Annotated in this window: 39 protein-coding genes; 36 read left to right on the forward strand and 3 right to left on the reverse strand. The window is 42.2% G+C overall.

The annotated features are described in order from the left end of the window. Together DP73_RS16725 and DP73_RS16730 are read right to left on the reverse strand one after the other, a co-directional pair. A partial coding sequence (locus DP73_RS16725) for a VWA domain-containing protein (RefSeq protein ID WP_128751430.1) occupies positions 1 to 1,225 on the reverse strand: 1,225 nt, incomplete at its 3' end. An 8-nt stretch (positions 1,226 to 1,233) separates the two neighbouring features. Then, positions 1,234 to 2,097 (reverse strand): MoxR family ATPase, encoded by an 864-nt coding sequence (locus DP73_RS16730; RefSeq protein ID WP_034601016.1) that lies wholly within the window; start codon positions 2,095 to 2,097, stop codon positions 1,234 to 1,236. A gap of 679 nt (positions 2,098 to 2,776) precedes the next feature. On the opposite strand from DP73_RS16730, the gene DP73_RS16735 reads away from it, so the two are divergent. The 36 genes from DP73_RS16735 (at position 2,777) to DP73_RS24255 (ending at position 42,783) form a co-directional block, all read left to right on the forward strand. Beyond that, the gene (locus tag DP73_RS16735) at positions 2,777 to 4,462 is read left to right on the forward strand and encodes an ATPase, T2SS/T4P/T4SS family (protein ID WP_034601018.1); all 1,686 of its coding nucleotides are present in this window, start codon (positions 2,777 to 2,779) and stop codon (positions 4,460 to 4,462) included. 51 nt (positions 4,463 to 4,513) lie between these two features. Next, positions 4,514 to 5,716, forward strand: coding sequence for a type II secretion system F family protein (locus DP73_RS16740; protein WP_034601020.1), 1,203 nt, complete (start codon positions 4,514 to 4,516; stop codon positions 5,714 to 5,716). Positions 5,717 to 5,738: 22 nt separating this feature from the next. After that, positions 5,739 to 6,188 (forward strand): type II secretion system protein, encoded by a 450-nt coding sequence (locus tag DP73_RS16745; RefSeq protein ID WP_034601021.1) that lies wholly within the window; start codon positions 5,739 to 5,741, stop codon positions 6,186 to 6,188. A 74-nt stretch (positions 6,189 to 6,262) separates the two neighbouring features. Further along, positions 6,263 to 6,628, forward strand: coding sequence for a prepilin-type N-terminal cleavage/methylation domain-containing protein (locus DP73_RS22130; RefSeq protein WP_052090770.1), 366 nt, complete (start codon positions 6,263 to 6,265; stop codon positions 6,626 to 6,628). Then, entirely contained in the window at positions 6,600 to 7,175 is a 576-nt protein-coding gene (locus DP73_RS16755; RefSeq protein WP_052090772.1) for a DUF4860 domain-containing protein, read from the forward strand. Before DP73_RS22130 ends, DP73_RS16755 begins: the two co-directional genes overlap by 29 nt. 61 nt (positions 7,176 to 7,236) lie before the next feature. After that, complete coding sequence (gene pilM / locus DP73_RS16760; RefSeq protein ID WP_034601022.1) at positions 7,237 to 8,247, forward strand: type IV pilus assembly protein PilM; 1,011 nt, start codon at positions 7,237 to 7,239, stop codon at positions 8,245 to 8,247. Between the two features lie 4 nt (positions 8,248 to 8,251). After that, positions 8,252 to 8,818: a PilN domain-containing protein gene (locus DP73_RS16765; RefSeq protein ID WP_034601023.1), complete on the forward strand. Its 567-nt coding sequence runs from the start codon at positions 8,252 to 8,254 to the stop codon at positions 8,816 to 8,818. Positions 8,819 to 8,827: 9 nt separating this feature from the next. Beyond that, positions 8,828 to 10,189, forward strand: a complete 1,362-nt coding sequence (locus tag DP73_RS16770) for a hypothetical protein (protein WP_034601024.1) — start codon at positions 8,828 to 8,830, stop codon at positions 10,187 to 10,189. A 4-nt stretch (positions 10,190 to 10,193) separates the two neighbouring features. After that, positions 10,194 to 10,961: a type II secretion system protein gene (locus DP73_RS16775; protein ID WP_034601025.1), complete on the forward strand. Its 768-nt coding sequence runs from the start codon at positions 10,194 to 10,196 to the stop codon at positions 10,959 to 10,961. A gap of 23 nt (positions 10,962 to 10,984) precedes the next feature. After that, the gene (locus DP73_RS16780; RefSeq protein ID WP_034601026.1) at positions 10,985 to 13,462 is read left to right on the forward strand and encodes a DUF2572 family protein; all 2,478 of its coding nucleotides are present in this window, start codon (positions 10,985 to 10,987) and stop codon (positions 13,460 to 13,462) included. Between the two features lie 106 nt (positions 13,463 to 13,568). Continuing rightward, positions 13,569 to 18,905, forward strand: a complete 5,337-nt coding sequence (locus tag DP73_RS22135) for a DUF5057 domain-containing protein (protein ID WP_052090774.1) — start codon at positions 13,569 to 13,571, stop codon at positions 18,903 to 18,905. 328 nt (positions 18,906 to 19,233) lie between these two features. Continuing rightward, positions 19,234 to 19,929 (forward strand): A24 family peptidase, encoded by a 696-nt coding sequence (locus tag DP73_RS16790; RefSeq protein ID WP_034601027.1) that lies wholly within the window; start codon positions 19,234 to 19,236, stop codon positions 19,927 to 19,929. 99 nt (positions 19,930 to 20,028) lie between these two features. Beyond that, a complete protein-coding gene (gene sigK / locus DP73_RS16795) occupies positions 20,029 to 20,772 on the forward strand; it encodes an RNA polymerase sporulation sigma factor SigK (RefSeq protein WP_034601028.1) in 744 nt (247 codons plus the stop codon). A gap of 68 nt (positions 20,773 to 20,840) precedes the next feature. Then, positions 20,841 to 21,371: a YqeG family HAD IIIA-type phosphatase gene (locus DP73_RS16800; RefSeq protein ID WP_034601030.1), complete on the forward strand. Its 531-nt coding sequence runs from the start codon at positions 20,841 to 20,843 to the stop codon at positions 21,369 to 21,371. 54 nt (positions 21,372 to 21,425) lie between these two features. Further along, positions 21,426 to 22,265 carry a shikimate dehydrogenase gene (locus tag DP73_RS16805; RefSeq protein WP_034601031.1) on the forward strand — a complete coding sequence of 280 codons (840 nt, stop codon included), beginning with the start codon at positions 21,426 to 21,428 and terminating at the stop codon, positions 22,263 to 22,265. A gap of 17 nt (positions 22,266 to 22,282) precedes the next feature. After that, positions 22,283 to 22,729, forward strand: coding sequence for a prepilin-type N-terminal cleavage/methylation domain-containing protein (locus DP73_RS16810; protein WP_052090779.1), 447 nt, complete (start codon positions 22,283 to 22,285; stop codon positions 22,727 to 22,729). A gap of 23 nt (positions 22,730 to 22,752) precedes the next feature. Continuing rightward, a complete protein-coding gene (aroC, locus tag DP73_RS16815; RefSeq protein WP_034601033.1) occupies positions 22,753 to 23,901 on the forward strand; it encodes a chorismate synthase in 1,149 nt (382 codons plus the stop codon). A gap of 13 nt (positions 23,902 to 23,914) precedes the next feature. Then, a complete protein-coding gene (locus DP73_RS16820) occupies positions 23,915 to 24,448 on the forward strand; it encodes a shikimate kinase (RefSeq protein WP_034601035.1) in 534 nt (177 codons plus the stop codon). After that, a complete protein-coding gene (gene aroB, locus DP73_RS16825) occupies positions 24,420 to 25,511 on the forward strand; it encodes a 3-dehydroquinate synthase (protein WP_205623407.1) in 1,092 nt (363 codons plus the stop codon). Before DP73_RS16820 ends, aroB begins: the two co-directional genes overlap by 29 nt. Positions 25,512 to 25,890: 379 nt before the next feature. Then, complete coding sequence (locus DP73_RS16830; RefSeq protein WP_034601038.1) at positions 25,891 to 26,232, forward strand: type II secretion system protein GspG; 342 nt, start codon at positions 25,891 to 25,893, stop codon at positions 26,230 to 26,232. Between the two features lie 49 nt (positions 26,233 to 26,281). Then, entirely contained in the window at positions 26,282 to 26,704 is a 423-nt protein-coding gene (locus tag DP73_RS16835; RefSeq protein WP_052090781.1) for a hypothetical protein, read from the forward strand. Beyond that, positions 26,691 to 27,194: a prepilin-type N-terminal cleavage/methylation domain-containing protein gene (locus DP73_RS22755; RefSeq protein WP_081963072.1), complete on the forward strand. Its 504-nt coding sequence runs from the start codon at positions 26,691 to 26,693 to the stop codon at positions 27,192 to 27,194. The genes DP73_RS16835 and DP73_RS22755 overlap by 14 nt, the downstream gene beginning before the upstream one ends. A 98-nt stretch (positions 27,195 to 27,292) precedes the next feature. After that, positions 27,293 to 27,604, forward strand: a complete 312-nt coding sequence (locus DP73_RS16840; protein WP_052090782.1) for a hypothetical protein — start codon at positions 27,293 to 27,295, stop codon at positions 27,602 to 27,604. Continuing rightward, a complete protein-coding gene (locus tag DP73_RS16845) occupies positions 27,604 to 29,307 on the forward strand; it encodes a GspE/PulE family protein (RefSeq protein WP_034601041.1) in 1,704 nt (567 codons plus the stop codon). The genes DP73_RS16840 and DP73_RS16845 overlap by 1 nt, the downstream gene beginning before the upstream one ends. A 22-nt stretch (positions 29,308 to 29,329) precedes the next feature. Further along, positions 29,330 to 30,376, forward strand: a complete 1,047-nt coding sequence (locus DP73_RS16850) for a type IV pilus twitching motility protein PilT (protein ID WP_034601042.1) — start codon at positions 29,330 to 29,332, stop codon at positions 30,374 to 30,376. After that, on the forward strand, positions 30,373 to 31,575 hold the full coding sequence (locus tag DP73_RS16855) for a type II secretion system F family protein (protein WP_034601045.1): 1,203 nt from the start codon (positions 30,373 to 30,375) through the stop codon (positions 31,573 to 31,575). The genes DP73_RS16850 and DP73_RS16855 overlap by 4 nt, the downstream gene beginning before the upstream one ends. Before the next feature lie 94 nt (positions 31,576 to 31,669). Then, positions 31,670 to 32,155 carry a prepilin-type N-terminal cleavage/methylation domain-containing protein gene (locus DP73_RS16860; RefSeq protein ID WP_034601047.1) on the forward strand — a complete coding sequence of 162 codons (486 nt, stop codon included), beginning with the start codon at positions 31,670 to 31,672 and terminating at the stop codon, positions 32,153 to 32,155. A gap of 102 nt (positions 32,156 to 32,257) precedes the next feature. Beyond that, positions 32,258 to 33,025, forward strand: a complete 768-nt coding sequence (locus DP73_RS16865; RefSeq protein WP_034601050.1) for an A24 family peptidase — start codon at positions 32,258 to 32,260, stop codon at positions 33,023 to 33,025. A gap of 25 nt (positions 33,026 to 33,050) precedes the next feature. Then, positions 33,051 to 34,505 (forward strand): hypothetical protein, encoded by a 1,455-nt coding sequence (locus DP73_RS16870; RefSeq protein WP_034601053.1) that lies wholly within the window; start codon positions 33,051 to 33,053, stop codon positions 34,503 to 34,505. 103 nt (positions 34,506 to 34,608) lie between these two features. Further along, entirely contained in the window at positions 34,609 to 35,124 is a 516-nt protein-coding gene (locus DP73_RS16875; RefSeq protein ID WP_034601055.1) for a hypothetical protein, read from the forward strand. A 120-nt stretch (positions 35,125 to 35,244) separates the two neighbouring features. Then, complete coding sequence (locus DP73_RS16880) at positions 35,245 to 35,826, forward strand: LysM domain-containing protein (RefSeq protein ID WP_034601057.1); 582 nt, start codon at positions 35,245 to 35,247, stop codon at positions 35,824 to 35,826. Between the two features lie 302 nt (positions 35,827 to 36,128). Then, a complete protein-coding gene (gene aroQ, locus DP73_RS16885; RefSeq protein WP_034601058.1) occupies positions 36,129 to 36,575 on the forward strand; it encodes a type II 3-dehydroquinate dehydratase in 447 nt (148 codons plus the stop codon). Between the two features lie 42 nt (positions 36,576 to 36,617). Further along, entirely contained in the window at positions 36,618 to 37,676 is a 1,059-nt protein-coding gene (locus DP73_RS16890) for a Xaa-Pro peptidase family protein (protein WP_205623408.1), read from the forward strand. A gap of 200 nt (positions 37,677 to 37,876) precedes the next feature. Next, complete coding sequence (efp, locus tag DP73_RS16895; protein ID WP_034601059.1) at positions 37,877 to 38,437, forward strand: elongation factor P; 561 nt, start codon at positions 37,877 to 37,879, stop codon at positions 38,435 to 38,437. Positions 38,438 to 38,555: 118 nt separating this feature from the next. After that, on the forward strand, positions 38,556 to 40,235 hold the full coding sequence (locus DP73_RS16900) for a ribonuclease J (protein WP_034601061.1): 1,680 nt from the start codon (positions 38,556 to 38,558) through the stop codon (positions 40,233 to 40,235). 238 nt (positions 40,236 to 40,473) lie between these two features. Further along, positions 40,474 to 42,783: a bifunctional diguanylate cyclase/phosphodiesterase gene (locus tag DP73_RS24255; RefSeq protein ID WP_034601062.1), complete on the forward strand. Its 2,310-nt coding sequence runs from the start codon at positions 40,474 to 40,476 to the stop codon at positions 42,781 to 42,783. Positions 42,784 to 42,916: 133 nt separating this feature from the next. On the opposite strand, the gene DP73_RS23715 is transcribed toward DP73_RS24255, so the two are convergent. After that, positions 42,917 to 43,118 (reverse strand): hypothetical protein (locus DP73_RS23715; RefSeq protein ID WP_034601064.1); only part of this gene is annotated, 202 nt, incomplete at its 5' end.

A 43,118-nucleotide genomic window follows, 5' to 3' on the forward strand; every position in this document is an offset into this window, starting at 1 on the left:
TGATCAGCCTCCTACCCGATTTCCGAACCATTAATTTTCTGATGGCTTGATCAAGTCCTTCTAAGGTTAACTCATACATGGGAAAGACACTGCTTACCATTTTTATGGTGTGAGAGCCGTGAACCCGATCCCAATATTTTTCGGGTATAGGGTTAAGCCAAGCATTATACGGAAAATTCTTAGTTAAGCGCTGCAGCCAGGTAAATCCCGGTTCTTCGTTGCCAACATCCCAAAAGATATTGCCGTCAACCATTGTGAGTTCGCTGGGGGCCATAGCAGCATCCCCAATAATAATAACCTTGTAATCTGAACCCAGGGAATGCATGAGATCATAGGTTTTGACAGCTCTTCTGGGGCTGCAACCGGCGTCTAGGTAGAGTGAATCATAAAAACAATTATGAAAGTAATAAAACTTCAAATCTTTAAAGTGAGAAGATCTATGGACTGCTGAAAACAATTGGCTGCATATTTGAGCATAAGGGGCCATGGAGCCCCCGGCATCCATTAAGACAATAAGTTTTACCGCATTTTTGCGGGGCCTCGTCCAAACAAGCTTTAGTTGACCGGCATTCTTACAGGTTTCATCAATGGTATCCTCTAGATCAAGCTGATCTTTTGCTCCATCAATACGAGTACTAAACTGGCGCAATTTGCGTAAAGCCACTTCAAATTGGCGTACACCTAAGGTTTTGTCGTTGCGATACTCTCGGTAGTTTCGCTCTGAGGCCACTTTCACCGCAGATTGCCCATGGGACTCCCCTCCTATGCGGATGCCCCCAGGATGAAAGCCGGAGTGCCCAAAAGGGGAAGTTCCCCCTGTTCCTACCCAGGTATTCCCGCCGTGATGAGGCCCGTCTTGTTTGCGTATACGTTCTTCTAAAGCTTCCTTAAGACTTTCCCAATTGGGCAAGCCTAATTTGTTCAAGATTTCGTTGCGTTCTTCTTCAGAGAACATTTTAGCGGGCAGAGGATTTTCCATCCATTTTGAAACCTGATCCAATAACTGTTCCGGGGTTGCTATCCCCTGAAAATACTTTTGAAAGGCCAGGTCATATTGGTCAAAATGACTTTCGCTCTTAACTAAGACGGCTCGAGCCAGATAGTAGAACCCAGAAAGACTTGATTCAGCTAAGCCTTGGGCCAGGGCTTCCATTAAGGTGATCCATTCTGTGATAGAAACGGGAACCCCTTCTCGGCGCAATTGATAAAAAAAGTGTGTAAACATAGGCCATTCTACCAGCCACGTCTGCTGGCACGGGACGTGCCATCTGTCTCACGCAAGTGCAGCTGCCTTAAGGCAAGATCGAAATCCTGGTTCTTCTTTAACAACGCTCCGAGAAAAGGGATCTCTTTGGCAATCTTATCAGGATCAATTCCTCCGATGGTTAAGGCCTGCACCCAATCGAGAAGTTCGCTGGTACTGGGTTTTTTCTGTAAGCCTGAGACACTGCGCAGCCAATAAAAGGACTTTAAGGCCTCGGCAAGGAGGATAGTATCTAATTGGGGGAAATGGACATGAACAATCTCTTCCATCATTGTTTGATCGGGAAAGTCGATATAGTGGAATACACAGCGGCGTAAAAAGGCATCCGGGAGCTCCTTTTCTGCGTTGCTTGTTATAATCACAATGGGGCGATGTATGGTTGCAATGGTTTCTCCGGTTTCAGGGATATAGAAATTCATAACGTCCAATTCCCAAAGCAGATCATTAGGGAATTCCAAGTCAGCTTTGTCTATCTCATCGATTAAAAGTACCACCCGCTCCTCGGACCGGAAGGCTTCGCCAAGTTTTCCGAGCTTAATATACTGTTTGATGTCGGATACATTTTGCCCGCCAAATTGACTGTCGTAGAGGCGCTGAACTGTGTCATAGACGTAGAGTCCATCTTGGGCTTTAGTGGTGGATTTAATATTCCAGACTAATAAGCGGAGGCCCAGGGAACGGGCGATGCTCTCGGCCAGAACGGTTTTCCCTGTACCCGGCTCTCCTTTTATCAGAAGAGGTCTTTTTAAAGCGACTGAGATATTGACACTATTGCTCAGATCCTTGGAAACTATGTAATCCTCAGTACCTTGATAGATTAGCTCATCGGTCATTTAGGTGTTTCCTCCCCGTTATGATTAAACTTGTATCAACATAATACCACTATTTGGAGGCTTTTGGGCAATAATTTATCAGACTATTGAATCTTTAAAGTGTGAGGTATCGGAGCAAGTCAATCCCTCTTTTCTCCATTGATTAAGAGCAGCATCAAACTAACATTAAATTACAAAAAATGGAAATAAATCCTCAATCTTGCTGTGAGAACTGACTTAAGAGTACGAAGATTACTTTAGCGTATAATAATTAAATTTAGTTGCTTACAAACGTTAACTAGTTTTAACATATAGGATATCTTCAATAATTATTAGTTGTTTCCATAACAAATTAGAGTATTTAGAGATGTATTAAGTTGCAGAACTATTGACTATTCATGGCTTTAGCTATACTATTATGAATTAACATAGGTCAAAAGTCCCATGGACTATAGACCAAAAGTCCTAGCTAACTTTGTCAAAAAATGCATGTTTTAAGATTATTTTGGGGACAAGTTAAATTTTACACTAGCCGTTTGAGGATATTTTCCATTAATATTAAATATTTTTTATGCTATAATATACCTATTATTGTTTTAATTACATATTGTGCCTGAATCCATAAAAGAGAGAATTAGTCAATCCGTGTTCCTTGGGGGGTAACTTAAAGCTTGCAACGGAAAGGTGTCAGTAAGAGTGTATGGAAAAGCCTAAACAGAAAATAAAGCTGGGCGAACTCTTAATGGGAGCAGGAATGCTTACACAGGCTCAGCTAGAAGAGGTGTTAGCTGAACAAGGAAAGTCCAGAAAACGGATGGGGCAAATCCTTATTGAGCGTAACATTCTAACAGAAGAAGAAATCATGGATACTCTCGCTGTGCAGCTTTCTCTCGAACGGTTCGATATTGGCAAAGCCTTTATTGATCCTGAGGTAGCTAGATGCATCCCGAAAGAAGTGGCTAAAAAATATAATCTGATTCCCTTTGGTGAAAAAGATGGCAAACTGCAAGTAGCCATGAGCGATCCTCTCAATATCTTCGCCATAGACGACATTTCCTTTATTACTCAAAAGACGATTCAACCTTGCATTGCAGGATTTGAGGCTATTGAAAAGGCCATCGAACTTTATTTCAGCAAACAATCTACCGATAAGGCCTTAGAAGACTTGAAAAAGGAATACAAGGTTGAACTTGACGGCAAGTACGATCAAGCTATCATTGATGAAGTTCAGAGCGCTCCGGCAGTAAGGCTTACCAATTCAATTCTTAATCAGGCCATTACTTCTGGGGCGAGTGACATACATATAGAACCCTTTGAAAAGGAAGTAAAGGTTCGTTATCGAATTGATGGGGTCTTAGTGGCCAGTATGGCCATCCCTAAGAGCTTATACTCATCAGTGTGCACTCGCATCAAAATAATGGCGGGGATGAACATTGCTGAAAATAGAATTCCTCAAGACGGAAGGAACGAAATGGAGGTCGGGGGAAGAAGCTATGATTTTCGGGTTTCCTCCTTGCCTACGGTATTCGGGGAGAAAATAGTAATTCGGATTCTTGATGGGAAAAACTTTGATTTAAACAGAAGTATGATTGGCTTTACTAATCATGATAATGCTATTCTTAACCGGATTCTCAGCATGCCCTATGGAATCGTCCTCTTAACCGGTCCTACAGGAAGTGGGAAATCTACTACTCTTTATACAATTTTAAAAGAGTTTAACACCGTGGATAAAAATATTGTAACTGTTGAAGATCCTGTGGAATACACCTTGTTGGGTATTAACCAAGTTCAAGTTAATTCAAAAGCAGGATTAACCTTTGCTTCCAGCTTGAGAAGCATTCTCAGGCAGGATCCGGATATTATCATGATTGGGGAAATGCGGGATGAAGAAACGGCTCATATCGCAGTCCGGGCAGCTATAACCGGTCACTTAGTATTTTCCACACTCCATACTAATGATGCTCCGACCTCCTTGACACGCTTAGTAGATATGGGAATTGCTCCTTATCTGGTAGCGGAGTCGACTATAGGGATCATAAGCCAAAGGCTTCTGCGCAAGCTCTGCCCCTCTTGCAAAAGAGGTTATCTGGCAGATGAGCGTGAGAAAAAAATCCTGCGGGATCCAAACGTTGTGAAATTATATAAACCAACAGGTTGCCCCGCTTGTAATAATACTGGCTATAAAGGCCGTATTGCCATCCATGAGGTCTTATACTTAGATAATAAAATGCGCAGTATTATTGAAAAAGGTGCTAATGCTGATGAATTAAGAACCCTTGCCGTTAAGAACGGCATGGTACCCCTTTATGATAACTGTAAGAGGCTTGTTATCAATGGAGTGACTAGTATTAATGAAATGGTTCGTACAGTCTACGCCAGAGATTAGTCTATATAACAATAAACACTTCTGATTCTCGAAAAGAGGTAATAAAAGAGGATGCCTATATATACCTTTAGGGCCAAAAAGTTAAATGGAGAAGAACTCACGGGTACTCAAGAATTTGCGTCCATAGACGTTCTTAAGGCTATGTTGTCCGACCAAGGCTTTTTTCTTATTGATGCTCAGATTAAAGGAAAAGAATACAGCTTTGGCGAATTGCTCAAACGAGTTGACATGAAAGATATTTCCCTTTTCTGTCGACAATTCTCGGTTATTCTAAATGCTGGGATTCCCATTGTCGAGGCTATAGCCATATTGCGAGATCAGGTAGAAAAAAAGAAATTTCGGGATACCTTAGAAGATGTCCACGACCAACTCCAAAGAGGTAATCTGTTTTCCAGTACTCTGCAGGCTCATCCCAAGGTTTTTCCGGATTTTATGATAAACATGGTTGAAGTGGGTGAAGCGAGTGGTACCTTAGACTCCATTATGATCAGCTTGGCTGAGTATTATGAAAAAGAGAACAAGCTCCGCCGTAAAATCAAAAGTGCCATGACTTATCCCATGATTCTTCTGATTCTGATGATTGGTGTGGTCACCTTGCTGATGGTCAAAGTTCTTCCCACCTTTGCTAATATCCTGCAGTCAATGGGAGGGGAACTGCCTGCCTTGACCAAAATCCTGATGGGGATGAGCGATTTTATGGTTAAGAATGTAGTTCTGATATTTGCTATTGTTACACTTGGAGGAATAGGGCTAAGGGTTCTTTCCAAAAATGATGAATTTAGGTTTTGGTTGGATTCTTTAAAATTACGAGCCCCGGTGATTAAAACAACCGTCGTAAAAGTAATCACTGCTCGATTCGCGAGAAGTATGGGGATTTTACTTAAAAGTGGCATACCAATTATTCGTTCCTTTGAAATCATGAATGATTTGCTGGGTAATCGGTTGGTTGCACACAAGTTTACCGAATGCCGGGATGAAGTTATGGAGGGCAAGGGGATATCAGGTTCCATTAAGAAGATGGGAGTGTTTCCACCTATGCTAATTCATATGATCGAGGTAGGAGAAGCCACCGGACAATTGGACGAAATGTTAACTAGAACAGCTGGATTCTTCGATGAGGAGGTGGAGGAAGCCATCGAGAAACTGACGGCCATGCTTGAACCTGCCATGATCGTGATTATGGCAGTGGTCGTAGGAACAGTGGTTATGGCAATGATGTTGCCAATGGTCAGCATTATGCAGTCGGTACAATAATAATTGAAGGAGGTAAAAAGAAATGAAAATTAGAGAACGATTGGACAAGCTAAAAAAGAAGCAAAAGGGCTTTACGCTTGTAGAGCTAATTGTGGTTATTGCTATTATTGGAATTTTGGCAGGGGTTATGTTGCCTAGATTTTTTGGATTTACGACTGATGCTAGAGAGTCTGCGGCAATCGCTGAGGCCAAAAGTATTAGAACGCTAGCTGAAACTTATTTTGCAAGCAGTGATGATGGAGACTGGCCAACAATTTCTGCAGATAGTGGTACTGCTTTTCGAGTTCAAACATCGGGAGACGCAGGTCATATATATGACAATTCACCGACTTTCAATGGAAGAATAGAGACTTTAGCTGGTGTAGATATGACAGCAGATACTACTGAAATTACAAATGGAGCTTTTCAATATGAAAAGAGTGGGGTTACAGTTACATGTGATGCGAATGGCGATATTACTGTAAATCCATAAAAGAATTCACATGAGGTATAGTTGTATCTTAATTAAAAATACAACTATACCTCCTATCTAAAGGGGTAATTATCATGCCTAAGAACAATGGATTCACATTAATTGAAATCTTAATTGTACTTGTTATTATAGGGATCCTGGCGTCTGGGGCATATCCAAGTCTCGCAAGAGCTAAGGATATGTCAAGAGAAAATGATCGATCTAGGCACGAATACGTTGTTAATAGAGCACTGAAACAGTATTACGCACTCACAGGAACATACCTTAAATCCCCAATTCCACTTCACCTATCGATGCTAAAGGATGAATTGTACAGCCAAACTGGTGTCTCCCTAAATATATCAAAGTATCCCAATACTGATCCTTTAACGTATACGGGCCCTTACGTAGGCCCTGATGGAGTTGAAATGTATGAAATTAGTTCGCTCCATGTTAAGTGATACGGGCGAAACACCTATGGAAAGAAAGTACATAAAAGGCTATACTCTTGCAGAATTAATCGTTGTCATGGCCATAATGGCCATCTTAGGTACAACCCTTCTTACAATGATGAATACAGGTGGAAAGCTATACAGAAACGCTAATGCCATCATGGAAGAACAAAGTAATTCAAGACTAGCTATGTCATACATAACTATGAGAATTAGACAAAATGATGTAAAGAATAATATTAATATTGCTAATGTAACTGTAGATGGCAAATTGTACAGAGCCTTAACTATCGCTGACTCCAGTAACTCTAATCGATCCTATTGGATTTATATTGACACTACTACCGGTAAATTAAAAGAGCTTATTGTTACCAGCACATCAACCTCGGTCTCTGACATAGCAGATGTGAGTAACTTTACTATAAAGAAATTAGTTAGTGTTCCAAGCATGCCAACGACAATTCGTATTGAAATCACCTCTAAGGATGGAACAATCCACTTAAATGAAGATCTTACCCTAAGATCTCCGCAACAAAACTTACCCTCAGAAAACTAAGGGGCAGGGCTAACGTCTGTCTCATGAAATAAAATCAGAAATTAAGGCCGGGAGGAAGATCATGTTCGGGGATAACAAAGTTCTAGGTATAGATATCGGAACGCGTTTGACAAAATTTGCATTGCTTAAGCAAGGAACTAAGCCGGAAATTAAAGCCTGGGCAATTGTTCCTACCCCACCGGGGAGTGTGTCAGACGGTTTGATTCGAGATAGGGAAGCCGTTCTGGATATGCTCAAGAGTGCAATCAGCGAGTTTAAGTTAACGGCGAAAAAGATTGCTGTCACAATTCATTCTTCCGGTATTATGCTTCGAGAGCTTAATTTGCCTGCTCTTGAAGATGAAGAAATCGAACCTGCTGTCCAGTTTGAATTAGCTCAGAGTTTTCCGGATATGATCCAAACTCACTCTACAGCTTTCAAGATATATACCAAAACAAATGATCGTCTTAATGGTATTAGTACATCCTGCCCGAAACAAATTGTAGATAGCTATGTTGAGATGTTTGCCGATTCCGGCCTTAACCTAAAATATGTTGATGTCAACGCCAATACTCTGGCTAAAACCTATAATCACTTTGTTCATCCCCCGATGCAGGGGGATTCGGTTTTAATAGTAGATCTCAGTTATGCCATGTCACAGGTTAATGTTTTAGTTGATGGGAAGTTAATTCTAAGCCGCAGTGTTTCAGGCGGAGGATCCTTTGTTGATAGTTTGATTGTCAACCGTTTCGAGATCACCATGGAGGAAGCGGAAGCAGCTAGGCAGTCAGGGTATAAGACTTTGTCAATAAGCCAGGAGGAGTTAGATTCCTGTCTTCGACTGGGGTATTCCTCGGTTGAGGAACAGATGAGACAAACCCTGGATTATATAAGGTATAGTAAGCTGCCGGATGGGATTAAAGAGATTTGTCTTACCGGCGGAGGCAGTAATTTTCCTGGTCTGGAGACCTACTTCAGTGGTATGTTCAGGACGCCTGTCAATATAGCTCAATCCGATAGTATTCCCCTTGAAGTCTCAGATAAGTTTTTTATATTGATGCCGGCGATTGGCGCGGCTTTGAGGGAGGACTAGTGTCTTGAAGGATATTAATCTGATTTTAAAGACTCAGCAACAGAAGAGGGAACGACAAAACTCCGGAATGAGTCGAAAATTCGGAATAGCTATTATAGCTGTTTTAGTATTAGGGTTGTTTGGTTATGGGATTCTAACCTTTCTTCATACCCGTTTGGAAAAAAAAGAGTTGGCAATTGAACAGAAAATAGCGGAAGCAGCTCCAGTCATTGAGTTAAAGAAAAAAAGCTCTGCCAAACAAGAAAAAATCAACAAACTCTCTGGAATGGTAGATTTAGTAGCTTCTCAGTCTAAAATTAATACAAGAATATTCGAGGGCATTTCCAGCGTTATGCCAGAGAATGTTTTTATTGTCAACTACGCTATTAGTCAAACTGGAGAATTAAATATGATGGGGAAAGCAAAAGATGTGGATAGTATCGCGTTTTTCGTTCACGAACTGAAGGGAAATGGCTTGTTTAGTGATGTTTATCTAAGTAATGTGAGTAATTCCACCAATAAAAACGCTCAAACAAATCAGCTTGGTGTTACAGAGTTTAATTTCTCAATTCTTTTGACTTTGAAAAAGTGAGGAAAAGCTATGAAGTTTAATATCGATTTATCTAAATTTAAGAATCTTGGTTTTAAACTCGAGTCCAAAAAGCCTTCTAAAAAGACTATGTCGAGATTCTTACAAAAGGTTAACATTAAACGTTCGAGATCATCCTCACTTAGTCTTTCCAAGAAAGATTTTATTCTATTATCGGCTTTACTTGTAGGATTGGAAGGATATGGCTTGTACAATCTGCTTATAAGTCCTACATGGCAGGATTATACCAAGTTTAAGATTAGTTATGAGGCTAAGCAGTTAATTGCTGCAAATTTTGAAAAGGATATGGGCCAAAAAGATCAGTATCTTGAAAATCTAAAACTATTGGATTATAAATATGGCACCTTAACTAAAGTTATCCCTTATGAAATCCCTCAAGAGGAAATTGTACTGGTACTTAATAAATTGGCTAAGGAAAGAGAACTGGAGATAAACGGACTCTCTCTAAGCACTATTTCGTATGTCAGCAAAAAGGATTATGAGGCCGGAAAAACTTCCTCTGAACCACAGGATGAAAAAAAAGTCGTTACAACAACGAGTGTTGCTGGTGATGTTCAAAATGGTGGTCAAGGAACTGCGTCCGCTGGTTCTGATGATAAAAAAATCTCAGCCAAACCAAATCTATCGGCGGATATGGTTATCTTGGAAGATGTCGATATTGCCTTCTCAGGAAGTTATGGATCTTTATATAATTTCATCAGTGATTTGGAAAAGAGCGAACAGAAGATAATTGTTAAGGAGATAAGTACTGCCAGAGGAGAAGGAAATGTTTTGAAAGGATCTCTTAAGCTTCAGTATGTAGGATACGTAACTCCTGAGGATGAAAGCACTTATACAATGGACACCCCTGAAACGGAGGGTAAGGCTAATCCCTTCCTGCCTTATTCAGGTTTTTTAGATAAAGTTACTGATCCGACGGTAGTAGTTCAAGGCCCTGAGCCAATAAAATCATACGCTCCGAATTTCTATCTCTTACTCAATACCTTCGACGACAATGCACCTAAAGTTATTATGGGGGACTATTCTCGCAACGGCACAGAACTCTACAGTAACAGCAATGATGTGATTAAGGGCAAACTTGCGGTCAGCGGAAGTCCGGAGAACCTGACTTATTCCTATTCTTTGGGCGGTCGTGCTGAAAACAAAAACGCTTCAATCGCGATAGATGAAGGCAAGCTTCGCTTGGAGGTTATATCCCAGCCCCGCAAAGGAGAACAGGATAAGGTGGGGCTAACCCTGGATGTGGAAAACAAGACCGACTATCCTTTAGAGATTAAGGTTATTAATGATGATCTCCAGGTTCCCCGCTTTAAGCTGGGAACTCAAGCCGGTAGTGTAACGATAAGTAGGTGATTTGTTGTTCAGCAAGGAAGATAAAGGATTTACACTTGTTGAAGTGATAGTCGCCTTGGCTGTGGTGGCGATTGTTTCAACTTCTCTTTTCCGTTTGTTTATAACAACGAGTTATGTCAATCGAGAAGCTGAGCTTACGGATTTGGCCCATACCATTGCTGTTGGGCAAGCTGAAAGCTTTAAATCTAATCCCGAAGCCTATCCCACAGAAGTTAGGTACTTCAATAAGAACGGCGCTTGGCTGCCTGCTCCTGAATCTGGAGAGATTCCCACAGGGTCTGTCATCAAAACAGAAAGTACAGTTACCAAGCCTCTGAATACGTCTGGAAATAGCACCGGCTATTTCCCCAACTTTGTTGGGACCATCGATCTTGGTCCCTATGCAGATTGGGATATTGAGATCACTCCTGCTGGGGTAATATACTGCGGTAAGCATAAGACCACCTTAGAACTGCTGGCAGAACAGGAAGGTTCAAGGATAAAAAACAACATCCTGCCTATTAAAGTAGAGTATAGCACTGGCGGCGTAAACTTGCGGGAAATTCATGTAACCAATAACTCAAATCTGGAAACAGCTATTTACTTTTTTAAAAAGGAATCTGGCCAAAGCATTGACTTTAATCCCGTATCCGGACAATTGAGTATCACTGATATCGACCCCACCAGTTCGGCTACTGCCAAATATAACCTGAATTTAGAGGTCTCAAAATTAGTGAAAAACGTGAGCTATTATATGTTCACTTTTTCTGCAGATGAGTATGTGTATCATTAGTTCGAGAGATGAAGGAGCAGATTATGCGCTTTTGGACACGTCAACATCTAAAAAGTGAAAAGGGAAATGCCCTGCTTATGGCCCTTTCCATCATTATGATCCTAACAGCCTTTGGGACGGCTTCGTTGATGACAAGCGTAGCCAATATCCAGATGAGTACGAAATACCGGAATTGGTCAAAAGACTATTATGTTCTGGACAAGAACGTGGAGGCTAAAGTCGATCGTTTAAACTCATTACTGCAGGACGCTGAAAGCAAGGCACAAGCTTATATGTCCGGCCAGTATTATCTGTATCCGGATACGGCCCCTCTTCCGGAAGATTTGGAAGTTCCTCAGTCTGCCCAGGAGTATCTTAATGGGAAATGGACGGATATCTCAGCCGATATAGACGGCAAGGAGGATCTGAGTCAGCCGAATAATCAGGCCAAACTGAAATCCTTCATGAATGATACCGTAAAGAGGTTGTATTACTACTATGCCTCCCAGCGCCTGTTCAAAAGCGGGTATACGCAAGTCGTCTATTTAAACGATCCTAATCCCGGTAACTATCAGTCAGCGCTTTTTTCAGATGGGGACGGAGGTACAGAAGTGCTGGATGAAGGCAATCTTGTGGTCGCCTTTAATTCGGCGACGGCTTATGACACAATAGGTGCCCTTAATCCCGGCGATTATAAGGGCAAAAAGGTTTCGGTTAAAGTGGATGTGCGTTTCCCGGCCTATGAGGTGCAAGAACAAACAAAATCCATCCCTTACCAAGGCAATCCGGTTTGGGCCAATGCGATTACAGCCGGGGGAAATATCGGCTTTGAAGGATCTGCCTCGAAACTGGTTATTAACGGAGACATCTTTGCCGCGGATCGTAGTGAAAGTCTTCCCATTAGGGATGATGTGGTTACAGATAAGGGGATATACAGCCGAGGTGCAGAGGTTAATATTAACGGAAATGTCTACTCAAAAGGAAATCTTCATGTCATTGACAGTAATTCTAAAATTTATGTTAATAACTATCCATCAACGATGAAAGACACAATGAACACTATGAAGAATAATATTTTCTCCGAAAACGGTCCTTATCCTAACCTGTTTTTTGACTTAGCAGCTGCCGGCAGTATATCCTCAGGACAGGTTACAGATTATATTGAAGGGCATTTGCTTGCGGGCAGCAAATCCATTCCCTTGGTTTATCAAGACGGAGCAGGCGGGAATGTCTACTGCAACAGTCTTGTTGTTGAGGAGCACTATCCCAATCAAGAAGATCAAGCGATATCAAATGGAGAGATAAATGTGGATGGCAATGTAACGACCTATAATGATATCCGTATGGACGGACTAAATTCCACAATCACCGTGGCAAAAAATGTTATAGGTGTGAATTCTACACCGGACGCTGCAGGAAATCCTAATGCCAGCAGTTCAATAATTAATAATACTCCTCTGAAATCAACTGGGGGTACTGAAAGTACAATCACTTTGAAGGGGAATTTTATTATCCCAGGCACAGCCTTTGCAAAGTACAATGGATCAAAGAAGGCGGGAAAAGAATTCTTTACTTGGAGTGATGATATCTATTATCAGACGGGTGAAAGCATCAGTGCCAGTAATACGGATATTTTTAGTGCTTATATGGCAGCTATAATTAATCCTCTTGAAGGCTATAACTATTATTACGACCAGTACACAGAAAACCCTAAGCCTGATCCCTATGATGAAACCAAAATTCACTCCTATTACTTCATGAGAGGGGAAGATGAAGGTCAGTCCGGCTCAGATATTTTGGAGCCGAAAATTAAGCAGTTGGTGGATTTTCTGAAAGGCAAGAATGTAGTATCAAATATTTTAGTAACCTCTCCTATTGATGGATACTCCCTGGGAACTGCACTCATACATCAAGCGGATCCAACCACTGGAAGTGCTCCTTACTTAACGGTGTACGATCCATACGATACCTACGCAAATTATATCGATAATCAAAATGCCTATGGGAAATATAAAAGATGCCTGGCCTCTATATTCGAGGCCAAGACCCAAAAATTGGGTACCACAGAAGCATTGGATCCCGAGGATATCTTTGAAGGGGTTTTTGTGGATAAAAGTGCTTTGGATTCAGAGGAAGGGGTGTATAGAAGCCCCACCGCTACGCCTAATGCCTTTGTCTACAGTCAGGCGGCCTCTACCACACTGGACCTAAGTGATGGCGATAAAAGTGGAATCATCTATTGTGAAGGAAATCTGAACATTACAGGGAGCGGAAAATTTAACGGCACCATTATCTGTGAAGGTAATGTTATGGTGTCTGGAAGTTCCACAGTAACTTATAACGAAGATGTCATAAAGGCGACCTTACAGTCTTATTCCGTCATTAGGGACTTTTTTGCACCAGGAAACAGGGGGGAATTACCCGCCTATTATGTTCAATATACAGCTCCAGCCTATGATGGAGCAGTGAGAAAAGATGTTATACGCTACAAAATTTTAGAATGGAAGGAGCAACACCAATAGCTTTTATGGTAAAATTGGTATTATATAGAGTTTGTAAAGATTATTAAGCAAAATAGCGGTAAAGACAGGAGAAAATTTTCTCATTTTGGAAGGGAGGTTTTATCTTATGAGTAAGTCATTTTTTCAAGGGACAGCCAGACTTCAGAAAAGCAAAGTATTAAAAATTGTAAGTATTCTTTTGTTTATTATGCTTATTGCCACATCCTTTCCCCTCCAAACACGAGCAACTGAGACTGCCATCCCGATAGTTGTTGAGCTTAATCAATTTGATTCAACTAATGTGGCTGGGGACAATGGTACGACACTATTGTGGTCGAGGGGGAATGCGTCGGTTACTTCAGCAGGTGTATTGCGTGTTGCGCCGGGCACTGGTAATCAGAAGGGGGTAGTAGTCAGGCGCAATAAAGTAAAGCTTACCGGCGGTTTTAGTACATATTTTGTCATGAATATGAATAACGGATCAACACCTCCAGCAGATGGCCTGGCCTTTGTTATTCAAAGTAACTCGGAACCGATGGTGGGAAACTATGGTGCAGGATTAGGTTTCCAAAGCGTTCCTAATTCCCTGGGAGTAGAGTTTGATATTTGGAAAAATACTGGACTTGATAGCTCAACAAGTAAGACCTATTATGATCAAAATGACAACCATGTGGCGATTGTTAAAAATGGAGACAATACCCACGCTGTTGCCAATAACGATGTGATTGATTCGAATCCAGGCGATCTTTATGGAAATGGTGATATTAATGTCTGGATTGACTACGATGGAACCAATTTGAAAGCAACCTATGGAAAGTCTGCCACAAGAAGCTCAAACTCTAACCGCACGATTTCCAAAAATGTCGGCAGTAATATACAGAATCAAGATGTTTATGTGGGTTTTTCTGGATCAACAGGTGACTATAGCGCAAATATAGATATCAAGAAGTGGTATTTCAGTGACACCTATGTTAGTTCCGGGCTGGACCCAGACCCAGGAACCTATACCCAGGGAGCAAATAGTGTTGGAATTACCTTGATTCCAGGATCAACGAATCCCACCTCGGCAAATTTTCGAGTCAAGGATGAGAATAATAGAGATATGTACAATCAGAACGTGGCGGTATATCTCGATAATAGTGCCAGTCCAGTTGCTACTATCAATACTGGGACAAACGGTAGCAAGGCGACCTATAACATAGGAGCATTGTCAGAAGGCAGTCACTCAATTAAAGGGGTTGCAGCTAACGGCGGAGCTTCAAATTCCGTGACTTTCAGCGTCCTTAAGCCCAGCATCAGCCCAACAACACTAACCTTTGATAAAAATAGCACAAATGTTAACTACGGTGATAAAGCCGTAGACATGACCTTATATGGCGAGACCTTAAGCAGTGTGAAGAACGGCAGTACAACCTTGACCGCCGGTTCAAATTATACAGTCAGCGGAAGCAAGGTTACTCTTAAAAAAGAATATTTTGCTGCCCAGTCTATGGGAACCACTAACTTGACCTTTAACTTCAGCGACGGCAGCAGCAAGAACCTGACTGTCACCGTCTGCGACAGCACGCCTCCAACAGGTTTAACAGCTACGGGAATAACTCAAACCTCTGTGACTCTTAATTGGACAGCAACCCCGGGAGCCACATCCTACAAGGTTTACAAGGGTGGAACTCAATGTGCAAGCCCCACAACAAACTCAGCATTAATCCCCGGTTTAACAGCAGCAACACTTTATTCCTTTACCGTATCTGCAGTTAATGCGGGAGGAGAAACTGCTCAGTCCGCAGCCTTGCCTGTAACAACACTACCTGACATGGCTCCTGCTGTCCTAAAAGTCCTGGAAGTACAGCCGGGAACAACCTATGACCTGCCGACTCTCTTATCAGAAACTTTTCCCAATAGTACGATTTTAATTACCACCATGTCTATGGCAGAATTCATAAGTAAAGTCGATGAAATTAATGGGCAATACGATATTGTCTATGTGGGTAACAACACCTCCGGAGGTGCTCAGTACAGTTCATTGGGCAAAGCCGCAAGTTATCTTCCTATCTGTGAAACCCCAACGAGAAATGGGTCAGGCAGCAATTCCATGGAATACTATAGTGAAAATGACATTACAAACCGTAGAGCAGATACTTTGAAGGATTTCATCACTTCAAAACAGCTTACCATCTTTGATAAAAGTATTTTTGATTTGGGGATAACCTACAAGCTCTATAATAATTTTTCTCCACTGATTAATACGTATAACTTTGTTTCTGTGGATACCAGCAGAAACAAAAGTGCAAATCTGAAAACAGCATTGTCCGGCTACGGCAGCGCAGCCAAACGCCCCATCCTTACCTTAACCAATCAGCCTGATCAATATGATGGAAGCGATGCCAGTTACTCTAATGAAGGGTATTTAGGTTATGCCTATGACATTAGCAATTTAAACAATTCCCCAATGCAGGTCAATTTGTATATTGACCTTAATGGGGATGGTATCTTTTCAACTTCCGAGATTGTGACTCAAAAGGATTATACCGGCGCAAAAGTCTCAAGCAGCATCAATTATCCCGCTTATGGCTTTGTAGGTTTACAACCCTGGAAACTGGAAATTACTAATAAATCTACAGGGGCCAAGACCTTTCAGGTCGGCACCACGGCTTTCAAAGCAGCGAACAGCGGGGGAGAGCTGAAAGTACGGGTTTTGCAGCTGCTGCCTAGCGGAAATACCTTTTCTGTTTACAGCTTAAGTAATATTAAAGATCCCAGTACTAATAAATATGTCAACTTATTGTATAAAGATAAGGTATACAATATTGAAGTAACAGAGATGAGTGTGGCAAACTTTAATTCTGCCTATGCTAATTTAAATGCCGGAGAAATTCCCAAACCGGTTTCAGCGAAAGTAAATGGAGTTATTAAAAATGCTCCCACAGTATTAAATGGTAATTATGACATGGCAATATTGGGGTTCAATGACAGCTATGGCGGAAGCGACCTTAATGATAAGGCCATCAGTGCTTTGCAGAGTTTCATTGATACTAACCAAAGCGTTATGTTTACCCATGATACAATCCAGTATCATCTGCCCATAGATGCCGCGGATTTTCCCGGCACCTACAAATTAACTGACAGATTTAGAAAGCTTGTTGGACAGCAAAGGTACTATCTGCCCGGTGAAATGCCGGATGCTGCACGTCATTATGACGGGATGCCTACAGCTAACAAGTATACCTATGGTTATGCTAATCGCCTGCTGGATCGTTTTAAAACCGGTTCAAGGGTCGGCTTGGATACCACCACTAAATCCTATAAAGTTAATGAAAACCTGGTAACTCAATTCCCCTTTATCTTAAGCGATATTCCGGTTGCAACAACGCATTACCAGTGGTTCCAGCTCGATTTAGAAGATCCGGATGTTGTTCCGGTTTATACCTTGAATGATAATTCTCTTTATAAGAATCAAGGGGACGGCAGAAACGATTATTATACCTACACTAAGGGAACCATCACTTATTCCGGTACGGGTCACAGCAACGTTAGCGGCAACACTACCATTGATGAAGAAAAAATGTTTGTTAATACCATGATCAAAGCTTCCAGAGGGGCCAATCATGCGCCAACTCTTGAGGTCAACGGAATCAGTGATAATATGACGATTTCAAAAACCCTGCCCAGTATTGATTTTACCTTCACTGCAACAGATATTGATGATAGCGACCCATATCTCAATGCAGATGTTTACCTGTCCGCAGACAATGGTGCCTATCAAAATGTACAGCATTTCAGCGCGTCAGACCCGAATTCCAGAGTGGTTAACGGTGAAGCAAAATCGGTCAGTATTCCAACCGTCAGTTCAAACATTTCAACGTATAAAATTAAAGTGGTAGCTTACGACAATTATAATGCGGAAGCCAGCAAGGAAATTACCATAAATTGCATCAATAACCCTTCCATTACTGTTTCAAGTTCTATTCCTCCAACTTGCCTTGTCGGAGATACACTGACGTTTCCGGTAACCTTAACTGCCCAAGCAACGGGAGTAAGTCAGACCTTTACAAATGTTAATCTAAAGGGAGTCCTTACAAAGCCGGATAATTCTAAAGCCGATGTCTATTCCTCCGGTTATACGGATCTTCAATTCAGCCCCAGCCCTTCCTGGAGCAGTCAGCCAAAGAGTTTTTCTGTAACCTTTGGTACTCTAGGAAATCCGGAAACGGCTGGAACCTATCTAATATCGAACCAGTTGACATACAAAGTCAATGGCAGCACAGTTCAGCCCAATCCTACCACAACCAGTACAAAAGTGGAGTCAGGAACTATTGGGGCAACTGTTAAAGATCAAAAGGGTCGGCCTATAACCGGTGTAGCTTTAGTACTTATCAAAGGCGAAAGCACAATAGCTGAAGGATCAACAGGTTCAAGCGGATACTATTCCTTTACAGGTTTAAGCAGCGGAGATTATACGGTGAAAATTAAGAAAGTTCCTGCAGGTCGGACTATAGTAGAAGGCAGTTCCGGTATAGTAACAAGTCTATCCACTAGTGGCTTTACAAAGAGTGTTGAGTTTACTATGGGAGGAACCTTGCTGACTGATCCCCTTCTGACAGCCCCGGATGGAAAAAACCAGATGACGACAATGTTAGGAGAGTCTTTCCAAACAGTTATGGGACTCAAACTTTCACGGCCGGTCAAGTATCTGGATCTGATCATCAATCATGATTTGCTTAACAGTACGGCCAGTGTTGTGATCAATAAAGTCACGTGCAATGATCAACCCATCAGCTTTACTTCAGGCGGAGGAGGGAAAATTTTACCCTCCGGTCAGTCAGGTACTTTCCCCAGCGGCACCTATAGAATTGAAGCCACAGTCACCATGACAGACGGAACCATGCAGTCAGGGAAAAGTTTTACTATAAGGCTTGACGGACAAACCTCTGCTCAGGATGCCAATACGGAATCCGTCGAAGATATCGGTGCCTCATCTGCTCCCCTGACAGTTAAAGTGACGTCTATACTTGCTGATCCCAGCTTAACCACCAGAGGCGGTACTTATCAGATGGATACATTGATAAATGCTGCTTTGCAAATGAATGTCGGATTCACGTTAATGAGACCGGTAGCTGTTATTAAGGTCGATTTGACGAACAGCTATGGCAGCACGACAAAAGTTGAAGTGGCTAAGGTCTTTTGTGAAATCGAAGGAAGGGATCAAGAGATTAGCTTTACTGCGGATACCCAGAATCCCGGGAAATTGCTTCCCAGCGGCTCAACCCAGTTCCCTAGCGGAAAGTATACCATCTATACTACGGTAACTGTTATTGGATCGGGGATGAAAGAGGGGGATACCTACACTGTTTCTTTAACAGATAAGACTTCCGTGCAACCGGTAGGAAGCAGTACAGAGGTTTGCATTGATGAGATTCCCCAACCTGTTAAAGTTTTTGTCTTAACTTCACCAAAGTATCATTAATAATTGGAGCTTTTCTTAAAGATACAATTATTTTAAAAAAAGACCTCCTTTAGAAGAGCATTATGTACGGTACAAGCTCTCTAGGGGAGGCTTTTTAAACTATTACTCAGCTTTCCGAGGCTCGCCCACTCTTAGGGCTTGTACCAAGATCTTACGCGCATAAGATTCTTGGTAGAAGTCCAGGAGAAGGCTCCCAGACTTGCTGGGATTTTCCGAAGTCTGAGTTGTATACTGGGGCGGTAAATCGTAAAATTCTAGTTGCCATAGAGGGCAAAAGGGTTTGGTTAACAAACCCTAAATAATTTTAACTGGGGAAGGCCTGATTAGTTTGAAAGATTTTGATTTTATTTACATTGTTATCTTTCTCGTGGGGCTATCTTTAAGCCGAATTCTTAATATCTGTATTCAGCGAATTCCCCTCAACCAGGGCAATATCACAAGGAGGTATTACTGGGTTGAGTTAATTTCAGGATTTGTTCCGGTATTCTTATTTTCTAAATATGGTTTATCACCAGATTTTGCGGCCTTCACATTCTTAATGTACATCCTAATCATAATCTTTTTCATAGATCTTGAGCACCAGATCATTCCCAATGAACTTGTAATCATAGCCATGTTTGGGGGAACAGTGGTTTTTATTTATAACCTCTTCCGACCATTTCTCATTTATTCCGATCATTTATGGTGGAATCCACTACTCGGAATGGTCTCCGGTTCGGGCTTTCTCTTAGCAGTTTCATTCTTCGGCTCACTGCTCTATAAGACGGAAGAAGTCATGGGCATGGGAGATGTAAAACTCTTTGCCCCCATCGGGCTGTTTCTCGGCTGGAGAATGACCCTGCTGGCGCTCTTTATTTCCGTCGTTCTGGGGGGGATGATCAGCCTATTGCTAATTCTTCTAGGGAAAGCAACCAGGAAGAGTACTATTCCCTTTGGCCCGTTTATTGTTATAGGAGTCTTTATTACCGTGATGTGGGGATGGGACATTGCCTACTGGTATTTGCATAACTTTTGGTACTATTAACGGTTTGATAACAGTTAGAGATTTATCTTTTAGTGGATAAGCAAAATCTCCAACTTCTAAGCATAGGTATTAGAATACCATGCGAAAGGAGTGGAGAATTTGATCGCAGAACTGTTCTTTGTTAGCATAGCTCTCTCAGTTCTAAAGGGAGTCACCTTACTTGTCTCGTATATCAATAATAACGCCTTTCCCCAACCCCTAAATGAGCAGGACGAAGCGCGTTATTTAAAAATCCTTAGTGAAAGTAAGACCGAACCTTTCACCTTAACTCAGGAGGTTGAGAATGCCCGCAATACCTTAGTGGAGCACAATTTGCGCTTAGTTGCTCATCTCGTAAAAAAATTCGATGGCACTGGGGAAGATGGAGATGATTTAATCTCCATTGGGACGATTGGTCTAATCAAAGGGATCAATACCTTTGATCCCAATAAAGGAACCAAGCTGGCCACTTATGCAGCCCGTTGTATTGAAAACGAGATTCTGATGCATTTAAGATCTTTAAAAAAATCCCGGGGTGAAGTTTCGATCTATGATCCAATTGGCATGGATAAAGAGGGAAATGAAATTTCCCTTATTGATGTCTTAGGTTCTAATGAAGAGGATATTTCCTTAAAGGTTGAAAATGAATCCGAGCAAAAAGCTTTACTCGAACTTGTCAAAAAGCTGACCAAACGGGAAAAACTCGTTCTTCAATTGCGCTACGGATTAATGAACAGTCCCAAGAGGACTCAACGGGAAATTGCCAAAGCTCTGGCAATCTCCAGGTCATATGTTTCGCGCATCGAAAAGAAAGCCATTCAAAAATTAATGGAAGAGATGGCAAAGATTGATCCAAATAGATAGTCCGTTACTTGCTCTTGTGGCATTCTCTAAGGTATAATGATAGAAACTTACACACTTTGGAGGATTCTATGTTAGAGTATTTTCAACCGACGCATCAAGCTAATTCCCTCGATCTCATTCCTGTAGAACAGCTTAGTCGGGATGGGATTCGCGGGCTAATCATAGACTTAGATAATACTATGACCCCATGGAATAATTTAGAAGTAGCTCCTAAAGTGGAAACCTGGTTTAAGAAGGTTAAAGCAGCTGGAATTCGAGCATGTGTGGTGTCGAATAACAGTAAACGGCAGCGTGTAGCTGTAGTAGCAGATCAATTAGGGATACCTTTTGTTTTCGGAGCCACCAAGCCCCGCCGCAAAGCATTTCGGGCAGGAATGAAGCTCCTGGAAACAAGCCAAAAGGATACTGCAGTTATCGGAGATCAATTATTTACGGATATTTTAGGCGGAAATCGTCTTGGGTTATATACGATTTTAGTCACCCCCATTAATGATCGTGAGTTTGTCGGAACCCGGATTATGCGTCGAATAGAGAAGGTGCTCGTTTGGATTATGAAGCATTTCGCGTCTGCGAAGCCCTTCAGCCCGAAAATTCATTAAGCATTAAGGAATGGCTTAGCCATTCCTTTTTCGCTATATAAAGGAAGGTTATTCGTGGAAAAGCATTTTGCAGTCATAGGTAATCCAATCAAGCATTCTCTCTCTCCTGCCATGCATAATGCTGGGTATGAGATATTAGGGATTAACGCAGAATATCAGCGCTTTCGAGTAGAAGAGGGCTGTTTAGAAGAGGCAGTAAAAGGTCTTAGGGCTTTGGGCTTTGCTGGGTGGAATGTGACACTGCCACATAAGGAAGCTATTATTTCCTTCATGGATACGCTAACCCCTGAAGCAGAGAAGGCTGGAGCAGTCAACACTGTAAAAAACCAGGATGGTCGCTTGATTGGACACAATACAGATGGAAACGGATTTGTTCGTTCCGTAGAAAATGACCTTAGAGGTTTAAAAGGGAAAAAAGCAGTTCTACTGGGTGCAGGTGGAGCCGGTAAAGGTATTGCTATGGCTCTGGCCCAGCAGGGGATGAATTTGCACATCCTCAATAGGAATCCTGTAAAGGCAAAAAACTTGGTTCAAATCATTCAAAGCGTGGGGGGAACAGCGACCTTTGGAGAGTTCGAGCCGGGAGACTGGCTGGAAAACCTAGATCTTTTGGTGCAGACTACCTCCGTAGGGCTGAATAAAGAACCCTTTCCTTTTTCGATTGAAGGGATTAATAAAGAGGCTCTGGTTGTCGATATTATATTTAACCCTCTGGAAACCAGTTTTTTGAGAGAAGCAAAGAAGTTAGGATGCCGCACCCAAAATGGTCTGGAAATGCTTCTCTATCAAGGTGCATTAGCTTGGGAATTTTGGCTTGGTGAACAGCCCCCCCTTGATGCAATGAGGCAAGCCCTTAAGAATCAGCTTTTCCAGGGTATGTTTTATAAAGAATAGAGTTAAAGGATGAATGTATGGTGAGTGCATTAAAAGTCAGGGGCCGAGAGCAGGGATTCACTCTGCTGGAGATACTGCTGGTTCTGATCCTTTTGGCAGGCTCGGGCTTTTACTTGCTCATCAAGCTTCCCATGAACTTTGAAAGACAGCACTTAGCTTTTCAAGCAACTCAGCTGTTAGAAGATATACGGGATACTCGGCAGGCGGCAATGGCTGAAAATAATTGGTACGCCGTTAAATTTTATTACCAAGCAGGGGATCACCATTACCAAATATTTAAGCAAGGCAAATTAATAAAAAACGTCTACTTCAAAGATGGCATCAGTTTTTTAGGGAACCCGGGAGATCTAACCTTTAATGCTTTAGGACGAAGTGTGGGGACAACGATCACTTTGACAAATTCCTTGAGTGAACAGAAAAGTGTCATTGTGGCCCCGGTAGGTATGCGCATTCGGGAGAAGTAGGACATAGAAGGGGAAGACGAAAAGTGCGGTTTTTAACGGCAGGGGAATCACACGGTCAGAAATTAGTAGGAATTATCGAGGGCCTTCCCGCGGGAATGAAAATTTCCAAGGCTTACATTGATAAGGCTCTCGGAAAGCGTCAACAAGGCCCGGGCAGAGGCGGTCGAATGACCATTGAACAAGATGAAGTCCAGCTTGTATCCGGAGTGCGGGGTGGATTGAGTACAGGAGCTCCAATTGCTTTAGAGATTCTCAACCGCGATTGGGAGAACTGGGAGAAAATTATGACCTGGAGGGATGAGGCTGACTTTGAGAGCCGAAAAGTTCTGACTCCTCGTCCTGGACATGCTGATTTGACGGGATCCCTCAAATATCGTACTGAAGTTCGGAATATCCTCGAACGGGCGAGCGCCAGAGAAACAGCGATGAGGGTAGCCACTGGGAATATTGCCAGGCAGATGCTGGATTCCTTAGGGGTGGAAATTCGCGGACATGTCCGTGGAGTAGGTGGTGTTCATGCCAAATTTACTGATGAGGCGGATTATTGGCAACGGGTGGAACAATCGGAGTGGTCCGTTGGCGACCCGGAGGCTGAAGAGCAGATGGACAAACAGCTAATCTTGGCTCGAGAACAAGGGGAATCACTAGGTGGAATTCTGGAAGTACAGGTTCATCATCTTCCGGCAGGATTAGGATCTCATGTACAGTGGGATCGAAAATTAGACGGAAAGATTGCCCAAGCGGTTCTTTCTGTGCAAGCAATTAAAGGTATTTCCTTTGGCCTAGGGTTTGAGGCAGGTGACCGTATGGGTTCTAAGGTTCATGATCCAATTTGTTATGCAGTAGGTAAGGGTTTTTCCCGGGCTTCCAACAATGCCGGCGGAATAGAGGGTGGCATGACCAACGGAGAACCAATCATTCTTCAAGCGGTTATGAAACCAATTCCCACCCTTTATCAGCCTTTAGAAACGGTACATTTAGATACCAAAGAAGTGGTAAAGGCAAGTGTTGAACGTTCCGATGTCTGTGCCGTGCCGGCGGCCTTAGTCGTGTTAGAACACGTAGTGGCTTGGGTCATTGCAGAAGCGGTTCTGGATAAGTTTTCAGCAGATAGTTATATCGAACTAGAAAATGCTTGGCAGGAGTATCAAGCATATTTACGACAAAAGTGAGAGGAGGATCTCCATGCGGAACATTGTTCTCATTGGGTTTATGGGAACCGGCAAAAGTACGGTTGGGAAGCGCTTGGCTCAGTCACTTTCTTGGAACTTTGTAGATACAGACTGTGAGATTGGAGAAGTAACCAGTTTAAGTGTCAGCGAAATCTTTCGTCGGCATGGGGAGACTCGTTTCCGTTCAGAAGAGAGTATTGTCGTTACCAGGCTTAGTCAGCAGGAACAACTTGTAATTGCAACGGGAGGCGGAACTGTCTTAAATCCAATCAATTTGAGTGCTTTGGCTAAAAACGGAATTGTGATTGCCCTCCATGCTTCTTTAGAGGCGATTCTTAGTCGGATTGGGCACAAGAATGACCGCCCACTCCTTAAAGGCCCCAGAGAAGCCATTGAAAAGCTTTGGTCTGAAAGGCAAAAGGTGTATGCCCAGGCGGATTATGTAGTGGATACATCGCAAAAAACCGTAGATGAAGTTGTCAAAGAGATTCTTCTTCTGCTAGAGAGGGTGATGAACGATGAGCTTAGAGATGCAGCAAAAGATTGAAATAGCGTCCGATAAACCCTATCCCGTGTATCTGGGGGCATCTCTTGAGGGTCTGGGGGAATACCTACACCATCAATTCGACGATATAGAGCATATCTTGATAGTTTCCCATCAAGTCGTTGCAGATCTTTACGCTAAACGACTAATGAAGGGTTTAGAGGATTACCGTATCAATCTCCTTATTGTCCCAGCTGGAGAAGAGGAAAAGTCCCTGAATCGCTTAAGTCAGCTCACGGCAGAAGCTTTAGGCCATGGCACAGATCGCAAATCCCTGGTTATTGCTCTGGGCGGTGGAGTTATCGGAGATTTAGCCGGCTTTTTTGCCAGTGTATTCATGAGAGGTATTCGCTTAATTCAAGTTCCTACCACCCTGTTAGCCCAGGTAGACAGCAGTATTGGTGGAAAGGTGGCTGTAAATCATCCCGCTGGCAAGAATATTTTAGGTGCCTTTTATCCTCCCCAAGCAGTCTGGACAGATTTTTCAACTCTGGAAAGCTTGCCTTGGGAAGAAGTGGAGAATGGCTTGGCTGAAAGTATCAAGCACGCTTTGATTGCCGACGGGGATCTTTTTCAGTTTTTTGAGAATGAACAAAAACCTATTAAGCAAAGGGATAGGTTGATTTGGAGCGAAATGGTAACCCGCTCCTCACTTGTTAAAATAAGAATTGTTTCTCAAGACGAACGAGAACAAGGGATTCGTGCTCTGCTAAATTTAGGACACAGTTTCGGGCATGCCATAGAAACTGAGATGGATTACCGAGGTATAACTCATGGACAAGGGGTCAGCGTTGGCATTGTGGCTGCGTCGCATCTAGCCTTTGCCAAAGGATTAATGACCTCAGCAGAGGTGAATAGAGTTACAGAGTTGCTAAATTCTTATGGCTTGTTGACGAAAATTAAAGGGCTGGATCCTCAAAATCTATTGCACAAAATGCAAGCGGATAAGAAAAATCAAGGCGGCCGAAAGATATTAATTCTTCCCAATGGAATTGGGAAAGCTCTTGTATCTAAGGAATGCTCTGACTCGGAGATTTTATCTGCGTGGAAGCAGGTTCTCTTATAGGAGAGACATACCTGGAAGCTATTCAGATTTAAGGTAAACCATGGCAAACTCTCGTTTTAAATTAATACCTTCTGAAACTTCTATCCCAAAACAATTTACAATTCCTGGGTCTCTTGATTGTTTCGAAGGAATAAATACTATTATAGGCTTTTAAGTAAGAAAATCTGGCTAGGCTCAAGGAGCTTTGTCAGATTTTCTCCGTTATTGCTGTAAAAATATGCCTATCTGAGAAGTAATCGAGTAGTAAATCAAGAAGAGTAGCAATTGCCAGTAGTTCTAATAAAGTTATGTCGAGAGTAGGAGGGATTTCTTAATAGATAGAGAAACAAGAAGTTTAATGTAGTAATATTCGTGTATTAAGTTGAAAGTTGTGAGTTAGTTGGGAAAGCAATCCGGTTTTACTTTATGGGAAGTTTTGATAGTCCTTTTCCTTATGGGAGTATTACTAGCAACTTTTTCTCAACATTTCGGTTCTGCTACCAAGACTGTACAGAAGCAGATCAATCAAGCAAATATCCAAAGAATAGAAGGTGCTGCCCAACTATATAAGATTGATGTGGGCACTTATCCCAGCAGTGTTAGGCACTTAGTTCATAATCCAGGTAGTGTAAGGAATTGGCAGGGGCCCTATTTGGATAAAATCCCCATCAATCCATTTGATTCGGAACTGGAGTATGAGCTCGATTCCACCGGAAAAGTATGCGACGTTATGGTGAAGTGAACTTGTTCAGCTAAAGCTGAGCAGCGAGATTTGGGTTAATGAAGAAACTATGAAGGGAGGTAACAATATCTTAAGAAACAATATCTCCGATAACTCTAGAAGTAATGAGGGATATGTGTTGCTCGATGTGTTGCTGGCCCTATTTCTTTTTTCATTAGGATTTGCAGTTTTATTTCAATTAACCAGCGAAGCCCTTTCCGAATCCAGAAAGGCCATGAATCTCATTGAGGGGGCTAATTTGGCTCAAGGAAAAATGGATCAATTAGCGGTTCGAAATTGGAGGGATAATATTGCTCGACGGGATTGTATACCGGGCAGTATTGTAGAGGGACGAGATGGTAAATTTCAGTGGCAAATAAGTTCTGATTGGCATGATATCCCCCAGTTATTAAAAGTAAGTGTTAAAGTGATGTGGTCGGAGCGAGGAAAACCTTATCAATACAAGTTGGAGAGTCTTTATGCGGTCGAATAGAAGAGAGTCACCTGAACAAGGGTTAACTCTCATAGAAGTCGTGTGTGCGCTGTTGATTTCTTGTGTTTTTTTAATGATCGCTATGCGTTTGTTGACTGATCAATGGCGAGGCGCCCGGGCTCTCAAGAATCACCTGGAAGCTCAATACACGGTCTTTAGTACGGGAAAGACAGTCTCGGATGCCATTCGAACCGCCGAAAGTGTATGCTGGACAGAATCAGGAGTGTTAAACCTATTACCCCTACCTGATAATACTAATCCATCGCCTACTCTCGATTCCTATTTCATCGATGATTTAGACCGTGATGGAAAGAGTGATCTGTATTGGAGGCACTTAGGAGTTTCTCAACCGGTGGGGAGCTATGTTATTGATTGGAAATGTACGGAGGTGGAACCGGGCTTATGGGAGATCTTCTTACACGCCAGCAAGGAAGGGCAAGCAATCACTTGGAAAACTCTTATCCGCCAAAGGATATATTCAGCGCCCTAAACCCCCTTACGGTTACCGCGAAGGATATTAAGCAAAACTCAACAGGATATGTCAGCCTGCTCATTCTCTTGCTATTAACCTTGCTTGCAGGGCTAGGAATGGAGAGCTATCTAAAGGCCAATACTGAGAACCGAATGGTGAAACGTGAAGTTCAAAGCCGACAGGCTCTCTACCTTGCTGAAGGGGGAGTGGAGTGGGCAAAAGCCCACTTGTCAGCTAATCCTGATCTGAGGAAGGGAAGCTTGTCTTTAGATAATGGGCAAGTCGATGTGCAGATTGAGTTAAGTGGAGGGGATTACAAAGTGACTTCAAAAGGGCTTTCCGGGTTAGCGGTCAGAAAAATTGAGGAACACTTAGAATTGGTCAATGAGAGCTGGGTTACTAAAAGTTACCAGGAACTGCATTGGTAATGGAGACTAGAAACGACAATGACTTCGGTCAATATTTGCATGCCAATGGCTATCTTGATGAGGCTGGTTTAGCAATGGTCTCAGAGCTAGCCTTAAAGGATGAAAAACCAATTGGAGATGTGCTCCTGCGCACAGGAATGTTGGAAAAAGCCCACTTGTCAGAGGCTCTACGCAGTTACTTGGGAATCCAAGCAGTAAAATTGACTCGAGTCATAATTGACCCCGCTGTCGCAGGATTGATTTCTGAAGAAATTGCTTGTCGTTATACACTTATTCCTTTTGAGCGAAATTCCGGGGTTTTAAAGGTTGCAATGTCTGATCCTACCCATGAAAGAGCCCTTCGAGATGTAAGAATGCTCACTGGGTTAGAGGTTGAACCACTGTACGCAGCTAAAGATGAAATTGATGCTGCAATTCGCCAATATTTGACTGTAGAACAGTCTGTTGCCCGCCTAGCGGATATTGGAGATAGTGTTTTTGAAAATCCAGGGGTTTGGTCGACTGAATCCTCTAAGACCCTGGAGTTTGAATTCCAAGAAGATGAAGCGCCAACTTTGAAATTTGTTAATTCTATTTTACAAGAGGCAGTTTTACAGGGAGTCAGTGATATTCATTGGGAACCCCGTAAAAACCTTTTTGTCGTTCGCTATCGGATTGATGGTAAGCTGATTAAAAAGCATGATCTTGCTTTAAAAGCTGCACGGAGTATTGTCTCTAGTCTTAAGGTGATGGCTCAAATGGATGTTGCAGAACGCAGATTTCCTCAAGACGGTCGAATGACCTATAACGCAGGAGTTCGGCGAGTGGATCTGCGTATGTCCTCGATGCCTACCGTATATGGTGAAAAAGTTGTAGTTCGCATTTTGGATCCTGAGATGGCTCAGCGTTCACTGGATAGCCTAGGTATGCGCCAAGAGGTTAGGACAGGGGTACAAGCTTTATTGAAGCGTCCAAATGGTTTGATCTTAGTCGTTGGCCCTACCGGGAGCGGCAAGACTACTACCCTCTATGCCCTGCTCAGAGAATTAAATGCTGAAGAACAAAACATAATTTCAATAGAAGACCCTGTGGAGTATCAACTTTCAGGGGTAAATCAAGTACAAGTAAATCTTCCTGCTGGGCTAAGTTTTCCCGTAGGTTTGAAATATATTTTACGGCAAGACCCAGATGTGATTATGATTGGAGAAATCCGTGATGAAGAAACTGCTAGAATTGCCATAACTGCTTCACTGACCGGGCATTTAGTATTATCAACCCTACATACAAACACTGCTGCAGAGGCCTTAGCACGGCTGATTGATATGAGGGTAGAGCCCTATCTTTTAGCTTCAGCGGTGAGTGGAGTTTTATCTCAACGCTTAGTACGTCGTTTGTGCGAACACTGTAAGACCCAGTATAAAATTTCTGAAGCGGAAAAAAGAGCATTTCGCCTACCTGTGTCAATAAACTACCTATACCGCTCAGTAGGCTGTCCGGAATGTCTGGGTACAGGATATCGAGGCAGGATAGGGATCCACGAGTTTTTGCTCTATAGTCAAGAGATTAAAGAACTGGTTCTCTCTGTACAAAATGCTCGAGACATAGAACAACAAGCCATGGTTTCCGGAATGATTACTGTAAGTGAGGATGGGTTCCTAAAGGTTCGGCAAGGACTTACAACTGTTGAGGAAGTATTGCGGGTTACATCTGGACATTTGGAATAGAAGAATAAGGGGAGACTAAAACATGATTTCATTTAAAGAACTTTTACTTTTAGCCGGAGAAAAGAAGGCTTCAGATATTCATTTGACTGTAGAGAGTCCTCCGGTTTTGCGGATGGATGGCTCACTGATCCCAAGTAAGATGGATAAACTTTCTCAGGCAGATTTAGAGACCTTTACCAAGGCTCTGATGAATGAAACCGAGGCCAAACGGTTTGCTGAATATGGTGAATTAGATATGTCCTATAGTTTACCGGGTGTTGGACGTTATCGGATTAATATATTTCGGCAACGGGGATCAATAGGAGTGGTTATCCGCCTGATTCCTTTTACAATCCCAAGTCCTCAAGCCTTAGGACTTCCTCCCGTCAGCATTGAGCTGGCCAAGCTGCACAAAGGATTAGTTTTAGTAACCGGCCCAACCGGAAGTGGAAAATCAACAACTCTAGCCTCTCTTATCGACTATATTAATACGACGAGGGCCAGTCATATTGTGACAATTGAAGATCCCATTGAGTATTTACACCGACATAAATTAAGTCTGGTCAATCAACGAGAGGTTGGTAACGACACCCATTCTTTTTCGAATGCTCTGAGAGCTGTTCTGCGTCAAGATCCGGATGTAATCTTAGTTGGAGAGATGCGTGACTTAGAAACTATTGCCACAGCAGTAACAGCTGCTGAAACCGGACACTTGGTCTTTAGCACACTACATACCAATGATGCCACTCAGTCCGTGGATCGGATGATTGATGTATTCCCCCCCCATCAGCAGCAGCAAATTCGTGTACAGTTAGCGGCTGTCCTGCAAGGGATTATGTCTCAACAATTATTTCCCCGAGCAGATCACAAAGGCAGAGTTGCAGCCATCGAGGTCTTGATAGCCACTCCGGCGGTGCGCAGTCTGATTAGAGAGGGTAAAACCCATCAACTTCCCACAGTTATTCAAACAAATGCTAAGTTGGGAATGCAAACAATGGACAAGGCTATTATGGATTTAGTCCAAAAGGGGCTGGTAGCTTATGATGTTGCCCAGGAAAAGTTGCAGAGCCCTGATAGCATGCGAAGATGAGCAAACAGCATTTCTTATGGAAAGCTGTTGATATAAATGGAAAAGTTCGTCGCGGAATATGGGCAGATACTGGCTTGTACGAGGTTCAAAGACGACTAAGGAAAGCAGGCTGCTTCCCAGTTTGGATTCGATCGACAGCTCCTGTAAAAAATGTCCTTTTTCCTGCCAGAAGGAATTTTAAGTGGAGTAGTTTTGCTCGTCGATTGGCTACTTTACTGGAAGCCGGCATCCCCATCCTGCAAGCTTTGGAAATGATGAGCTCCAATGAGCGTAGTTCCTTTGATCAAGACCAATTAATAATTCTCAAGAACCAGGTAGAAAGCGGCAGTGATTTATCTGAGGCTTTAGCTCATCTCACCCCATCCCCTAACTCATTTGTACTATCCATGATAAAGGCCGGTGAATATACGGGTAATCTGGGAAAAGTTCTCGGTGAGATTGCCGATGAGTTAGACCTGGAGCTTGTTTATCAGCGAAAAGTTAAGGCGGCTCTCGCCTATCCTGCCCTTTTATTTACTGCGGTTATCCTCGTACTCTACGCTCTTTCAGTCTGGATTCTGCCAATGTACGAAAAATTGTTTCAAAGTGTCGGAGTTTCTGAATTACCCTTTTTGACCAGAGTCATTTTTGTCGGCAGTCAAAAGCTTCCCCTTCTCTTAGGAGGGTGTCTTAGTTTGGTAAGTGTCAGTTTATTGGTTGTCAAATTTTCCAACTCGAATCAGTGGAGAATCCATTTGGAGAACTTGCTGGGACGAGCCCCTTTGATCGGTAAAGTCTATCATCTTCGGGATTTAGTCCAGTTCAGCCGGATGTTGAGCCGCTTGTTGACCGCCGGAATTCCTTTATTGGAAGCCTTACGTCTCACGGCAGGAACCTTGCGCAGCCCTAAGATGTTAGCTTTAATAAGCAATCTCGTAGTAAATGTTCGTCAAGGGAAAAGAATGTCGCCAATCCTCAGTGCGAGTGGGATTTTTCCTAGGGAAGGAGCTGAAATGATTGGAATAGCAGAGGAAGCAGGGCAACTTGATCTAATGATGCATTATGTCACCAAGATATTTCGCCGTGATCTTGAGGAACAACTCCAAGGTTTAATGCGGATGATTGGGCCTCTTCTCACAATTATTTTAGCCGGGCTGATTGGTATTGTCGCAGGAGGAGTTATGCTCCCTATCTTTGATCTAAGTTCACAACTTCAGTAGTCTTAGCTTAAGTTCATCCGAGTGAGACAGATGTTCAATTCTATTTGAACGAGATTGCTTTGTGCAGGACTGTTAAAATTAAGGAGGAATTAAGATGAATTATCTCAAACAGGACAAAGGATTTACCCTGATTGAAGTTTTGGCTGTGATCATCATAATCGCCGGACTGGCGGCAATTGCAATCCCCAAATTAGTATCTAGTACAGCTAATGCAAAACAAAAAGCCGATGTAGCTACAGCCCACCAAGTTAAAGCAGCTCTTGATCGGTATCAAGTAGAAAATGGTACCTATCCTAAAAACTTGGAAGCAAAAAATGGGAAGGTAACTGCTCCGGGATTTATTCCGAACTATATCAGTAAGTTGGATGTGTCAACCACTCAACAGGTGGTAGCGGGCAAAGAAGGATTTGGCTTATCTACTTTAACAGCTGATGCATCGGATAAGACTTTGTACCTCTTTCCGGCTGATCATACTCCTGATAGGATAATCATGATCTATTTGTCAGCGGATGGTTTAGCCGCGGAAGTTCGGGCGTATGATGAAAAAATGAAAGAGGCAATTTGGACGTCAGCTGACTAGCGTGTCTTTTTCAGAGACAAAACTGCAAAGAACCCAAAAAGTTGTGGCAAGGTTATTTATTAAAGGCTGGATTGAAGATAAAACCGGAAAAGAGGGCCTCATTTGTTTTTAATAAGTATTACAGCAGGATTTTTAGGATTATTAATTGGAAGTTTTCTAAATGTGGTCATTTACAGAGTCCCGCGAGGGGAATCCATAGTATCGCCGGGTTCTCATTGTCCTGCTTGTGGACATCCCTTAAAAGCTTGGGAACTTATTCCCGTCCTTAGTTTTCTAATGCAGAATGGAAGGTGTCGAGAGTGTCAAAAGTCAATTTCTTGGCGTTATCCGGCTGTTGAACTACTAACGGCAATTCTTTTCTTTCTTACGGCATACTTTAGTTGGAGTACGGCATTCTATCCTTCTCAACTATTCCTAAACTTAGTCTTTGTAGCTGTCTTGATAGCGCTATCCTTGATTGATATTGATACCCTGCGCCTGCCGGATGTGCTCACCCTTCCCCTATTAGTGCTTGGGTTATTGGGAGCTTTTCTCATACCCGGAAACCCAACAGGATGGGAGAGTTTGCTGAGTGCTGTCGGCGCGGGAGGGTTATTCTTATTGATTGCCCTGCTCTATCCCCAGGGAATGGGCTTAGGAGACGTTAAATTGGTTGCAGCACTTGGTGCCTTCCTAGGTTTTCCCGCTATATTCTTAGCTGTTTTTCTTGGAAGTCTAATTGGTGCCTTATCTGGATTTTATCTCCTAGTTACAGGACAAAAATGTTTTCGTCAACAGATTCCTTTTGGACCTTATCTGGCCCTAGGATCAATAATAGCCTTATTGTGGGGAACCCAAATCTTTGATTGGTATTGGGCGTTGGTAAAATGAAACCTCGAATAAGTAGGTGAAATCAATGCAGAAAAGTGACGTAGTTTTCGAATTAACAGATGGAGAGCTTCGCGCATTTTCCTTTTCCGTCTCTTCCTTTAGACAAAAACTTATTCATAGTTCTACTGCAGTCAAATTTGACCGTATTCCAATACCGACCGGTCTTATCGAGCAGGGTGCAGTTCGAGATGAAGAATCTTTAAAGAGAATTCTATCGGACTATCGATCTCAGCACCCTGGTAAGTTAGCTAAAGCCTATCTGGCAGTTTCAATGCAGCAGGGATTCATAGGAGCATATACCCTGCCTTGGCTATCTAAACGCGACAGAGAATCAGCTATATCTCTTCTCGTAGATGAGGAAATATCGATTCCGAAGTCAGAGTTGTATTATGATTACTTCATCTTTTCTGAGGAAAAACCTAAACGCCTGAAAATTGTATTAGGTGCAACACGACGAAGCATACTTGAACAGTATGCCTTTATTTTTGATCAAGCGGGTTTTCCATTAAATGAGATCGATTTTGCTTATTCCGCTCTCGGACAGGCTTTCGGATTTGAGGCAGATCAAGATGTATTATACCTCCAAGGTGAGTCTAAAGGTGTAAAAATGATTTCGTTTAGGGGAGGAGTTCCCAAAAGCTTGCGCTTGCTTTCTTCTTTCTCGGCTGATGATGCGTATTCAGAAACAGACTTACATGAAGAGCGGAAAAACGAAATAGGACGGTTTCTCTTATATCATCAAACTCAGCAGCCGGATTATAATTTACAACGGATAGTCTGGAGTGGAGGTTCTGATGTCAGCAGACTCGCTCAGGAGTTATATTCAACTAACTCAAATTTATTGCTTGAACAAGCAGCCATAAAGGATTTGCCTGATTCCTGGCAGAAAGTGCTTGAGCAAAACCGTGGAGTTGCAGAAGTGGCGCTGGGTTATGGTCTGGGAGTTATCTCCCAACGTCCGGGGCTTAATCTTTGGCACCAGCCATTTGCCAAGGGAAAGCTTATGAAGGCTTACTTACGTCTAGGGTTGGCAGCAACGATATTGCTTATCACAGGAACCCTGATTTGGTTATCTCTTTCTCAACTGGCACTACCTTTACAAGATGAACTAAGCCAACTATCTCGAGAGGGTACTGATATCCTAGAACAGAATCAACAGCAGGCAGCCCTGCTTTCTGCTTGGAAGAAAGCAAGTGTTAACCGGGAGAAGATAGGAGAGAGGTTAGCTGAAGTCCAGGCTTTGACGGGGTCAGAATTGGAGATTAAACAAATCACTTTTAAAAACGGTAGTTTATCTATACAAGGGTCGGCCAATGACTCGAAGAATGTCCAAGCTTTTATTAAGGCTCTGAGGATCCTTGGATGGGCAGATCCGTCACTATCAAGTTACAAAATGACAGTAGAAAGTACCGTTGATTTTATTATAAACGCTAAGCAGGTTCAAATGTCTACCCAGCTACAGTCCCTGGAAGCCGAATAATATCTTGCGGTACAGTGAATGTTCGAGTCAGTTCAGGAGAAATTGAAATTGGTTTTGATATTAAAAGTATTATATTGATTGTTAAGTTTAAGGGGGCTTATTTTTGATTAAATCAACCATCAACTCCTCTATACGCAACTGTCGATGTCTTTCCCTACGTAGTCTGAAAATTATCATATTCAGCATTTTTCTTGGCAATGTTGGTGTCTATTTTACTCTTTGTAAGCCAGCGTATTTTAAGTTAATGGCATTGAAAGAAGAAACTAATTATTGGCAAGATGTATTAGAAAGAGATGTAACCCTAAATCAGTCTATTATCTCTACAATGGATCAGTTGCCGGATATGATTGAGCTATGTCGCCATACTTTTGTAGGTAACGGTGTGTACGTAGCTTCCCTAAATGTTGAACGATTCGGGGAGCGGAGAGAGGCAGGAACCGGAGTCGCCCTTGATTATGCTTTGCTTCGCTTGCGTTTTGTTGGTCAACAGGAACAGATCACAAGTTCCCTGGAAGCTCTAGAGGATCATAAAGAAATAAGCGTTCATATTCAGGAGGTGCTCTTAACTGAAGGAAAGGGAGAAGCTCTTCTGAAAATCTATTTCAGTACAGGAGAATAGCTTTGTCAGCAAAGATACTGGTTCGATGAAGTAGGCCGTGGGGTAATTGGGATAATTTTCATAAGCTTAGTAACGAGACATTCCTTTATTACCATAGTTTATGGAGAGGAGGAATGTGATGTGGGAAAAGAGTACTGCATACAAGCCGGAGATAATTTTTATGTTTTAGCTCAACGCTGGGGAGGAACCTGTGATGATTTTCTAATGGTTAATCCTAGTGTTGACCCACTAAAACTTCAAATAGGACAAAAGATTGTTCTGCCCGATTTTAAACCGAGTAAAGGGCTGGAACAGTATGCAACAATAAATGCTGATCAGGGTCAAGAGTTTGTGGGGGAGTATTTAGATCAGGTAGAAATGGAAGTTGAGGGAGTTCGTGTTCGGCTTAAACGTATCGGCGAGCCAAAGACTCCTCATGAAATTCATTTAATGATTCCTCGAACGGAGATTCGAAAAGTTCAACCTGCAGGAGAGTGTGGGCCGACTGAAGTACAAATAATGTTGAGTAACTTAAATGTTGTGCTTTCTCCCCGTTTAGTAAGTGGTGAAGGGGATCGTGCAGAACAAGGCAAAATGACGGTTCAGACAAAACCTCAAGAGCAGACAGTTTCGCAGACCTCACAACTTCGGCAGGATCAAAACCAACAAACTCAAATTAATAATACCCAGCAATTTGGTCAAGGGGCACAGCCGGGGTTCTAAGGGTTAAAGAGTAGGCGGATGACATTTGTAAAGTATTTCAATATCCATAAAAACAGTAAAACAGACAGGAGATTCTAAAACCTCTTGTCTGTTTTTATACCCATTATCGATTCTTCATCAATTCCGAGACCTCACTTCTTAAGTGAGGGTTCTTTATTGCTTAGGTGGTGGTAGAGTCAAGTCAGTTTACTAGAGATAAAAAATTATATAGGCAGGAATGAAATAAGTCCTAATAGAAAAATACTATGCTACAATAGAAAATTGTGTTAAAATTTTAAAGGTGAGTTGAGGAAGTGATAAAATTGGGTATGATATGGGTGTTTAATGGACCAAATTTAAATCTATTAGGGTTGCGTGAACCAGAGCATTACGGTTCGCATACATTGGCGGAGATTCATCAGGAAATATTAAGAATAGCAAATGAGGCGAAAATAAACGCCGAGTGCAAGCAAACTAATCATGAGGGAGTCCTCATTGATTGGATTCAGGACCTAAGTTCAGCGGATTTTTTAATACTTAATCCTGGGGCTTGGACGCATACGAGTTATGCAATTAGAGATGCTATAAGCGCTGTAAAAGTTCCTGTGGTTGAAGTACATCTATCCAATATCCACGCACGTGAGGCGTTTCGGGCCAATTCGGTGATTGCTCCAGTCTGTATCGGACAGATCTCAGGTCTAGGAGCTGAGGGATATTCCTTAGCCATGCATTATGCTATCTCTTACCAAAAATCACTGGGTAAAACCTGAACTGGAATTCGAACCACGAACTTCAAGATAGGGGGTATTTAAGTGAGTCGCCTGCAACAAATGCGTCAACACATGCGAGATGAAAACCTCAACGCATATGTTGTAATGCGCCCGGAAAACGGTAGGTATCTTAGTGGATTTTCCGGTGGTGAAACAACTTTATATATTACGTTAGAGCATGCTATTTTATTAACCGACTTTCGCTACATAGAACAAGCCAAAGCTCAGGCCCCTGCTTTTGAGATTATTGATGCTGGACATGACCACTTTGCGAAATTAGGCGAAATAGGTAGGGGAGTACATAGGGTTGGCTTTGAAGGAGATTATATAACCTACGTTGATTTTGGCAAGCTGAAAAATGCCTTCTCAGAAGCTGAACTTTTTTCGCTGCCGAACCTTGTCAGCAACTTACGCTCGGTAAAAGATGATTCTGAAATTGGGTTAATTCGCCAGGCTGTGAAAATTGCTGATAATGCTTTTAAAGAAGTTTTAATGACAATTGAGATCGGACAAACAGAGGAAGAAATCGGACTTAATCTAGAATATTCCATGAGACGAGCTGGTGCCAGTGGAGGTTCCTTCGACTTTATCGTGGCTTCAGGACTGCGTTCGGCTATGCCGCATGGAACTGCAAGTCCTAAAAGGATTCAAGCAGGGGAATTTCTGACTATGGATTTCGGAGCCATTTATCAAGGTTACTGTTCAGATATAACTCGTACTGTGTTTATCGGCGACCCTGAGGATAAGCATAGGGATGTTTACGCTACTGTTTTGAGAGCACAAATGGCAGGAATTCAAGCAGTTGCACCGGGCCGCTCCGGTAAAGAAGTAGATTCCGTAGCCCGATCTATTATTGAAGAAGCAGGCTATGGAGATTACTTTGGACACGGGCTGGGACATTCTGTAGGTTTGGCAATTCACGAAGGCCCGAATCTGAATAAACGAGAAGAACGTCTTCTTCAGCCTGGTATGGTAGTCACTGTCGAACCCGGTATTTATATACCTGACTGGGGCGGTGTTCGCATTGAAGACATTGTTTTAGTTACTGAAAGCGGTTGCGAAGTCTTAACCCAAGCACCAAAGGAATTAATTATATTATAGTAAATTTTGTCCAAAAGCTGATTTTCACTACCCCTTGTTGTTCAATATGCAGAAGGAATGGTAGCATGAAGCTTCTGGATAACATAGATTCCATGGGATGTATCCCCAGAATCACAAATCAAGTTTTACCATTACCCAGGTATTAGACTTCAAAAGGAACAATCTGGTCTAGACAAGAATTTATTAGGAGGAAGTAAACAATGATTTCAACAAATGATTTTAAGACAGGCCTTACCATTACAATAGATGGTGATGTGTTTTCAGTAGTCGAGTTTCAACATGTTAAGCCAGGGAAGGGTGCAGCTTTTGTACGCACTAAACTGAAGAATGTCAAGACCGGTGGAGTCGTAGAGCGTAAGTTCAACGCTGGCGAAAAAGTTGAGAAAGCGCATGTAGAACGCCGTGAAATGGATTATCTCTACAAAGATGGAGACCATTTCGTTGTTATGGATAAGGAAACCTACGAACAAACCTCTTTAACTGAGGCACAAATCGGTGATGGAGTTAAGTGGCTGAAAGAAAACATGACTTTAGGGGTGCTTTTCTTCGGGGTACAGGTTATTGGGGTAGATATACCAAATTCCGTTCAACTGGAAGTTACTGCTACTGAACCTGGAGTTAAAGGAGATACTGCAACCGGTGGTACCAAACCAGCTACCTTAGAAACCGGTGCTGTGGTGCAAGTTCCTTTCTTTGTCAATGAGGGGGATGTCCTTATTATTGATACTCGCACAGGTAACTATGTTCAAAGAGCGCAGTGATAAAGAGGTTGAAAGTCAGATAAAGCAGAGATCTTATACGTAGGATAATTTATAGACATGAAAACATCTTCTATGGGGCAAATTAACCTTACTGTTACCATAGGAGGTGTTTTTTAATTTGCATAATAATAAGAAGGCATCAAAGCTTAGTGTGATTCCACTTGGTGGAACGGGAGAAATCGGAAAAAACTTGCTTGTGTTTGAATATGAAGATTCGATTGTAGTCATTGATGGAGGTGTAAAATTTCCGGAAGATGAATTACTCGGTATTGATTTAGTAATTCCCGATATCACATATTTGGAGAAAAACCGTGACCGTATTAAAGGACTCTTTATCACTCATGGACATGAAGATCACATTGGCGGGCTTCCCTTCATCTTACCAAAATTGAATATACCCATTTATGGAACTCGTTTGACCTTAGGCTTAGTTCAGGCAAAGTTGCAAGAAAGAAGCCCCTATCCGGAATCGATGGTGCATGTTATTGAGCCTGGAGAACCGATTCGAGCAGGGGCGTTTGAAGTTGAAGCCTTTCGTGTTACCCATAGTATTCCTGATGCTGTCGGCTATTCTTTACTTACGCCCGTGGGCCGAGTGATTTATACCGGTGATTTTAAAGTGGATTACACACCAATTGATGGACATAACATGGATTTAGGTAAGCTTGCGGCCTGGGGACAGGAAGGGGTATTAGCCCTGCTTTGTGATTCTACTAACTCGGAGAGACCGGGAGTTACAGTTTCAGAGAAGATTGTTGGCAAAGTCTTGCGGGAATGGTTCGAACGAGCTCAAGGAAAAATTATCATGGCCTCCTTTGCTTCGAATGTCCATCGAATTCAACAAGCGATTAATGCGGCCGCAGATATCGGACGCAAAATTTGTGTTGTAGGAAGAAGTATGGAAAACGTTGTAAATACTTCGATTGAACTGGGATATTTAAAGTTACCTCAGGAAAACATTATAATTCCCAGCTCTGAAGTAGGTAGTATGCAACCGGAAAAATTGTTAGTACTCACTACTGGGAGTCAAGGAGAACCGCTTGCGGCCTTAACGCGAATGGCTACTCGCAGCCATCGGCAGATTAATGTAATGCCAGGGGATATGGTAGTCATGGCAGCAACGCCAATCCCCGGAAATGAAAAGTTGGTCGGAAAAACAATCAATCATCTCTATCAAATAGGGGCCGAAGTAGTTACTAAAGAAATGGGACAGGTTCATGTATCCGGGCACGCCAATCAAGAAGAAATAAAACTTGTTATTCGTCTCACTCAACCTCGTTTTCTTATTCCTCATCATGGTGAAATACGTCATCAAGCCGGTTTTAGAAAAATTGGTCAATCTCTTGGTTATGCGGATGAGGATATTGCCATTACCCAGTTAGGCTCAAGGGTTGAACTTTTATCGGATCGAATGGAATTTGGTGAACGGGTTGAGGCAGGAAGTGTTTATATTGATGGGTTGGGTGTAGGAGATGTGGGGTACATTGTTTTAAAGGATCGGCAACAATTAGCTCAGGATGGAGTAGTTGTAGTTGTCGCTGCACTATCTAAGAGCAAGCCTTATAAAATATTATCCGGGCCGGATATCATTTCAAGAGGATTCACATTTATGAAAGAAGCAGATGCCTTAATCGATGGTGCTAAAAAGGATGTAATAGGGAGTATAGAAAGGCAATTTGAGAAAGACCAAATTGAATGGGGAGCCTTAAAATCGAACATTCGTGATAGTCTAGGTAAATACTTATGGGAAAAGACTCGAAGGAGACCTATGATTTTACCGGTACTATTACATTATTAAGTTAGTTTGCCCAGGAAGTGGGTTTACACTTCCGGGGGCTTGAAAAGCCGAACGCCCACTTTAAAGAAGTGGGTGTTTTTACGTGTAAATACTAAAAGTGTTATTCCAGTAACCTTTAAAGACTAATTTATCTGAATTATTCAATGAGTTGGGCGATTATTTATAGATTCTACTAGAAATTGAAGGATTATTGATAGTTATTGAAGAATTAATGCTTATATAAAGGAGGGCTGGCCATATGAAGTTTAAGTTAAAATGTAATCTGGGTAAGGTCACTCCTTTGAGTATAGCAGCGCTCTATGGATTTATAAGTATGCTTTGGATTCTCTTTTCAGATCATTTATTAACCTTTATAATTGCTGATCAAGAGATGATCCTCAAGTTATCCACTCTCAAAGGTGCTGTTTTCGTCGCAGTAACTGCAATACTACTCTATTCGCTAATTAAAGTGGGATATAACACTTTACAAGAATCTGAGAACACTCTAAAAAAAGATCGGGCTAACTTGGAGCGTTATCGCTTATTGGCCGATGAGGTACCGGATATAATTATATTTATCAGTCCAGACGGACAAATAATCGATGCCAATGAGGCGGCAGTAAAGCGTTATGGATATACTCGCGAGGAATTAACGAATATGCCTGTTCATAAGTTGCGTGTGCCTGAGGATCAAATAACCGTGCCATTCTTTCTAAAAAACGCGCCAAAAGGGATGCAATTCGAGCTAAAGCATGTTTGTAAAGATGGCAGTGTATTTCCAATCGATATCAGCGCTAAAGGAGCGACAATAAACGGTAAACCGATTATTGTAAGCATGATTCGAGATATCTCCATTCGCAAAAAAATTGAGGCAGAGGTTTGGCTCGCGAAGGAAAGAGCCCAGGTAACTTTAGAGTCTATTGGGGATGCGGTAATTACCACTGATGTTAAAGCAAAGATAGAGTATATAAATCCCATCGCGGAGACTTTAACTGGTTGGTCAAATAAAGCGGCAGTAGGTCTCCCTTTAGAAACAGTCTTTCATATTGTTCATGAAGAAACAGGTGAAGAAGTTGAAAGTCCAATTATTCGCTGCCTTCAAGAAGGCCATGTAGTCAATATAGCTGATCATACTGCCCTAATTAATAAAGATGGTTTTGCAGTTTCAATTGAGGATTCTGCCGCTCCCATAAGGGATAGAGATGATAAAATCATAGGTGCTGTTCTAGTTTTTCGAGATGTCAGTTATAAATGGAATCATATGAAAGAATTGGCTCATCAAGCACAGCATGACGCCTTAACAGGGCTGCCCAATCGGCTTTTATTCAATGAATATTTAAAGAATGCCTTAGCTAGAGCAAGACGTAAAAATGGCAAATTGGCGGTCATGTTCTTAGATTTAGATAGATTTAAACTAATTAATGATACAATGGGACACAATATGGGTGATTTACTTCTCAAAAGTGTAGCTGAACGTTTGCGGCAGACTTTGCGTGAAGGGGATACGGTGGCAAGGCAGGGCGGGGATGAATTCTTGATATTGCTCTCAGAAATTCAAGATGAAATTGAGGCAGCTTTAGTCTCGGAAAGAATTTTAGGGCTCTTTTCTAAACCTATTATCTTAGAGGACAATGAAATCTATATAAGTACAAGTATCGGAATTAGCCTATATCCTAATGATGGCAGCGATATGGAAGGGTTGGTAAAGCAGGCGGATACGGCAATGTACGCTGCTAAAGAGAAGGGAAGGAATAACTGCCAGTTTTTTACGCAAGGACTTAATATTAAAGCCAACCAAAGGCTTTCAACAGAAAACAGTCTCCGCAAAGCCCTGGTTCGTGAAGAATTTGTCCTACATTATCAGCCTCAAGTTGATTTAGATACTGGCTTAATTGTAGGACTTGAGGCTCTCATTCGGTGGGATTCTGTCGAATTAGGGATGGTTTCTCCTGCTGCTTTTATTCCTATAGCTGAAGAAACAGGGCTGATTATTCCGATTGGAGAATGGGTTTTACGTACAGCCTGTGCTCAAAATAAACATTGGCAAGAACAAGGGTTTTCTCCCTTACGTATAGCGGTTAATATATCTGCTCGGCAATTTAAAGAACCCAATTTTGTAAATTTGGTGAAAAATATTCTGAATGAAACCAAATTAGACCCCCAATGGCTTGAACTGGAGATTACAGAAAGCATTGCCATGGAAAAGGGCCAAACTTCGTTAGAAATGTTAAGTTCTTTTAAAGAGTTGGGAGTTCGAATTTCTATTGATGACTTCGGGACAGGTTTTTCATCCCTCAATTATTTAAGCCGGATGCCAATAGATACTTTAAAAATAGATCAAACATTTATTCGGGATATCACCACTGGGGATAATGGTAAGGAGGTTGTTACTGCAATAATTCAGCTTGCTAAAAACCTGCAGTTAAAAGTGATTGCTGAAGGAGTTGAGACTGATAACCAATTTTCCTTCTTAAAGGATAAGCTATGTGATGAGATGCAAGGCTTCCTTTTTAGTAAAGCAGTGTCTTCCCAAGAGGCGGAAAAAATGTTTGTTCATAACTGTAGGTAGAGTGACTTAAAGTGTAAATTTCTAACTAAAGCCGAGAGCAGATCAAACTGCTCTCGGCTTTAGTTATGTAGATCAAGTGACTCTTAGCTTCAGATGGAGTTTGCCTAAGAGGAATACTTACTCCAGCTGAAGCTTAGAGGAACTTATCCAGGGACGTAGCAGCCGTTATCTCATCCTCACCGCTAAAGTTGTTCTGGGTAGTTTGCGGTTCGGCGAAAGCAACCTGCGCCGTTATGCTTTTCTTTGGAGCAGGCGGCTTGGGCGAAACCCTCACCCGGGTTTCGTACTGGATGCTTTCGTACTTATAGAAGATAGGAGTCTTACGACTGGCAGCC

Source organism: Desulfosporosinus sp. HMP52 (assembly GCF_000765145.1).
Lineage (GTDB): Bacteria > Bacillota > Desulfitobacteriia > Desulfitobacteriales > Desulfitobacteriaceae > Desulfosporosinus.

What these genes read in the sequence shown, in the direction of transcription:
- DP73_RS16730 (WP_034601016.1), bottom strand. Translation starts at nt 2,097, where the DNA reads ATGACCGATGAGCTAATCTATCAAGGTACTGAGGATTACATAGTTTCC.
- DP73_RS16735 (WP_034601018.1), top strand. Translation starts at nt 2,777, where the DNA reads ATGGAAAAGCCTAAACAGAAAATAAAGCTGGGCGAACTCTTAATGGGA.
- DP73_RS16740 (WP_034601020.1), top strand. Translation starts at nt 4,514, where the DNA reads ATGCCTATATATACCTTTAGGGCCAAAAAGTTAAATGGAGAAGAACTC.
- DP73_RS16745 (WP_034601021.1), top strand. Translation starts at nt 5,739, where the DNA reads ATGAAAATTAGAGAACGATTGGACAAGCTAAAAAAGAAGCAAAAGGGC.
- DP73_RS22130 (WP_052090770.1), top strand. Translation starts at nt 6,263, where the DNA reads ATGCCTAAGAACAATGGATTCACATTAATTGAAATCTTAATTGTACTT.
- DP73_RS16755 (WP_052090772.1), top strand. Translation starts at nt 6,600, where the DNA reads ATGAAATTAGTTCGCTCCATGTTAAGTGATACGGGCGAAACACCTATG.
- pilM (WP_034601022.1), top strand. Translation starts at nt 7,237, where the DNA reads ATGTTCGGGGATAACAAAGTTCTAGGTATAGATATCGGAACGCGTTTG.
- DP73_RS16770 (WP_034601024.1), top strand. Translation starts at nt 8,828, where the DNA reads ATGAAGTTTAATATCGATTTATCTAAATTTAAGAATCTTGGTTTTAAA.
- DP73_RS16780 (WP_034601026.1), top strand. Translation starts at nt 10,985, where the DNA reads ATGCGCTTTTGGACACGTCAACATCTAAAAAGTGAAAAGGGAAATGCC.
- DP73_RS22135 (WP_052090774.1), top strand. Translation starts at nt 13,569, where the DNA reads ATGAGTAAGTCATTTTTTCAAGGGACAGCCAGACTTCAGAAAAGCAAA.
- DP73_RS16800 (WP_034601030.1), top strand. Translation starts at nt 20,841, where the DNA reads ATGTTAGAGTATTTTCAACCGACGCATCAAGCTAATTCCCTCGATCTC.
- DP73_RS16810 (WP_052090779.1), top strand. Translation starts at nt 22,283, where the DNA reads ATGGTGAGTGCATTAAAAGTCAGGGGCCGAGAGCAGGGATTCACTCTG.
- DP73_RS16820 (WP_034601035.1), top strand. Translation starts at nt 23,915, where the DNA reads ATGCGGAACATTGTTCTCATTGGGTTTATGGGAACCGGCAAAAGTACG.
- aroB (WP_205623407.1), top strand. Translation starts at nt 24,420, where the DNA reads ATGAGCTTAGAGATGCAGCAAAAGATTGAAATAGCGTCCGATAAACCC.
- DP73_RS16835 (WP_052090781.1), top strand. Translation starts at nt 26,282, where the DNA reads ATGAAGGGAGGTAACAATATCTTAAGAAACAATATCTCCGATAACTCT.
- DP73_RS22755 (WP_081963072.1), top strand. Translation starts at nt 26,691, where the DNA reads ATGCGGTCGAATAGAAGAGAGTCACCTGAACAAGGGTTAACTCTCATA.
- DP73_RS16840 (WP_052090782.1), top strand. Translation starts at nt 27,293, where the DNA reads ATGGAGAGCTATCTAAAGGCCAATACTGAGAACCGAATGGTGAAACGT.
- DP73_RS16845 (WP_034601041.1), top strand. Translation starts at nt 27,604, where the DNA reads ATGGAGACTAGAAACGACAATGACTTCGGTCAATATTTGCATGCCAAT.
- DP73_RS16850 (WP_034601042.1), top strand. Translation starts at nt 29,330, where the DNA reads ATGATTTCATTTAAAGAACTTTTACTTTTAGCCGGAGAAAAGAAGGCT.
- DP73_RS16855 (WP_034601045.1), top strand. Translation starts at nt 30,373, where the DNA reads ATGAGCAAACAGCATTTCTTATGGAAAGCTGTTGATATAAATGGAAAA.
- DP73_RS16860 (WP_034601047.1), top strand. Translation starts at nt 31,670, where the DNA reads ATGAATTATCTCAAACAGGACAAAGGATTTACCCTGATTGAAGTTTTG.
- DP73_RS16870 (WP_034601053.1), top strand. Translation starts at nt 33,051, where the DNA reads ATGCAGAAAAGTGACGTAGTTTTCGAATTAACAGATGGAGAGCTTCGC.
- efp (WP_034601059.1), top strand. Translation starts at nt 37,877, where the DNA reads ATGATTTCAACAAATGATTTTAAGACAGGCCTTACCATTACAATAGAT.
- DP73_RS24255 (WP_034601062.1), top strand. Translation starts at nt 40,474, where the DNA reads ATGAAGTTTAAGTTAAAATGTAATCTGGGTAAGGTCACTCCTTTGAGT.